The sequence below is a fragment of the Phyllobacterium bourgognense genome (assembly GCF_003337575.1).
Classification (GTDB): domain Bacteria; phylum Pseudomonadota; class Alphaproteobacteria; order Rhizobiales; family Rhizobiaceae; genus Phyllobacterium; species Phyllobacterium bourgognense.
The window spans coordinates 519,045-576,715 of record NZ_QPJM01000001.1 but is presented as its reverse complement, the minus strand read 5'-3'; the positions used below and the strand labels follow the sequence as shown (position 1 = coordinate 576,715).

Annotated in this window: 55 protein-coding genes and 1 pseudogene (2 of these 56 cut by a window edge); 14 read left to right on the top strand and 42 right to left on the bottom strand. The window is 56.6% G+C overall.

The window, feature by feature from the left end:
• The 9 genes from fdhF to urtA all read right to left on the bottom strand — a co-directional run.
• Positions 1-1,165: the 5' portion of a formate dehydrogenase subunit alpha gene (gene fdhF, locus C7476_RS02770; RefSeq protein WP_114428348.1), read on the bottom strand. It extends 1,715 nt beyond the left edge of the window; the window shows 1,165 of its 2,880 coding nt (coding positions 1-1,165); its start codon is at positions 1,163-1,165; the stop codon falls past the left edge of the window.
• A 10-nt stretch (positions 1,166-1,175) separates the two neighbouring features.
• Positions 1,176-2,732 (bottom strand): formate dehydrogenase beta subunit, encoded by a 1,557-nt coding sequence (locus C7476_RS02765; RefSeq protein WP_114428347.1) that lies wholly within the window; start codon positions 2,730-2,732, stop codon positions 1,176-1,178.
• Positions 2,729-3,202 (bottom strand): formate dehydrogenase subunit gamma, encoded by a 474-nt coding sequence (locus tag C7476_RS02760; protein ID WP_112525925.1) that lies wholly within the window; start codon positions 3,200-3,202, stop codon positions 2,729-2,731. Before C7476_RS02760 ends, C7476_RS02765 begins: the two co-directional genes overlap by 4 nt.
• A gap of 102 nt (positions 3,203-3,304) precedes the next feature.
• The gene (locus tag C7476_RS02755) at positions 3,305-4,201 is read right to left on the bottom strand and encodes a LysR family transcriptional regulator (protein WP_114428346.1); all 897 of its coding nucleotides are present in this window, start codon (positions 4,199-4,201) and stop codon (positions 3,305-3,307) included.
• A gap of 63 nt (positions 4,202-4,264) precedes the next feature.
• Entirely contained in the window at positions 4,265-4,960 is a 696-nt protein-coding gene (gene urtE, locus C7476_RS02750; protein ID WP_112525929.1) for an urea ABC transporter ATP-binding subunit UrtE, read from the bottom strand.
• A gap of 63 nt (positions 4,961-5,023) precedes the next feature.
• Positions 5,024-5,770 carry an urea ABC transporter ATP-binding protein UrtD gene (urtD, locus tag C7476_RS02745; protein WP_114428345.1) on the bottom strand — a complete coding sequence of 249 codons (747 nt, stop codon included), beginning with the start codon at positions 5,768-5,770 and terminating at the stop codon, positions 5,024-5,026.
• Between the two features lie 3 nt (positions 5,771-5,773).
• Positions 5,774-6,952, bottom strand: coding sequence for an urea ABC transporter permease subunit UrtC (gene urtC, locus C7476_RS02740; RefSeq protein ID WP_114428344.1), 1,179 nt, complete (start codon positions 6,950-6,952; stop codon positions 5,774-5,776).
• Positions 6,949-8,574: an urea ABC transporter permease subunit UrtB gene (gene urtB / locus C7476_RS02735; protein WP_114428343.1), complete on the bottom strand. Its 1,626-nt coding sequence runs from the start codon at positions 8,572-8,574 to the stop codon at positions 6,949-6,951. The genes urtC and urtB overlap by 4 nt, the downstream gene beginning before the upstream one ends.
• Positions 8,575-8,683: 109 nt before the next feature.
• Positions 8,684-9,934, bottom strand: a complete 1,251-nt coding sequence (gene urtA / locus C7476_RS02730) for an urea ABC transporter substrate-binding protein (protein ID WP_370637266.1) — start codon at positions 9,932-9,934, stop codon at positions 8,684-8,686.
• 359 nt (positions 9,935-10,293) lie between these two features.
• Here urtA and C7476_RS02725 point away from each other — a divergent pair, with 359 nt between their 5' ends.
• Positions 10,294-10,632: a protein tyrosine phosphatase family protein gene (locus C7476_RS02725; protein WP_114428342.1), complete on the top strand. Its 339-nt coding sequence runs from the start codon at positions 10,294-10,296 to the stop codon at positions 10,630-10,632.
• Between the two features lie 2 nt (positions 10,633-10,634).
• On the opposite strand, the gene C7476_RS02720 is transcribed toward C7476_RS02725, so the two are convergent.
• Positions 10,635-11,825, bottom strand: coding sequence for an acyl-CoA dehydrogenase (locus tag C7476_RS02720; protein WP_114428341.1), 1,191 nt, complete (start codon positions 11,823-11,825; stop codon positions 10,635-10,637).
• 135 nt (positions 11,826-11,960) lie between these two features.
• On the opposite strand from C7476_RS02720, the gene mutL reads away from it, so the two are divergent.
• The 3 genes from mutL to C7476_RS02705 all read left to right on the top strand — a co-directional run bounded on the left by mutL (position 11,961) and on the right by C7476_RS02705 (position 14,576).
• A complete protein-coding gene (gene mutL / locus C7476_RS02715; protein WP_114428340.1) occupies positions 11,961-13,820 on the top strand; it encodes a DNA mismatch repair endonuclease MutL in 1,860 nt (619 codons plus the stop codon).
• 62 nt (positions 13,821-13,882) lie between these two features.
• The gene (locus C7476_RS02710) at positions 13,883-14,119 is read left to right on the top strand and encodes a DUF2093 domain-containing protein (protein WP_114428339.1); all 237 of its coding nucleotides are present in this window, start codon (positions 13,883-13,885) and stop codon (positions 14,117-14,119) included.
• Position 14,120: 1 nt separating this feature from the next.
• Complete coding sequence (locus C7476_RS02705; protein WP_114428338.1) at positions 14,121-14,576, top strand: hypothetical protein; 456 nt, start codon at positions 14,121-14,123, stop codon at positions 14,574-14,576.
• Here C7476_RS02705 and lpxK read toward each other — a convergent pair.
• The 11 genes from lpxK to C7476_RS02650 form a co-directional block, all read right to left on the bottom strand.
• Positions 14,571-15,602, bottom strand: coding sequence for a tetraacyldisaccharide 4'-kinase (gene lpxK / locus C7476_RS02700; protein ID WP_114428337.1), 1,032 nt, complete (start codon positions 15,600-15,602; stop codon positions 14,571-14,573). The genes C7476_RS02705 and lpxK overlap by 6 nt on opposite strands.
• Complete coding sequence (waaA, locus tag C7476_RS02695) at positions 15,599-16,921, bottom strand: lipid IV(A) 3-deoxy-D-manno-octulosonic acid transferase (RefSeq protein ID WP_114428336.1); 1,323 nt, start codon at positions 16,919-16,921, stop codon at positions 15,599-15,601. The genes lpxK and waaA overlap by 4 nt, the downstream gene beginning before the upstream one ends.
• Positions 16,918-17,691 (bottom strand): lysophospholipid acyltransferase family protein, encoded by a 774-nt coding sequence (locus C7476_RS02690; protein WP_114428335.1) that lies wholly within the window; start codon positions 17,689-17,691, stop codon positions 16,918-16,920. Before C7476_RS02690 ends, waaA begins: the two co-directional genes overlap by 4 nt.
• A gap of 27 nt (positions 17,692-17,718) precedes the next feature.
• Positions 17,719-17,967, bottom strand: coding sequence for a DUF4170 domain-containing protein (locus tag C7476_RS02685; protein ID WP_114428334.1), 249 nt, complete (start codon positions 17,965-17,967; stop codon positions 17,719-17,721).
• Between the two features lie 40 nt (positions 17,968-18,007).
• Positions 18,008-18,817, bottom strand: a complete 810-nt coding sequence (locus C7476_RS02680; RefSeq protein ID WP_114428333.1) for a 3'(2'),5'-bisphosphate nucleotidase CysQ — start codon at positions 18,815-18,817, stop codon at positions 18,008-18,010.
• Positions 18,804-20,147 carry a TldD/PmbA family protein gene (locus tag C7476_RS02675; protein ID WP_114428332.1) on the bottom strand — a complete coding sequence of 448 codons (1,344 nt, stop codon included), beginning with the start codon at positions 20,145-20,147 and terminating at the stop codon, positions 18,804-18,806. The genes C7476_RS02680 and C7476_RS02675 overlap by 14 nt, the downstream gene beginning before the upstream one ends.
• 272 nt (positions 20,148-20,419) lie before the next feature.
• Positions 20,420-21,322 (bottom strand): patatin-like phospholipase family protein, encoded by a 903-nt coding sequence (locus C7476_RS02670; protein ID WP_245426039.1) that lies wholly within the window; start codon positions 21,320-21,322, stop codon positions 20,420-20,422.
• A 16-nt stretch (positions 21,323-21,338) separates the two neighbouring features.
• Complete coding sequence (locus C7476_RS02665) at positions 21,339-22,649, bottom strand: M16 family metallopeptidase (protein WP_114428331.1); 1,311 nt, start codon at positions 22,647-22,649, stop codon at positions 21,339-21,341.
• Entirely contained in the window at positions 22,646-24,118 is a 1,473-nt protein-coding gene (locus tag C7476_RS02660; protein WP_114428330.1) for a M16 family metallopeptidase, read from the bottom strand. The genes C7476_RS02665 and C7476_RS02660 overlap by 4 nt, the downstream gene beginning before the upstream one ends.
• Before the next feature lie 48 nt (positions 24,119-24,166).
• A complete protein-coding gene (rsmD, locus tag C7476_RS02655) occupies positions 24,167-24,724 on the bottom strand; it encodes a 16S rRNA (guanine(966)-N(2))-methyltransferase RsmD (RefSeq protein ID WP_114428329.1) in 558 nt (185 codons plus the stop codon).
• 11 nt (positions 24,725-24,735) lie between these two features.
• Positions 24,736-26,577, bottom strand: a complete 1,842-nt coding sequence (locus C7476_RS02650; RefSeq protein ID WP_114428328.1) for a pseudouridine synthase — start codon at positions 26,575-26,577, stop codon at positions 24,736-24,738.
• Positions 26,578-26,676: 99 nt separating this feature from the next.
• Here C7476_RS02650 and C7476_RS02645 point away from each other — a divergent pair, with 99 nt between their 5' ends.
• A complete protein-coding gene (locus C7476_RS02645; RefSeq protein WP_425373937.1) occupies positions 26,677-27,108 on the top strand; it encodes a nucleoside deaminase in 432 nt (143 codons plus the stop codon).
• Here the strand turns inward: C7476_RS02645 and C7476_RS02640 are convergent.
• The 7 genes from C7476_RS02640 to C7476_RS02610 all read right to left on the bottom strand — a co-directional run bounded on the left by C7476_RS02640 (position 27,105) and on the right by C7476_RS02610 (position 38,010).
• Positions 27,105-28,091 (bottom strand): Lnb N-terminal periplasmic domain-containing protein, encoded by a 987-nt coding sequence (locus tag C7476_RS02640; RefSeq protein WP_114428550.1) that lies wholly within the window; start codon positions 28,089-28,091, stop codon positions 27,105-27,107. The genes C7476_RS02645 and C7476_RS02640 overlap by 4 nt on opposite strands.
• Before the next feature lie 83 nt (positions 28,092-28,174).
• Positions 28,175-30,775: an autotransporter outer membrane beta-barrel domain-containing protein gene (locus tag C7476_RS02635; RefSeq protein WP_181872326.1), complete on the bottom strand. Its 2,601-nt coding sequence runs from the start codon at positions 30,773-30,775 to the stop codon at positions 28,175-28,177.
• A gap of 374 nt (positions 30,776-31,149) precedes the next feature.
• Complete coding sequence (locus C7476_RS02630; RefSeq protein ID WP_114428325.1) at positions 31,150-31,821, bottom strand: hypothetical protein; 672 nt, start codon at positions 31,819-31,821, stop codon at positions 31,150-31,152.
• 190 nt (positions 31,822-32,011) lie between these two features.
• Positions 32,012-34,951: an isoleucine--tRNA ligase gene (gene ileS / locus C7476_RS02625; protein WP_114428549.1), complete on the bottom strand. Its 2,940-nt coding sequence runs from the start codon at positions 34,949-34,951 to the stop codon at positions 32,012-32,014.
• A gap of 272 nt (positions 34,952-35,223) precedes the next feature.
• On the bottom strand, positions 35,224-36,066 hold the full coding sequence (locus tag C7476_RS02620) for a MipA/OmpV family protein (protein ID WP_114428324.1): 843 nt from the start codon (positions 36,064-36,066) through the stop codon (positions 35,224-35,226).
• Between the two features lie 103 nt (positions 36,067-36,169).
• The gene (locus C7476_RS02615) at positions 36,170-37,150 is read right to left on the bottom strand and encodes a bifunctional riboflavin kinase/FAD synthetase (RefSeq protein ID WP_114428548.1); all 981 of its coding nucleotides are present in this window, start codon (positions 37,148-37,150) and stop codon (positions 36,170-36,172) included.
• Between the two features lie 11 nt (positions 37,151-37,161).
• The gene (locus tag C7476_RS02610) at positions 37,162-38,010 is read right to left on the bottom strand and encodes a TIGR01459 family HAD-type hydrolase (RefSeq protein ID WP_114428547.1); all 849 of its coding nucleotides are present in this window, start codon (positions 38,008-38,010) and stop codon (positions 37,162-37,164) included.
• A 160-nt stretch (positions 38,011-38,170) separates the two neighbouring features.
• Between C7476_RS02610 and C7476_RS02605 the strand changes: the two genes are divergently transcribed.
• Together C7476_RS02605 and C7476_RS02600 are read left to right on the top strand one after the other, a co-directional pair.
• Entirely contained in the window at positions 38,171-39,169 is a 999-nt protein-coding gene (locus C7476_RS02605; protein WP_114428323.1) for a cation diffusion facilitator family transporter, read from the top strand.
• Positions 39,166-39,480, top strand: a complete 315-nt coding sequence (locus tag C7476_RS02600) for an ArsR/SmtB family transcription factor (protein WP_114428322.1) — start codon at positions 39,166-39,168, stop codon at positions 39,478-39,480. Before C7476_RS02605 ends, C7476_RS02600 begins: the two co-directional genes overlap by 4 nt.
• A gap of 50 nt (positions 39,481-39,530) precedes the next feature.
• Here C7476_RS02600 and C7476_RS02595 read toward each other — a convergent pair.
• Positions 39,531-40,542: pseudogene (locus tag C7476_RS02595) on the bottom strand (zinc-binding alcohol dehydrogenase family protein).
• Positions 40,543-40,644: 102 nt separating this feature from the next.
• Between C7476_RS02595 and C7476_RS02590 the strand changes: the two are divergent.
• Entirely contained in the window at positions 40,645-41,004 is a 360-nt protein-coding gene (locus C7476_RS02590) for a winged helix-turn-helix transcriptional regulator (RefSeq protein ID WP_112525988.1), read from the top strand.
• Positions 41,005-41,016: 12 nt separating this feature from the next.
• Here the strand turns inward: C7476_RS02590 and C7476_RS29060 are convergent, their stop codons facing one another.
• Positions 41,017-41,142 (bottom strand): hypothetical protein, encoded by a 126-nt coding sequence (locus tag C7476_RS29060; protein WP_281032665.1) that lies wholly within the window; start codon positions 41,140-41,142, stop codon positions 41,017-41,019.
• Positions 41,143-41,250: 108 nt separating this feature from the next.
• On the opposite strand from C7476_RS29060, the gene groES reads away from it, so the two are divergent.
• Together groES and groL are read left to right on the top strand one after the other, a co-directional pair.
• Positions 41,251-41,547, top strand: a complete 297-nt coding sequence (gene groES, locus C7476_RS02585) for a co-chaperone GroES (protein WP_106715529.1) — start codon at positions 41,251-41,253, stop codon at positions 41,545-41,547.
• A 57-nt stretch (positions 41,548-41,604) separates the two neighbouring features.
• Entirely contained in the window at positions 41,605-43,251 is a 1,647-nt protein-coding gene (gene groL / locus C7476_RS02580; protein ID WP_106715528.1) for a chaperonin GroEL, read from the top strand.
• Positions 43,252-43,353: 102 nt separating this feature from the next.
• Here groL and C7476_RS02575 read toward each other — a convergent pair whose 3' ends face one another.
• Positions 43,354-43,761 (bottom strand): winged helix-turn-helix transcriptional regulator, encoded by a 408-nt coding sequence (locus tag C7476_RS02575; protein WP_114428321.1) that lies wholly within the window; start codon positions 43,759-43,761, stop codon positions 43,354-43,356.
• An 89-nt stretch (positions 43,762-43,850) separates the two neighbouring features.
• Between C7476_RS02575 and C7476_RS02570 the strand changes: the two genes are divergently transcribed.
• Positions 43,851-44,411 carry an NADPH-dependent FMN reductase gene (locus C7476_RS02570; RefSeq protein ID WP_114428320.1) on the top strand — a complete coding sequence of 187 codons (561 nt, stop codon included), beginning with the start codon at positions 43,851-43,853 and terminating at the stop codon, positions 44,409-44,411.
• 30 nt (positions 44,412-44,441) lie between these two features.
• Here C7476_RS02570 and C7476_RS02565 read toward each other — a convergent pair whose 3' ends face one another.
• Both C7476_RS02565 and C7476_RS02560 read right to left on the bottom strand, forming a co-directional pair.
• Complete coding sequence (locus C7476_RS02565) at positions 44,442-44,798, bottom strand: VOC family protein (protein WP_114428319.1); 357 nt, start codon at positions 44,796-44,798, stop codon at positions 44,442-44,444.
• Between the two features lie 8 nt (positions 44,799-44,806).
• A complete protein-coding gene (locus C7476_RS02560) occupies positions 44,807-45,217 on the bottom strand; it encodes an SRPBCC family protein (protein WP_114428318.1) in 411 nt (136 codons plus the stop codon).
• Positions 45,218-45,355: 138 nt separating this feature from the next.
• Between C7476_RS02560 and fumC the strand changes: the two genes are divergently transcribed.
• Together fumC and C7476_RS02550 are read left to right on the top strand one after the other, a co-directional pair.
• The gene (gene fumC / locus C7476_RS02555; RefSeq protein ID WP_114428546.1) at positions 45,356-46,747 is read left to right on the top strand and encodes a class II fumarate hydratase; all 1,392 of its coding nucleotides are present in this window, start codon (positions 45,356-45,358) and stop codon (positions 46,745-46,747) included.
• Between the two features lie 108 nt (positions 46,748-46,855).
• A complete protein-coding gene (locus C7476_RS02550) occupies positions 46,856-47,242 on the top strand; it encodes a DoxX family protein (protein ID WP_114428317.1) in 387 nt (128 codons plus the stop codon).
• A 64-nt stretch (positions 47,243-47,306) separates the two neighbouring features.
• Here C7476_RS02550 and msrA read toward each other — a convergent pair whose 3' ends face one another.
• The 6 genes from msrA to C7476_RS02520 all read right to left on the bottom strand — a co-directional run bounded on the left by msrA (position 47,307) and on the right by C7476_RS02520 (position 52,725).
• Entirely contained in the window at positions 47,307-47,996 is a 690-nt protein-coding gene (msrA, locus tag C7476_RS02545; protein WP_114428316.1) for a peptide-methionine (S)-S-oxide reductase MsrA, read from the bottom strand.
• 20 nt (positions 47,997-48,016) lie between these two features.
• Positions 48,017-48,511 (bottom strand): peptide-methionine (R)-S-oxide reductase MsrB, encoded by a 495-nt coding sequence (gene msrB / locus C7476_RS02540; protein ID WP_114428315.1) that lies wholly within the window; start codon positions 48,509-48,511, stop codon positions 48,017-48,019.
• A gap of 113 nt (positions 48,512-48,624) precedes the next feature.
• Positions 48,625-49,323: an ATP phosphoribosyltransferase gene (hisG, locus tag C7476_RS02535; protein ID WP_114428314.1), complete on the bottom strand. Its 699-nt coding sequence runs from the start codon at positions 49,321-49,323 to the stop codon at positions 48,625-48,627.
• Positions 49,320-50,450, bottom strand: coding sequence for an ATP phosphoribosyltransferase regulatory subunit (locus tag C7476_RS02530; protein ID WP_114428313.1), 1,131 nt, complete (start codon positions 50,448-50,450; stop codon positions 49,320-49,322). The genes hisG and C7476_RS02530 overlap by 4 nt, the downstream gene beginning before the upstream one ends.
• A gap of 6 nt (positions 50,451-50,456) precedes the next feature.
• The gene (hisS, locus tag C7476_RS02525; protein WP_114428312.1) at positions 50,457-51,971 is read right to left on the bottom strand and encodes a histidine--tRNA ligase; all 1,515 of its coding nucleotides are present in this window, start codon (positions 51,969-51,971) and stop codon (positions 50,457-50,459) included.
• 97 nt (positions 51,972-52,068) lie between these two features.
• A complete protein-coding gene (locus tag C7476_RS02520; protein ID WP_114428311.1) occupies positions 52,069-52,725 on the bottom strand; it encodes a DNA-3-methyladenine glycosylase I in 657 nt (218 codons plus the stop codon).
• Between the two features lie 188 nt (positions 52,726-52,913).
• Between C7476_RS02520 and C7476_RS02515 the strand changes: the two genes are divergently transcribed.
• The gene (locus C7476_RS02515; RefSeq protein ID WP_114428310.1) at positions 52,914-53,702 is read left to right on the top strand and encodes a L,D-transpeptidase; all 789 of its coding nucleotides are present in this window, start codon (positions 52,914-52,916) and stop codon (positions 53,700-53,702) included.
• A gap of 75 nt (positions 53,703-53,777) precedes the next feature.
• Here the strand turns inward: C7476_RS02515 and glcF are convergent, their stop codons facing one another.
• The 3 genes in view from glcF to C7476_RS02500 are tightly spaced (at most 2 nt apart) and all read right to left on the bottom strand, a layout consistent with a single transcriptional unit that may run on beyond the window.
• Positions 53,778-55,109 (bottom strand): glycolate oxidase subunit GlcF, encoded by a 1,332-nt coding sequence (gene glcF / locus C7476_RS02510; RefSeq protein WP_114428309.1) that lies wholly within the window; start codon positions 55,107-55,109, stop codon positions 53,778-53,780.
• Positions 55,110-55,111: 2 nt separating this feature from the next.
• Positions 55,112-56,323 (bottom strand): glycolate oxidase subunit GlcE, encoded by a 1,212-nt coding sequence (gene glcE, locus C7476_RS02505; protein ID WP_114428308.1) that lies wholly within the window; start codon positions 56,321-56,323, stop codon positions 55,112-55,114.
• Positions 56,324-57,671, bottom strand: the 3' portion of a protein-coding gene (locus tag C7476_RS02500; protein WP_114428307.1) for an FAD-linked oxidase C-terminal domain-containing protein. It continues 149 nt past the right edge of the window; only the last 1,348 of its 1,497 coding nucleotides appear in the window; the start codon falls outside the window, past its right edge; its stop codon occupies positions 56,324-56,326.

Genomic DNA, 57,671 nt, shown 5'->3' with positions numbered 1-57,671 from the left:
AACCCGTGGGCGAATGGCAAACGCGGGCGCAGGTATCGACATTGTTATTGCCGAAGCCGGCGCGCACCAGTTTCTGGACAAGATATGTTTCTTCATTGGTGCAGCGGGAAGATGTGATGCCACCAATGGAATTGCGTCCGTACTGATACTGGATGCGGCGGAATTCGTTTGCTACATGCTTGTAGGCTTCTTCCCACGTGACTTCGCGCCATGGATCGGAGATCTTCTCGCGGATCATCGGGTTGAGAATGCGGTCCTTGTGGGTTGAATAGCCGTAGGCAAAGCGACCCTTGACGCAGGAATGGCCGCGATTGGCCTTGCCGTCCTTCCAGGGCACCATGCGAACCAGCTCTTCGCCGCGCATCTCTGCCTTGAACGAGCAGCCGACGCCGCAATAGGCGCAGGTCGTGACTTTCGAATGTTCCGGCTGACCAATTTCGATGACGGATTTTTCGGTCAATGTTGCCGTCGGACAAGCCTGGACACAGGCTCCGCAGGAAACACATTCGCTGTCGACGAAATTTTCATGCATGCCTGGCGAAACGCGGCTGGAGAAACCACGGCCTTCGATGGTCAGTGCAAAGGTTCCCTGCACTTCCTCGCAGGCACGCACGCAGCGCGAGCAGACAATGCACTTGGCCGGATCGTAGGTGAAATAGGGGTTGGATTCGTCCTTCGGCATCCAACGATCATTGGCAACGTCATGCGCCTTGGCGAAAACGTGGTTGTCGCCCTCATAGCCATAACGCACATCACGAAGGCCAACCGCGCCTGCCATATCCTGCAGTTCGCAATCGCCATTGGCCGCGCAGGTAAGGCAATCAAGCGGATGATCGGAGATATAAAGCTCCATGACGCCCTTGCGAATATTCTTCAGACGCTGCGTTTGGGTATGGACGACCAGCCCTTCCATTGCCGGCGTCGTGCAGGAGGCTGGCGTGCCATTGCGGCCTTCAATTTCGATCAGGCAGAGGCGGCAAGAACCGAACGCATCCACCATATCGGTGGCGCAGAGCTTTGGAACCTTGACACCGGCTTCCATGGAGGCGCGCATGATCGAAGTGCCTTCGGGCACAGTGACCTCGTTGCCATCAATGGTCAGCGTGATCATCTTTTCGGAAAGAGATTTCGGCGTACCGTAGTCGATTTCTTCAATGAGAGACATGAAACAGCTCCTATTCCGCCGCTACGGCGATTGGCGCGGGGCGGAAATCTTCAGGAAAATGGGTGAGAGCGCTCATGACCGGATAGGGCGTGAAGCCACCCAAGGCACAGAGCGAGCCAAACTTCATCGTGTGGCACAAGTCGGTCAAAACCTCGATCTGCTTTTCAGGCTCGATGTTGGCCGAGATGCGATCAACGACTTCGACACCCCGTGTTGAACCGATGCGGCAAGGCGTGCATTTGCCGCAGGATTCGATCGCGCAGAATTCCATGGCGAAACGCGCCTGCTTTAGCATGTCCACGCTGTCATCGAAAACCACCAAACCAGCATGGCCGATGAGGCCATCCTTTGCCGTGAAGGCTTCGTAGTCAAAGGGCGTATCGAAGAGCTCGCGCGGGAAATAGGCGCCGAGCGGGCCACCGACCTGCACAGCCTTGACCGGACGTCCTGTTGCCGTGCCGCCACCGATATCCTCGACGATTTCGCCGAGCGTAAGACCGAAGGCAGCTTCGAAGAGCCCGCCATGTTTGACGTTGCCGGCAATCTGCAGCGGGATGGTGCCTCGAGAACGGCCCATGCCGAAATCCTTGTAAAAAGGAGCGCCCTTGTCGAGGATAACAGGAACGGAAGCCAGCGAGATGACATTGTTGATGACGGTTGGCTTACCGAAAAGGCCTTTATGCGCTGGCAGCGGCGGCTTGGCGCGGACGATGCCACGTCGGCCTTCGAGGCTTTCCAGCAACGCGGTTTCCTCGCCGCAAACATAAGCCCCTGCCCCTACACGGACCTCTATGTCAAACGCATAGGACGACCCAAGTACAGACGAACCTAGCACGCCGTCCTCACGAGCGATTTCCAGCGCTTCGTTCATGACAGCAATGGCATGCGGATATTCAGAGCGCGTGTAGATGTAACCCTTCGTTGCGCCGACGGCGATGCCAGCGATGGTCATGCCCTCGATCAACACGAAGGGATCGCCTTCCATGATCATGCGATCAGCAAAAGTACCGCTGTCCCCTTCATCGGCGTTGCAGACGATATATTTCTGCGAACCCGTGGTTTCGAGAACCGTCTTCCATTTGATGCCGGTCGGGAAACCCGCACCGCCGCGACCGCGCAAACCGGACTCCGTCACCTGGGCCACGATTTCGGAAGGCGTTAGCTTGAGAGCGTTTTCCAGTCCCTTCAGGCCATCATGGGCACGATAATCTTCGAGGGAGACAGGATCCGTGATGCCGCAACGGGCAAAGGTCAGGCGCGTCTGTTTGGCGAGGAAGGGGTGATGATCGATGAGGCCGAGCCAGAGAGGATGCACCCCGCCCTCGGCCATGCCATTGTCAAGCAGTGCCGCCACGTCGGAGGCCTTGACCGGGCCATAGGCAATACGGCCGTTTGGCGTCTCGACCTCGATCATCGGCTCCAGCCAATACATACCGCGCGAGCCATTACGGACGATTCGCGCATCGAAGTTGCGTGTGTCGATTTCAGTCTGCAGGGATCTGGCGACCTTCTCGGCGCCAAGCGCCAAGGCGCCGGAATCGCGCGGAACGTAAAAAGTTATTGTCATAGCCGCACCTCCGCCGCGATTTCCTCGAGCTGCTCGGCGTCGAGACGTCCAATCACCTCATCGTCGAGCATCGCGGCAGGCGCGCAGGCACAAAGGCCGAGGCAATAGACCGGCTCAAGCGTCACTGCACCATCGGCGGTCGTGCCATGCCAATCGATGCCGAGAAGCTGGCGTGCCCGGTCGGCAAGTGCATCGCCGCCCATGGACTGACACGCTTCCGCGCGGCAAAGCTTCAGAACATGTCGGCCAGCAGGGTGATCGCGGTAATCATGATAAAATGTAAAAACGCCATGGACTTCGGCGCGGGAAATGTTGAGGGCCTGTGCAATCAACGGAAGCGTTTCCGGTGGAACATAGCCAAACTCGTCCTGCAACTCGTGCAGAATTGGAAGCAGCGGGCCTTCTTTGCCCTTTAGTTGATCGATAATGCCTATCGCTCTGCTGGCGATATCGGTACTTGCGCTTTGCATATGGTGCAACGCCCTCCCTTGTTTCTCCCCACACCCCGAAATAGATCAAAGATGCGTGGCATTATCAATACCGCAGTCTCGTTGAGCGATAGAAATTTTCTATCAAACCATATTCATACTTACAGCCAATGCGCGTGCTTCGTGCAACAGCGCAGAAACCAACGGCGTATGAGGTTCGCGATCCGCAGCGACCAGTCCAACGAGGTGGCGCGCATCAGGCTCGACGATGGGGATAGCACGAATCGGTTCGGCAAATCCCAGCGTCTCGGCTAGGTTGAGCGGCATAATGCTAGCCCATTTTCCGGTTCTTATGTGCGAGAATAGCACAATCATGGAATTAGATTCGAGTGTCGGATGAACCTCGACCCCCGCCTCCTGCAAATGCTTGTTAATGAGGCGGCGATTCTGCATGTCCATGGTGAGGAGACAAAGCGGCAACTGCCCCACCTCCGCCCATGTGACCGACTTCCGATCGGAGTAGGTATTGCCCGACGAAGTAATCAGCTGGTAGCGCTCGGTATAAAGCGGCACGGACGTCACGCGTCCGAGAGGCTCATTATCCAGGTAGCTGATACCGATATCGATCTCGAAATTGCTGAGCAGCGTCAACACTTCAAGCGATGTTCGCGAGGTCACGGAGAATGTAACATCCCGGTGCTTTTCGCGGAAAGGCGTTGTCAGCCGCGAGACCATGGCAAGTGCCGTGGGAATGGCCGCGATCTTCACATGCCCGGCAAGGCCGAAGCGGGCGGCGCGGATTTCCTCGCGCATCGTGCGGGTATCGCCGACAATGCGGCGGGCCCATTCAAGCACGCGCTGACCTTCCGACGTCAGTCCCTTGAAGCGTGACGCACGCTGTACGAGTACAACACCGAGCGTATCCTCAAGCTGGCGGATAGCTGCGGAAAGCGTCGGCTGGGTGACGCCGCACTCTTCTGCCGCCCGGCCAAAATGCTTGTGGTGCGCCAAAGCTATAAAAAATTCCAGCTTGTCGATCATGCGGGGTTGCTCCTCTTGAAGAGACCCTAGCGATGATCCTGCATAATCAGCAAGCCAAGTTTTTCAAACGGTCAGGAACTTGCGCACTTCCGGCTTATCGAGGCTAGCAGCGTCGCCGGAATGGACGATCTCGCCCCGATCCATAATGTAGACGTGATCGGCGAGTTCGCGGCAGAAATCGAGATACTGCTCAACAAGAAGGATTGCGAGGCCCGCCTGATCACGCAGGAACTGGATCGCCCGGCCGATGTCCTTGATGATCGAAGGCTGAATACCTTCGGTCGGTTCATCGAGAACCAACAGCTTCGGCCGTGTCACCAGCGCGCGGCCGATGGCGAGCTGTTGCTGCTGACCACCGGAAAGATCGCCGCCGCGGCGCCCGAGCATAGTCTTTAATACCGGGAACAGTTCGAAGACTTCCGGGGGGACATTGCGATTGCCGCGCGTCGCCGCAGCAAAGCCGGTTGCGAGGTTTTCGCGGACAGTTAGCAACGGGAAAATCTCGCGCCCCTGCGGAACGAAAGCAATGCCCGCGCGGGCTCGATCATAGGGTGGTTTCCTTCCCAGAGCCGATCCTTCAAAACTGATCGAACCGGAAGAAAGCGGGTGCTGACCGACGATGGCTCTGAGCATGCTGGTCTTGCCGACGCCATTACGCCCGAGAACACAGGTGATTGATTTCGGTTTCACTTGCAGCGACACACCGCGCAATGCCTGCGCGGCACCATAGTGCAGAGACGCATTTTCAATTGTCAGCATGGGAGAATTCCTTGCTCTTTTTGACGCAAATTCCGGACGGAGCCACTTCTTTGGAATAGGTCTTTATCGGCCAAGATAGACCTCGATCACACGCTGATCATTACTGACGAAATCGAGCGAGCCTTCTGCCAACACCGAACCTTCGTGCAGGCACGTCACCTTTGCATCGAGTTCGCGGACGAAATGCATGTCGTGTTCGACCACGAGCACCGACCGCGTTTTGGCGATTTCGCGCAGCAGTTTGGCCGTTTCGGCGGTCTCGGCATCGGTCATCCCCGCAACTGGCTCATCGACCAGCAACAGCTTCGGGTCTTGTGCCAGCAGCATCCCGATCTCGAGCCACTGCTTTTGACCGTGCGAAAGGTTCGCTGCGAGCCAGTCTCGTTTGCCGTTCAGGCGGATCGTATAAAGAATATCCTCGATCCGTTCGGCCTCGTTCGCGCTCTGTTTATGGAAAAGTGCCGAAAACGCCGAACGCGGACCGGAGAGAGCCAGCACCAGATTGTCTTCAACAGTGTGGCTTTCAAAAACCGTCGGCTTCTGAAATTTGCGGCCGATACCGAGCAGAGCGATTTCCGCCTCGTCGTGCCTGGTCAGATCCACCTCGCCATTGAAGTAGACGTCGCCAGCATCCGGCTTTGTCTTGCCTGTGATGATATCCATCATCGTTGTCTTGCCTGCACCATTCGGACCGATAATGGCGCGCATTTCTCCGGCCTGCAGCACAAGCGACAGATTATTGATGGCGCGGAATCCATCGAACGAGACCGAAACGCCATCGAGATAGAGAAGAGTATCCTGGGCTTTCATGGTCTATTCCGCTGCCTGAGGTTCGGGAAGGTGCACATTCTCGGCGGCAACTGGCGGGGGCGCGCTGTCTTTCTTTCGCGCGGCGTGGTCAGCCAGTTTGGTTTTCCACGAGCCATAGAGACCCAGGATGCCCTTTGGCAGGAACAGGGTGACGATGATGAACAGCGCGCCCAGCGCGAACAGCCAGATTTCCGGAAATGCGGCTGTGAAATAGGTCTTGCCAAAATTGACCAGTACGGCGCCGATGATAGGTCCGATAATTGTTCCACGGCCGCCCACCGCAACCCAGATGACGGCCTCGATGGAATTGGCCGGCTCGAACTCCGAGGGGTTGATAATACCGACCTGGGGCACGTAGAGCGCACCGGCTATGCCCGCCATCATTGCCGAAATTGTCCAGACAAACAGCTTGTAGCGATCGACGCGATAGCCAAGAAAGCGCATCCGGCTTTCCGCATCGCGGACGCCGACGAGGACCTTGCCGAGCTTGGAGCGAATGATGAAACTCGACACGAAGACGGCGAGCGCCAGAAACAGCGCGGTCGCCGCGAACAGCATTGAGCGGGTGGTTCCAGCCTGGATGTTGAAGCCGAGAATATCCTTGAAATCCGTCAGGCCATTGTTGCCGCCAAATCCCATGTCGTTGCGAAAAAAAGCCAGTAGCAGCGCATAAGTCAGCGCCTGGGTGATGATCGACAGGTAAACGCCGGTGACGCGAGAGCGAAAGGCAAGCCAGCCAAAGCCAAATGCAAGCGCGCCGGGAACAAGAACGACCATCAGCGCTGCGAACCAGAAATTATCGAAGCCGTGCCAGAACCAGGGCAATTCCTTCCAGTTCAGGAAGACCATGAAATCCGGGAGCACCGGATCGGCATAGACACCGCGTGGGCCGATCTGGCGCATCAGATACATGCCCATAGCGTAGCCACCCAACGCAAAAAAGGCGCCGTGACCGAGCGAAAGGATGCCGCAGAACCCCCAGACCAGATCAAGCGCGACTGCGAGCAGTGCATAAGTCAGGTACTTGCCGATCAATGAAACGAGATAGGTCGGGATGTGCAGGGGCGAAGTTTCCGGCAGCAGGAGGTTTGAGAGTGGTACGAGGAAAGCGATTGCGACGAGGAGCGCAATGGCAATCCCGCCCCGCCGGTCAACGTGGGTGAAAAACCATTGGGTAATCATGCTTCTATCGCCCTTCCCTTGAGTGCGAAGAGACCACGCGGACGCTTCTGAATGAACAGGATGATAAGGACGAGCACGACGATCTTGCCGAGGACTGCGCCGGCGAAAGGCTCAAGGAACTTGTTGGCGATGCCGAGAGACATGGCACCAACCAATGTGCCCCAGAGATTGCCGACACCGCCAAAGACGACGACCATAAAGCTGTCGATGATATAGCCTTGGCCGAGATTCGGACTGACATTGTCGATCTGGCTAAGGGCTACCCCAGCGATACCGGCGATGCCGGAGCCGAGGCCAAAGGTGAGTGCATCGACCCATGGTGTCCTGATGCCCATCGATGATGCCATACGGCGATTTTGAGTGACTGCCCGCATTCGCAAACCAAGCATGGTCTTCTTCAGAACCAGTTGCAGGATGGCAAAGACGGATAGAGAAAAAACGATGATCCACAGGCGCGACCATGTGAGCGTAATCAAGCCGAGATCGAAGGACCCGGCCATCCAGGATGGATTGCCGACCTGCACGTTGGATGCGCCGAACCAGGAACGAATTGCCTGTTGCAACACAAGCGAAATGCCCCAAGTTGCCAGCAACGTTTCAAGAGGACGTCCGTAGAGAAAGCGGATAATGCCACGCTCGATGACCACGCCTATCCCGCCGGAGACGAGAAATGCGGCGGGGAGAGCTATGAGCAGCGAGTAGTCGAACAGTCCGGGCGCCGACGTCCGGATAATCTGCTGCACGACGAATGTCGTATAAGCGCCGATCATGACCATCTCGCCATGTGCCATGTTGATGACACCCATGACACCGAAGGTAATGGCAAGTCCGATGGCCGCGAGCAACAACACCGAACCCAATGATAGGCCGTAAACGACATTCTGGACGGCGTTCCAGAATGCGAGCTTGGTATTGATGCTGTCGATAGCCGCCTTCGCCGCTTCGCCAACCGGACCCTGCACGTTCTCAAGTGGAGTAAGCAAACCCAGAGCATCGCGGCTGTTGCCGGCACTCACTTCCGTGATGGCGGCAATTTTCACATCGTCTGCCGCGTCGGAACTTAGTACGGCAGCGGCTTTGGCCTGTTGCATGAGCGCTTTGACGCTCGCATCCTTCTCAACCGCGATGGCTTGATCCAATAGCGGGATCGACTCCGGATCGCGGGTCTTCAGGATAGCTTCTGCGGCTGAACGGCGCTCGGCGATATTATCGCTCATCAATGTCAGGCCACCGACTGCAGCAGCGATATCACGCCGCAACCGGTTGTTGACCTTGATCTTTTCCGCAGCCGAGCGCGGCACGGGATCGAGTTTTGCTCCGGTCAGCGCATCGGTTGCGGCGTAGTCCGAACCGTCACGCTTGCCAAGAAAGACGGTCTTGTCGGCTTTTGCTAAGTAGAGATCACCGGCGCTAAGCGCATCGAGGATTTTGGAGACGCGGGGATCGCCGGTCTTGACCAAGTCCGAGATGGCCTTGGTCGTGTCCTCGAAATTGTCGCCGGCAAGCGCCTGAACAAGCGGCCGCAGTTTCGCGTCATCAACAGTCTGCGCATGGGACTGGACAATGTGACAACAGACGCCAAGCATCAGAATGAATACGGACAGCAGGCGGTTCAATCGCATCAATCAATCCTGTGTTGAAATTTTCGGCGGAAACTCCATCCCCACATGCAAGGTGGGGATGGAGTCAGCTTCGGACGTGCCCCGGACCCGAAGCCTGGGAGTTCGAACCCTAGTTGGTAACGCCGCCGCACTTGCCGCTGACAATGTTGAAATTGCCGCACGACATGGGCTTGCGCCAGTCAGAGATCAGGTCCTTGGAGCCCGGAAGATAATCGGACCATTCGTCCCCGACGACGAGGCCGGGCGTCTGATAGACGATGTCGAACTGGCCATCGTCCTGCACTTCACCGATCAGCACGGGCTTGGTGATGTGATGGTTCGGCATCATCGTCGCGTAGCCACCGGAAAGATTTGGAACGGAGGTGCCGACGATTGAATCGATAACCGCATTGGAATCCGTGGTGCCTGCAGCTTCAACCGCCTTAACCCACATGTTGAAGCCAATATAGGTTGCCTCCATCGGGTCGTTGGTCACGCGCTTGTCGTTCTTCGTATAGGCATGCCACTCCTTGATGAACTCGGCGTTGGCGTCCGCATCGACCGACTGGAAATAGTTCCAGGCTGCGAGGTGGCCGACGAGCGGCTTGGTATCGAGACCAGCCAATTCTTCTTCGCCGACCGAAAAGGCAACGACCGGAATGTCTTCAGCCTTGATGCCCTGGTTGGCGAGTTCCTTGTAGAAAGGCACGTTCGCATCGCCGTTGATCGTCGAAACCACGGCGGTTTTCTTGCCGGTGGAACCAAACTTCTTGATATCGGAGACGATCGTCTGCCAATCGGACTGGCCGAATGGCGTGTAGTTGATCATGATGTCCTCATCCTTGACGCCTTTGGCGTTGAGGTAGGCTTTCAGGATCTTGTTGGTGGTCTGTGGGTAAACGTAGTCAGTGCCGGCCAGAACCCAGCGCTCGACGCCCTCTTCCTTGGCGAGGTAATCGACGGCTGGAATAGCCTGCTGGTTCGGAGCCGCGCCTGTGTAAAACACATTGCGCGAGCTTTCTTCACCCTCGTACTGGACAGGATAGAACAGCATCGAGTTCAGCTCTTCGAAAACCGGCAGAACCGATTTGCGCGAGGAAGATGTCCAGCAGCCGAATACGGCGGCGACTTTATCCTGCTCGATCAGCTGGCGTGCCTTTTCGGCGAAGAGCGGCCAGTCCGATGCAGGATCAACCACCACAGCCTCAAGTTTCTTGCCAAGTACGCCGCCCTTTTTGTTCTGCTCGTCGATCAAGAACAGCATTGTATCCTTGAGGGTCGTTTCGGAAATCGCCATCGTCCCGGATAGCGAATGCAGAATGCCGACTTTGATCGTGTCGTCCGCGGCGCTCGCGGGTGACATGGCCAGGGACGCACCCATGGCGGCGGCCGCCAAAGTCCCGATAAATTTGGCTGGTAAATTGAACATTCAGGTGAACCCCTCTTTTGGTTGTTGGTACCAAAGGAGTTCTAAGCAACGAGCGTGCCAAGTCGTGTTCGTCGGTTAAAGACATCTGAATTATTCAAAATTATCAGCATATTATGAGTTTTCATAGTCAATGCATTTTTTGCAAGTTGTTTGGTTCGGACGCTTTCGCAACCCCCTTTAGCTCATACTTTAGTCACATAGTTATATATGCTGATTTAATGGGCATGGACGGAGAGGAAAGATGCTTTGATATGGCAATGGCCTCCTTTTGATGTATGGTACTTCGACACCAACTCTTCCAAGGACATAAAATGGACATCCGTCAGATTGACGAAGATTTTGCCGTGACCGGCCAGATTTCACCAGATGATGTGCGCGATATTGTTGCCGCGGGCTATCAGGCGCTGATTTGCAACCGTCCGGACGGCGAAGCGCCGGACCAGCCAGATTTCGCTGAAATTTCTCAGGTTGCCGAAAAAGCAGGCATTCCGATTTATTATGTTCCGGTTATCTCCGGCCAACTGACCCAGGACGACGTCGACGCCATGGCCAAAGCGCTGGAGGAAGCGGAAGGACCTGTCCTTGCCTATTGCCGCTCCGGCGCACGCTCAACCAATATTTATGGCATCGTCAAACAGCAGAAGGGCTAGCTTTAGAAGAACGCCTGGATACCCGTCTGGGCGCGGCCTAGAATGAGGGCGTGCACGTCGTGCGTGCCCTCATAGGTATTGACGGTCTCAAGGTTCTGCGCGTGCCGCATGACATGATAGCCGATCTGGATGCCATTGCCGCCATGCATATCGCGGGCGACACGGGCAATATCCAGCGCTTTGCCGCAATTGTTTCGCTTGATCAAACTGATCATCTCTGGTGCGACTTTGTCTTCGTCCATCAAACGGCCAACGCGCAACGAGGCTTGTAGCCCGAGAGCAATTTCCGTCTGCATGTCAGCGAATTTCTTCTGAAAGAGCTGTGTAGCGGCGAGTGGCCGCCCGAACTGCTTGCGATCAAGCCCGTATTGCACTGTGCGCTGCCAGCAATCCTCCGCAGCGCCCATTACACCCCAGGAGATGCCGTAGCGAGCGCGATTGAGGCAACCGAAAGGCCCCTTCAGGCCGGAAACATTCGGCAGCAAATGCTCCTCACCAACGACGACGCCGTCCATTACGATTTCGCCCGTTATCGATGCACGCAGCGACAGCTTTCCGCCGATCTTCGGCGCAGAAAGGCCCTGCATGCCCTTTTCCAGGACGAATCCCCTGATCTGGCCATCATGCGCGTCAGATTTAGCCCAGACGACAAAAACGTCGGCGATGGGTGAATTGGAAATCCACATCTTCGAGCCGGACAGGCGATAGCCATCCGCGACTTTTGTCGCGCGGGTTTTCATTCCGGCGGGATCCGAGCCGGCATCCGGCTCGGTCAGTCCGAAACAGCCAATCCACTCGCCCGAAGCAAGCTTTGGAAGGTATTTCTTGCGCTGCTTCTCGGAGCCGTACGCATAGATCGGATACATGACCAGCGACGACTGGACGCTCATCATGGAGCGATAACCGCTGTCGACACGCTCGACTTCTCGGGCCACGAGGCCGTATGCCACATAAGATGCTCCGGCGGTACCGTATTCCTCAGGCAAGGTGACACCAAGAAGGCCGGAATCGCCCATCAGCCTGAAAAGTTCTGGATCGGTCTTCTCTTCCAGATAAGCCTCTTCGATACGCGGCAGCAGCTCGCTTTGCGCGAAGGCCCGGGCGCTGTCGCGGATCATCCGCTCGTCTTCGGTCAATTGATCTTCCAAGAGAAAGGGATCAGTCCAGACAAAAGACGGCTTCGAATTGGCCATTTGAGTTTCCTCCTTGATTGTAGGAAAGACCTATCATCAATTTTGTGTCCAAAGCCAGATGGATGTCCAAATGTTTCCTGAGGACAGCCAACCCGCCGGATTTCCGTCGTAGGACGAATCCAGTATAGGTTTTCGATGGCTATCAAGCAGCTGACCGAAACAATCATAAACCAGATCGCCGCGGGCGAAGTCATCGAACGTCCGGCGAGCGTAGTGAAAGAACTCGTCGAGAATGCCATCGATGCCGGCGCAACCCACATTGATATCGTTACCGCAGGCGGTGGCAAGAATTTGATCCGCGTCAGCGACAATGGATCGGGGATTCCGTTTGACGAGCTAACTCTCGCCGTTGCGCGTCACTGTACTTCAAAGCTAACCGACAATGTTCATGACATACGCGCGCTCGGCTTTCGCGGTGAAGCATTGCCATCGATCGGCTCGGTATCGCGGCTTTCAATGAAATCGCGGATAGCCGAGGCGGATTCCGGTTTTGAGATCAACGTTCACGGCGGACGCCTGGAGGGGCCTCGCCCGACGCCAATGAATGGCGGAACGATTGCAGAAGTGCGTGATCTGTTTTTTGCGACGCCGGCACGACTGAAGTTCATGAAAACGGATCGCGCCGAAGCTTCAGCCATAAGCGATGTGGTCAAGCGCGTCGCAATCGCGTTTCCACATATTCGCTTTTCAATTGCCGGAAGCGACCGCACACCTTTGGATCTCGCCGCAACCGGCGCGGGGTCGGCAGGCATGCTGGAGCGCATTTCGCAGGTGCTTGGCAAGGAATTTCCCGAAAACGCCATTGCTATCGACGCAATGCGCGATGGTGTACGCCTGTCGGGCTTTGCCGGCATTCCTGCATTCAACCGCGCCAACAGCCTGCAGCAATTTGCCTATGTGAACGGACGCCCCGTCCGCGACAAGCAAATCTGGGGCGCGATACGCGGCGCCTATGCCGATGTGATTTCGCGCGACCGGCATCCGGTAGTCGTGCTGTTCCTCAATCTTGATCCGGCTCTTGTTGACGTCAATGTGCATCCCGCCAAAGCCGATGTGCGCTTCCGCGATCCTGGGCTGGTGCGGGGGTTGATCGTCGGGGCCATTCGCGAAGCACTCGGGCAATCCGGCATCCGCGCCGCGACCAGCGGCGCCGAGGCGATGCTGAATTCGTTCCGGCGTGGCGGCATAGAACCAGTTCGGCCAGCAGCAGCACAGCGCTGGCAGGGCGCAGCTGCGGTCAATCAGAACTACAATGTCCAGCAATCACCTTATCGTCCGTTCGAAACAGAACCCGCCGCCTCGCACAACGGGGGCGGTTTTGCAGAAACCGTTCAGGCGTTTCTATATGATGGCGCTGCGGCGCTTGCCGCAGACACACGGGCTGGCATGGCTGAGGCTCCACAAGAGCTGTTGTCGGCACCGCTCGGGGCCGCAAGAGCGCAGATTCATTCCAATTATATCGTCTCACAGACAGAAGACAGTCTGGTCATTGTCGACCAGCATGCGGCCCACGAGCGGCTGGTCTATGAGGCACTGAAAAATGCGCTTCATTCGAAGCCCCTGCCCGCGCAGATGCTGCTCATCCCCGAAATCGTCGATCTGCCGGAAGAAGATGTCGGGCGGCTTGTAGCCCACGCGGAGACGCTGGCGCGCTTCGGCCTTGGTATTGAATCTTTCGGGCCAGGTGCGATCGCCGTGCGTGAAACGCCCTCCATGCTGGGAGAAATCGATACGCAGAAACTGATCCGCGATCTCGCTGATGAAATTGCCGAACACGATACGTCGGACGGTCTCAAAGCCATTCTCGATCACGTCGCTGCAACCATGGCGTGCCATGGCTCTGTTCGCGCCGGACGACGCTTGAAACCCGACGAAATGAATGCCCTGCTGCGCCAGATGGAGGAAACTCCAGGCTCCGGTACCTGTAATCACGGCCGCCCCACCTATATTGAATTGAAGTTGACGGACATTGAGCGCTTGTTTGGCCGCAGGTGAGTCTTGACCGGCATGACCACGGGCGCCTAAATGAAATGAATTGATAAAATCGGAACGCATTTATGAACAGATTTGAAGGCCCTGGCTCGCGCGAAGCCAAAATCCGCTATCTCGACGGTGATTTCCAGGTCCTGTCGCCGGGCTCCTACGTCTTGTGTTCCGTTACCTCCGACAAGATCCCGCTTGACGAACTGAAGTATTGGAGCGTCGCGCGGCAGGAAGCCTACGCCGACGCACGGATTTCATTGGAGCGCGAGATCGAGATGAACCCCGCTCTGCGTCAACGCAACAAGGCCTGAGATGCGCTCGAGGCGCGCGGTATTACTTTCGCTTCTTGCTGCCGCTACGCTGGCAAGCGGCTGCACCACAGATAGCGCGAGCCGCGAGCCGGTCTATAGCGGACCAACGAAAACTATACGCGGCTATCTGCGAGGTTCTCCCTATACGTGGCTTACGGCAAGTTCGGTTGTATACATCAACGCCTATGACGCCACAGGCGGGAATTCTTCCCACATGCCCAAGATTGGCGGGATGAGCTTCACTCTCAACCGCAATGGCCATTTTCCTGTGGCATATGAGATCGAGATTCCAGCGAGCGGATCGGCGCCCCGCGTTGCGCTTTCCGTCGAAATTCGGCGTGGAGGCACTATTCTTTTCTCGAATGACCGCAACTTCAGCCAGACGACTGGGCGCAACCTCGATATACCCATGCGTGAAGCACCACCGAGAATTCGGAATTTCCGCGGGCGGTTATGAGCGTTTGAGAGAACGCATCCGGGCGCGATCTCGTGTTTCCCGAATGATGCGTAACGCAGTCTGAGGATGACTGAAGACGAGCTCCACCTCCAGAACCAGGACCCGCGACGCGAACTCTTTCACGGCCGGGCTACCGTCCAGCAACCGCACCTGGTCCTTTGCCGTAGTAATCAAAGTAAGACCGTCCTTGCCGGCGTCCCTGAGAAGATCGGCAACGTCCTCGTCCTTATAGGGATGATGGTCGGGGAACGATCTTGTTTGCTCGACCTTGGCACCCGCCTCTTCAAGCGTCCTGAAAAATTTGGATGGATCGCCAATGCCCGCAAAAGCGAGTAACGGTTTATCTGCTATCCCTTCCAATGCTTTGGGTTTGAGGATGGCCTCGTAAACGGGCTTCGCCGCACGCGCAGCGTTCCGGACAAGTTTGTCAGCGCCGTTCGCTGTGCCGATCTTCAGCAACGCGTCGGTACGAACCAACTGGTCGATCAAGGGCGCGCGCAAGGGGCCACCCGGGAAGACGTGGCCATTGCCGATGCCGCGTCCGGCATCTACGACAAGCAGAGCATAATCGAAGTGAAGACGGGCGCTCTGGAAGCCATCGTCCATGATGATGAAGTCGCATCCCGCGTCCTGCAAGGACTTCGCACCGGCAAGGCGATCTGTGCACACGACCACCGGTGCGTGCCGTGCGAGCAGCATCGGCTCGTCGCCGACATGGCGGGCACTATCATGGTCCAGATCGACGCGGTGCAGACCGGAGAATGCGCCGCCATAACCACGCGAAACAATGCCTGGCTTGAGACCTGCTGCAGTCGCCGCCTGCGCAAACGCTATTGATGTCGGCGTTTTGCCTGCTCCGCCCAGGGTAAAGTTACCTATGCACAGTACAGGTACAGGTATGGCTGGCGGTTTGGCCCGCCGAATACGCCGTCCGGCAACCATTCCATATATTTTTGAGAGAGGGCTCAGAGCCCGAGCGCGCCAGTCCGGTTTCTCCCACCAGAACGGAGGCGCCTCACTCGTCATTTCCAGCCGCCTTCGCGATTGCTCAGACGTGCCTGAAGAACCAGCGGCTGAATAAAAGGCTCAAGCGCCGTCATGGTGCGGGTCAGCGAACCGCGCATGTCTTCGACGGTTTTCAACCCGGCATCGATCATGATCTGACGTTCTGCGGGATTGTTGAAAAGGTAATTCACCGCCCCAGCCAGCATGTCCTTGTCGCGCACAAGCTTGGCGCCGCCATTCTTGATCAGACGCTGGTAGGAATCTCGGAAATTCTGGACATTTCGCCCGGAAAGAATAGCGGACTTCAGCATGGCAGGTTCAAGGGGGTTTTGCCCGCCCTGGGCTGTCAACGAGCGGCCGACAAAAGCGATTTCCGTCAGCCGCAGATAAAGTCCCATGTCGCCTATAGTATCGCCAAGATAAATGTCGGTATCGGGCTCAATCTGATCACCGCGGCTACGCAGCGCGACCTTCATGCCCAACTTCTCAATCTCGGCTGCAATCTGCGCTGCACGATCCGGATGGCGGGGAACGATGATGGTCAGCAAGTCGCGATGCCTGGCCTTCAGCATATGGTGGACCTGCGCGACGACCGCCTCTTCGCCCTGGTGGGTTGAAATGGCTGCCCATATCTTGCGCGGTCCGATCATACGTTGCAGCGAAGCAAGCTCCGCGTTGTTTACCGGCGGCACGGCCGTGTCGACTTTCAGATTGCCCGAAACTGTCACCGGTCTTGCACCAAGCGCGCGGAACCGTTCGCCATCGACTTCGGATTGGGCGACGACATGCGCAAGGTTCTCGAACAAGGCTTCGGCGATTGACGCGCGCCTGTGCCATGATGCGAAAGAGCGATCCGACAAACGGCCGTTGACCAGAACTTGCGGGACCCGGCGCGTCCCGAGTTCGAGGATCGTCATCGGCCAGATTTCGGATTCGCAGATGACTGCGAGATCTGGCTGCCAGTGGGTTAGAAAACGATCGACTGCAGGTTTCAGGTCAAGCGGGACGTATTGATGAATGACCCGGTCGCCGAGGCGTTCCTGCACCATCTTCGCCGATGTGACGGTGCCCGTCGTCAGAACCACATGGATGCCCGTGTCGATGATTGCTTCCACAAGCGGCGTGACAGCCGATGTCTCGCCGACACTGGCCGCATGAACCCAAATGAGTGGACCCGAAGGGCGGGCAACGCTCGCATTGCCGTAGCGCTCCCCATGACGACCGCGCTCTTCCTTGCCTTTGCTCGCGCGGAAAGCCACGTAGGCGCCAACGATCGGGAAGGCTGCTGCACCGACCCATCGATAGGTGCTCAGGACAAATCGAGCCCAACGTTCACTCATACTCTACCATCCACCAAATCATGCACCCGAACGGTGTTCGCATTCAAACTGTTGGTCAATTCGACACGTTTGGCTTCAAGCACTGCATCGTCGGCATCCTCCGGCACGAATATAGGGTCGCCAATAATCAGCCCCGACCTGCCAAAGGGCAAGGGAATGGTGGTCTTGTCCCAGCTCTTCTCCAAAACTTTTCGTTTCGACGTCAGGTAGCAAATCGGGAGAATTGGACGGCCAGACAGCTTGGCAAGAAGGACGACGCCAATTCCGGATTCACGCGGCGTCCCGTGCGGGATATCAGCAATCATGGCAGCGGTCTTACCTTCCTTGAGGGCTTTTTTCAAGGCGAGCAAGGCGCGCGCACCACCTTTTACCGTTCCCCTGGCCCGGTCTCTTCCGCCGGAACCACGTACGATCTCGACACCAAAACGTTCAGCGACACGTGCATTGAGCTCAGCGTCCTTGCTTTTCGAGAACATGGCAACGAAGCGAACACCACTCGGCATCAGGAAGGGCGCCATCAGGTGCTGGCCGTGCCAGGCAACTGCAATGAAAGGCTCGCCGCCGCGCTTCATTTCCTCAAGATCGGAGGAACCAGGAATCCTCGGGTTGGTAGCATTGACCAGCCGGAAAAACTGCGTGATCAGAAAAGCGATCATCGAGCGGACCATCGGCGAGTTTGCCAAGGGACCACGCACCCTTCGCCAAAAACGTTTCAGCATCCCGCTTTTTCGCCGGGGAGACTTGGTTGCCACTGGGATGTGTTCACTCATGCCGATAGATCGTGACCGCACCAGCGATCAGTCCGCCTTGCCTGTGACTGGATCCAGCAACTTATGCATGTGCACGATAAAATAGCGCATGTGCGCATTATCGACCGTCTGCTGTGCTTTGGATTTCCACGCGCGCTGTGCGGTTTCGAAATTTGGGTAGATGCCGACAATATCGAGCTTGTCGAGATCGCGAAATTCAACGCCGCCCAATTTCTTCAGCTCGCCACCAAAGACGAGATGAAGCAGTTGCTTTTGATCTGATGTGTTTTCGCTCATGGTTGCCCATCCAAATGATCGAATTGAAGTTATTGCCTGTTTATCCGAAGGCGGTTTCGGCGACAACGGCCAACATGTTATCCATTAGTAGACCGCTGGCTGCAACGAGCGCCTCATGTCGATAATCGCCAGTGCTGGTATTGCGCAAGCCGTAGGTGAGTGGCTTGCCATCCGCTGTCAAGACATTGCCACCCGCCTCCGAAAGGATGAGGTCCGCAGCAGCCAAATCCCAGTCATGCGAATTGGGGCGCACAAAAGTCCCGGCAATATCGCCACGCGCCACCATGGCAATCCGATAAGCCAGCGAGGCCACATAAGGAGCATGTTCGATGGGAGCAAGGAACCGCTCGGGCAGTCTTTTCAAGAATGCAGCAGGACCCGCTACCTTGAATGGTTGGTTCTCGGCCTGGACGCGAATAGCACTGCCGTTTTGTACCGCCCCGAAACCTGGCACTGCCGTGAATATTTCGTTGCGCGCAGGACAGTCGAGGACACCTGCGACAGGCCGCCCATTTTCAATGACGGCAACGCTGACACACCAGACATCCTGCCCTTCGATAAAGGCTCGAGTTCCATCGATCGGATCGACCACAAAGAACCGTTGTCTCGGTGAGACTACCCGTTCATCGAGGGTCTCTTCCGATATCCAGCCATAGTCGGGCCGGGCCGTCAGCAACATGTCCTTTAGATACTTGTCTGCAGCAAGGTCTGCCTCTGTGACCGGCGAATTGCCTGTCTTCATCCAGATCTGCGGCGCTTGCTTAAAATACGAGAGCGCTATTCGCCCCGCACCCTCTGCAGCCTCTCGTATCAGTTCGAGATCTTCGCGGTTTTGTTTATTTGCCGGCAAGAGTCATGCCTTCGATCAGGAGAGTCGGGCTGGCAACACCGAAATTGCGATCGATATCGTTGGCGGCAATGAGATTGAGAAACATCTCTTTAAGGTTGGAGGCGATGGTGACTTCGCTCACCGGGTAGGCAAGTTCACCATTCTCGATCCAGAACCCCGAAGCACCGCGGCTATATTCGCCAGTAACCATATCTACGCCATGGCCGAAGAGTTCGGTAACATAGAAGCCCGTGCAGACGCTGCGGATAATTTCTTCTGGTGTCTTATCTCCGGGTTCTATAGCGAAGTTGGTCGAAGATGGGACCACCGTCGAGCCGGAACGCACACCCCGCCCGTTCGTGGTCAAGCCCAGTTCCTTGGCGGTCGAGGTTGACAGAAACCAGTGCCTGAGCACACCATTCTCAATCATGTTGAGCGGCACGCCCTCCATCCCTTCACCATCGAACGGACGTGAGGAGGGGCCGCGGACCCGCAATGGATCGTCGGTGACATTGATCGCGTCCGAAAGAATTTTCGTCCCCATACGATCCTTGAGAAAACTGGTCTTGCGCGCCACCGATGCGCCATTGATCGCGCTGGCGATATGGCTGGCAATGCCACGGGCTACGCGCGGATCGAAGACGACGTTGACGCGGCCCGTCTTTGCCTGGCGTGCACCAAGGCGTTTGACAGCCCGCTCGCCGGCGGAGCGACCAATGGCTTCAGCATCTTCCAAAGCCTCGAAATAGATACGCGACGAAAAATCATAATCGCGTTCCATGGCAGTGCCGCTTCCGGCAATGGCACTGACCGAGCGTGAAAAGCGCGAACCCATGTACTGCCCGGCAAAGCCGCCAGACGTAACAAGCACAAGCCCACCCATTCCCGCCGACGCCGATCCGCCACCGGAATTGGTAACGCCTTCGACAGCAAGAGCGGCTTCTTCCGCGGCAAGCGCCGCCTCGGTCAATTGTGCAGCATCGACCACCGTCGAATCGTACAGGTCGAGGTCGCGGATGTTGCGCACGAGATTTTCCGGAGCAGCAAGCCCTTCAAATGCGTCATCCGGTGAAACTTTGGCCATGGCGACGGCACGTTCCGCCAAAACTTTCGGATCAACGCCGGCATTGGCCGAAACGCTCGCAACCTTGCGTCCGACGAATACGCGCAGAGAAAACTCGTCACTTTCCGACGATTCCGTTGATTCGACTTTTCCGAGCCGAACAGTCACGCCTGTCGAGCGCGAACGTACGACAACCGCGTCGGCGGCATCGGCGCCAGCGCGCTTTGCAGCTTCTACAAGTGCCGCCGCATTGTCTACGAATTCGCGGGAATTTACCGGCTCGGTCATTTTCGTCTCTAACGTTGATTGCATGATAGGATGCAGGACTTATCTGACCAAAAGTCAGATGTATTCCTTCCTATATGGTGCAAATTGGGGTCTATCAAGGCAAGCTAACGCAACAATCTCACCGCCGTGGTCACAAATATATGCTCTCGCAAAGCAGCAACCTCTATTTTCAGGAACGGGCACTTCTCGCAGGGGCAATTATTGCGGCGCCGATCAGCACGGCTCTCGACGAGGAGAGCGAGGCCGAGGCCACTCCGACTGAGGAGGCGTATTCACTCCAGCTCGCGATGTACCACATAGGTGATGGCGGCATCGACCGCGCGTTTCAACTCTTCCTTGATGCCGGCCGAGTCGCGCAATACCTGCTCCACGCGGAGAAAGTCGAGAACACCGAACCGTGCGACGTTTGGGCGGAGGAAAATTGCCGGCGGATCGGTACGCAGGCGTGTCGCGATGATCGACTGCATCATCAGCTGACTGGCGCCGAACATCGCATCGATGGACGACGGAAACTTGCCGAGATCGCCTTCCGGTCCTCCAACAACATCGATAGCGATCACAAACTGTGCCTTGTCCTTCAGGTGATCGAACGGAACAGGGTTATAGATGCCGCCATCGATGAGAATACAATCGTTCCGACGAACGGGCCGGAACACTGCCGGTATGGCTGCTGACGCGGCGATGGCGCTGTAGAGATCACCCTCGGCGATCGGCACCTCTCTTTGACCGTAAAAGTCGGTGGCGGTTACACTCAGTGGAATAGTCAATTCTTCGAACGTATCCGGAATGCAATCGGGAAGAAAACTCTTGAGCACCTTTTCAATGTTGAACTGGCTGAAGCGGATACCACCGCCCAGCATTTCGCCAAAACTGGCAGGGCGCATACGCCATAGGCGTGCCGCAATTTCGGCACGCCGCGATAAAGTGGCGATCGCATACTCGCGGATGTCACGGCCGGACATGCCCGCCGCCATGCCCGCGCCCATGATCGCACCGATGGAGGAACCGGATATTGCCGTTGGCCGGATGCCAAGCTCGTCCAGGGCCTCGATGACGTTGATATGAGCGAGCCCCCTCGCCCCACCGCCGCCGAATGCAATGGCGAAAGTCGGCGTGTCGGCGGGGCTACCCGCGCCATTTGATCCATGCATCTCTTGTAGATCGCGAGCGATCATGGCGCTCCCGTCCTTCTCAGGATTGTGGCGATCCGACGATGAGAATAGCCGGATCCGTTTCAAGCAATTTTTTGGCCGCGGCTTTCAACTGATCGAGCGTAACAGCATTGATCAGTTCGGCGCGCTTGTCGATATAATCCCGGCCAAGATTTTCGTCCTGCAAGCCAATAAGCGTACTGGCGACAGCCGACGACGAGTCGAGATTGTTCACGGCATAGGATCCGACCAGGTATTTCTTGGCCTCGACGAGTTCGTCTTCAGTCGGGCCGTCCTTGGCCATTTTGGCGATCTCGGTCTTCAAGATCTGCAGGGTTTCGTTGGCGCGATCAGCCCGGGTGGCCGTGTTCACCATCAGCGCCGCCATATGATCGCGGGTAACGAGATTCGAGCCCGCCGAATAGGCAAGACCGCGCTTTTCGCGCACCTCGTTGTAAATGCGCGAAGAGAACGTGCCGCCGCCAAGAATATGGTTCATGATATAGGCGGGAAAGAAATCCGGATCCTGACGGCGAACACCGGGATAAACCATGGAGATCGATGTCTGCGGCAGGGCGTAGTCGACGCGCGTGGTCTGGCCAAACGCAAGCTTGGCCTCGCTGATAGTCTCCAGTTCAGCTTTCTCCGGAAGGTCGCCAAAAACCTTGTCAAGCAACGGACTTAACTCTTCCGGACTGATCGAACCGACCACTGCAACGATCAAATTATCGCGGGCGAAATTGCGTTTGTGAAAGGTTGCCAGATCATTATGGGTGATCGAATTCAGGCTCGTTTCAGTGCCTTCTGAACGACGCCCATAGGGATGATCGCCATAAAGCACTTCTGCGAATTTACGTCCGGCTATCGTGTTGGGATCGCGTTCAGATGACTTGATCCCCGCAATAATCTGCTGACGAATCCGGTCGATCGGGGCTTGATCGAAACGCGGCTTGTTGACCGCCAGTGTCAAAAGATCAACGGCTTGATCCCGCTTCTCTGCGAGCATACGAATGGATCCCGTAACATCGTCATCGTCAGCGTTGAAACCCATCTCGGCGCCGACGTCGTCAAGCTTCTCCTGAAACGTTTCCGAATCGAGATCACCGGCGCCTTCATCGAAGAGGCCCGTCATCAAATTGGCAAGGCCTTCCTTGCCGTTAGGATCCTGTGTCGATCCGCCTTTGAACGAAAAGCGCATCGAAATCAGCGGGACGAAATCGTCCTGCACCAGCCAGGCCTTTATGCCTTTCGGCGAGACAACTTCTTTTATTTCGACTGCATAGCTTGGGGCAACCGAAAAGGAGATCAGGAAAAACAGGGCGGCAAATCGCTTCATGATTGGCGCAGTCATTGGACGGCCCCTTCTGCAGGCGCTTCTGGTTGTTGTGCTTCTGCGGGCTCGTTGTCCGATTTCTGATCGGGTTTGCCGTCCTCCGGCATGAGATAGCTCGTAACCGAGCGGCTATCGACAAGATACCGCTGCGCCACACTCTGGATATCCTGAACCTTCACGGCACGAATGCGGTCCGGCCATTCCTGGATATCCTGAATGGTTTGTCCGGTCGAGAGCGTCGAGCCATAGATGCGCGCCATGCCGGCCTGGCTGTCACGGGCGAAAATCACGCTTTTCAGGAAACGATTGCGCGCCTTCTCAAGTTCATCTTCCGTTACGCCATCCTTGACGATTCTGGCGATCTGAGCGTCAATACCAGCTTCGACTTCGGTCAGGGTTGCTGTACCGCGCGGCGAACCGTAGACACCGAAACTGCCGGTATCCAGCGAACTGCCTTGATAGTACGCGCGGGCGCTTGCAGCAGTTCCGTCACTGATGACCAGAGACTGGTAGATTCGACTGCGGTTGGATCCACCCAAAATTTCGCTCAAGAGATCCAAGGCTTCGGCGTCTCCGGGTTTGGCACTGGTATAGGAAGGAGCAAGCCACATCTTCTGGAAACTCGGCTGCGAGACCCGCGGATCAGCCAAGGATACGGTTCGCTTGGTGTTCTGCTCAGGCTCCTGCGGACGCTCGCGTTTTCCAGGTTCTGCCCGGCGCGGAACCTTGCCATAAGTCTTTTCCGCAAGCGCCTCTACCGTAGCCAGATCGACATCACCCGAGACGACAAGCGTAGCGTTATTCGGGGTATAATATTTGACGTAAAATGCCAGCGCGTCCTTGAGATTTAACTGCTGCATTTCGTGCAGCCAGCCGATCACCGGCATCCGGTATGGATGGTTCTGGTAGAGCGTTGCATTGACCTCTTCCGCAAGCAGAGCTGAAGGGTTGCTGTCGGTCCGCGAGCGGCGCTCCTCAAGCACGACATCGCGCTCGGTCTTGACCACATCGTCATTGAGAATGAGGTTTTCCATACGGTCGGCCTCATAGGTCATGACCATTTCGAGAGCCGATGGCGCGACCTGCTGATAGAATGCAGTGTAGTCGTAGGAGGTAAAAGCGTTTTCCTGCCCGCCAATCTCGGCGACCTTGCGGGAAAATTCACCAGCTGGATAGGTCTTGGTGGCTTTGAACATAAGGTGTTCAAAGAAATGTGCGATACCGGATTTGCCGGGTTCTTCATCTGCTGAACCGACGTGGTACCACATCATGTGGGTGACGACAGGCGCGCGATGATCCGGAATCACAACGACTTCGAGTCCGTTGTCCAGATGGAACGACGAAACGTCATCTTTATTGGTTGTCTCGATCGCCTTCGCGGTTGGCGGAACAGTATCTGCGCGTGCTGGAACGAAGGAAACAGCCGTGAGGGTCAGCGCGCCGGCCAGGACGAGTGCCGCAACGCCGCGGCTTAAAACGAAGGACATGCAGATCGATCCAGTTCTGTTTCACGAATAGCGATACAATCGCGGTCTTTACGACTTCAATGTGACAAGCCGTATAACCGTTCCGCCGTATGGACGTTCTTCGACAACCGAAAATCGCGGATCGAGTTCGACCGAAGCTTCAGCCTCTTCCTCAAGCACCAGAAGTGTGTCTGGATTGAGCCAACCGCCCTCGAGTGCGGATTTGAATGCCATCTCGCCGAGGCCTCTCCCATAGGGGGGATCGGCAAAGACCAGATCAAATGGTTCGATGGTGCCTGCGTCGCCAAGTTTCGTCGCATCACGTCGGAATATCTTGGTGTTGCCGAGCAGACTGAATGCCTCGACGTTGGTGCGGATCAGTCCGCGCCCTTCCGTCGATTCTTCGATGAAGACACCATAGCGAGCGCCGCGTGATAATGCCTCCAGGCCCAGTGCGCCAGTCCCGGCGAAAAGGTCGAGTACGCGCGTCGATTCAAACTTTTCCGGATAGTTGTGCACCAGAATATTGAAAAGGCTTTCGCGCGTACGGTCGGTCGTCGGCCGTATTGCGTTGGAGGCGGGCGTCGCCAAGGCACGCCCGCGAAATCTGCCACCGACAATTCGCATGGCTTCAGGTCCTAGGATTTGGGTTTGTCGCCACGCGGACGACCACTTGCGCCGCCACCGGTCCGGCCTCTCGGTGGACCTTTGGGCCCGCCATATGATCGGTCTCCGCTTTTACCATCCTGGCGGCCGGGCGCTCGGGTTGGCTTGCCGCTCGCCCCATAGGGGCGTTCGGCACGCGCTGGGCGATCACCCTGAGCCGGACGCTCACCCCTCGCTTCCCGCTCCTTCAATTCGGCACGCTCCCGCTTGCCGACGCGCGGGGGACGATCCGGACGAGGTCCGTCCCGAGAACCTTCCGGCCGCGTATCCCCGAATGCCCGCTTCGGTCGATCAGCATTGTCGCCTTCGCTTCGTGGGGCGCGCGGAGAAAAACTGCGTGGCTTGTCGCCGGCATAACCAGCTGACGAACGGCCGCCGGTGGGGCGATCCCCTCCAGGACGATCGCCGGCAGGCCGAGTGGAGCTTTCTCCGAAACGCTTCGGCTTGTCAGCCCGCGGGCTGTCCGAACGGTTTCGCTCTTCTCGCGCTGCCACGGCCTTGGCCCTCGCCTTGCCCATCGGACGCGCGCCAGGCGCCATCCAGACATTGGCGCCGCGAGATTTGCGCGGAGCTGCGGCTTCGTCTTCCTTGCGCTCCCGATCGGCTTTCGATGACACGCCGTGTTGGGCGCGCGGCTTTCGATCGTCTTCGCGTGGCGCGCGTGCCGGACGATCATCACGACCGCTGCGAGGCACCGCCGGTCGCTCATTGCGATCCGTAGTCCAGCGCGACAACGTTTCCTCCCGCTTCTCATCCTTCGATTTGCGCGGCCCACGTGCCTTGGCGACAGGAGCGCTGGAAATCCACTCGGATGAGCGACGTTCAGGACGCTCGCTCGGTTGCTGGACCGCTTCACCCTTCACCGCATCATTGGAGAACACGTTTATTATCGGTGCATCGAAATCGGCACCCGAGTCCTCGATCAGCCGTTCGCCAAGCTGGTCGCGCAAGGTTCGACCATTCATTTCGCGTACCGAGCCTTCCGGCAGGTCGCTGAGCTGGAACGGTCCGTAGGAAATGCGGATCAGCCGGTTGACTGAAAGTCCAAGTGCGCCGAGTACATTTTTGACTTCGCGGTTTTTACCTTCGCGCAAGCCAACCATGATCCAGACGTTCGAGCCCTGTTCACGTTCCAGGGTCGCTTCGATCGCGCCGTAGAAGACGCCATCGACTGCAATGCCATCCTTGAGCGTATCGAGCTTTTCCTGGGTAATGCTGCCATGAGCACGAACACGATAGCGGCGGAGCCAGCCGGTGGACGGCAGTTCAAGAGCGCGAGACAGGCCGCCATCATTGGTGAGAAGCAGCAAGCCTTCCGTGTTGATATCGAGACGACCTACGGAAAGAACGCGCGGCATATCCTTGGGCAAGGATTCAAAGACGGTCTGGCGCCCTTCCGGATCACGGTTGGTCGTTACAAGACCTGCAGGCTTGTGGTAGAGCCAAAGACGCGTGCGTTCCTTTTGCGGCAAAGGCTTTCCATCGACTTCGATGCGATCAGCAGGCATGACGTTGATGGCCGGGCTTTCGAGCCGCTTGCCATTGACGGAAACACGGCCCGCGGCGATCATCGTTTCGGCCTCGCGCCGAGAAGCTATGCCGGCGCGTGCCAAGCGCTTAGCTATACGCTCGCCTTCTTCGACCGGTGCTTCGTCACGTGGCGATTTGCGCTGATCGACTCCGCGCTTGGCGGGAGCGGCGCCATCGAACTTGCGTGGGCCTCTGGCGCGATCGCCATCGTTGCCTCGCTTGTCGAAGCTGCGCTTTTCAAAGGGACGTTTGCCGCCCTTCCCGTCATCATTTGAACTTGTCATGGAATGTTTGCCTTTCAGCAGCGCTCACTAACAGCTATGAGGTTTTCTTGCGAGTAAATTCTGGACGATGAGCGCCGCGTGAACCAAAAAACTGATCCAATGAGTGTGGCTCTGGCCGAAGCGCGTGACGCCGCGACGCGCAGCGAGGTGCCGATCGGTGCGGTCCTGGTCAAGGATGGGACAATCGTGGCACAGGCGGGCAATCGCACGCGCGAGCTCAACGATCCAACAGCGCATGCGGAAATCCTTGTCATTCGCGAAGCCTGCCACATCCTTAGTGACGAACGCCTCACCGGGTGCGATCTCTACGTGACGTTGGAGCCCTGCACCATGTGTGCGGCGGCAATTTCTTTCGCCCGTATAAGGCGACTCTATTACGGCGCACAGGACATCAAAGGCGGCGGCGTGGAAAACGGTGCGCGGTTTTTTGCTCAGCCGACTTGCCACCATGCACCGGAGGTATATTCCGGCTTTCAGGAGCAGGAAGTGGAAGTCATGCTCAAGGAATTCTTCCGCACCAAAAGACTCTAGTTTTCCGCCCTGATCTTCGCGGAAAAGTCCGTATCCGAGCCAGCGTCCTGAGCACGCTGGTTGATCGAAGCTGATTTTATCGTCGCGTCCAACGATCCCTGATGATCGATGGCGCCGATATCATAGAGATAGCCGGGCAAATAACCTGACAGAATGACCCGGTAATCGAGCGGCAGTTCCGGAGTTATAGCGCGCACCATGTCGAATATGACCGTCGTGCAATTGGCAGTTATCGTATTATAGAATTTGGCTGTGCTCGCCAGATGATTGGCGTTGTCGATATAGGACAGGAAGAGTGCCTGTCGCATCTCCGGCTTGAGATTGATGCGGTAGCGATAAACATCTTCCTTGCGGATATTGGTTCGCAATCGAATGATATCGCGCTCGTCTGCGGCAATCATCGCCAGTTCGAATTCCTTGAAGAAACCTCCGATTTCCGAGAATGTTTCATGACGCTCCTTGCGTATCTCTGCGGAGAAAACAACATGGTCGCCATTTTTGAACCCGAAGCTGACAAGCGTGTGGGCGATAGCGGGGTTCGACCAATAGGACAGAAACAGGTCGACGGACTCCAGATCTTGAAGATCATAAGTCCGAACTTCCCAGCGCGGTGTATAGTCAGCCTGCGTCCGCCATTCAAAGTTGCGAATGTTGGATAGCGTTACATAGTTACCGTTCAGTGAGCCGGTCACGGTCTGCGCAACATCATCGGCCCAAATACGATTCAACGAGGGTGTGATGGTGCTCCACCAATAGCCGAGGCCAATCATGACCGGAACCAGCACAATGAGTGCGCGCCAGGCGCGCCCCTTGAATTCGAGCCAAAGTACGGAGAAAGCGATCGCCGCCCAGAGCAAGAGGCAACCAATATTACCGGCAATGCCAAACGGCAATTGATACCAGAGTGCAAACCCTCCCCACAGAAAGCCAATAAGCGTCAAAATTATGAGGATGATCAGGCCAAGAAATCGCAGGATGAACAATTGTTGCGGTCCTCGATGGGAAGATGGAAGCGACGCGGTCCCCTTGTAAACGAAAGCATCAATCCGTTCCACAATTCTCGCTGCTAGAATCGCACTGTCAGATCGGCTTTGACACCATGATCCTGCACTTCGCTGGCAATCTGCCCACGATAGGAAAAGCCAAACGTGGTGGCCGGCGCCAGATCAATGTCAAAACCCAACTCGACCAGCGCAGCATCCCGAGCGAGCGGCAATGCCGATATCTCGAAGCTATCCATACCGCCAAATGCAAGCGACGATAACGGCGTGACATCACCGTACGCATGCTGCCAGCCTGCCATGCCGCGAAGCGTTGCCCTGGCATCGCCGAACAACAATTGCTTTGAGATGCGCAATCCAAGCGTGGTAAATGTCACATCGGTGTCCGACGAAGCACCGGCCAGCGCGGCCGAACCGCCCTTTTCAGCGAAACTGTCAACATGCAGATTGGCATAGGACAAATTGGCAAACGGCTCGAGAGCGATGCTTTTGACCTGAACTCCATAGCTCAATTCGCCAAAGACCTGTGCCGTTCCACCATCGTAGTTGGCAGACAGACGTTCCTGCGATCCTGTGAACTGGACCAGACGATCGGTGTCGATGGCATGCCAAGTATAGTTTGCACCCGAGCGCAGGTTGAGGGTCCCAAACTCCGCACCCCCATAGATACCTAAATGATAATTATCGACATCGGCTGAAGCACCCAGGCCTGGTTCGTCGATGCTGGTGTGGCTATAACCAGCCAACATGCCGATGCGGGTATTTCCGCCAAACGGCACGTCGCCGCCGACCAGAATGCCGCCCACCGATCGTTCAAGACCAGGCACTTGGTCATTGCTGTTCCAATCGGCCCACGACCCGAAACCTTGCCCCCAAACGGTGAAGCGATCGACTGCCGCTGCCTGGGGCTCGACACCGTCTGGCCCATAAGCCAGAATCGGAAAGGACGGCGCTGCGACGGCCCCGAATGCAGCACGAAGCCGGTTGTTGGCCGCATCCCGTATGAAATGGCTGTCATCCAGCAGCACGCTCTTGAGAGAAGCGTGAATTTCACCGGGCAGCTGGGCGATCGTCAGCGGTGCGATCGCCCTGTCCAATCCCAGCAATTTTCCGATGAGGGGATTGTCATCAGGCATTGGATCCAGCGCGACGAAATCGTCGATAGATTTTGCGGCGCTGCGCTGATTGGGTGTCTTTGCGATTTCGGCAAAGTCGATGTCGTTGCGGCGCAGGATCAGCATGACGTTGTTTGGATCATAGGTCAGGGCGGGATCGAGGAACTGGAGGTTCGATGTCACGACGCCGAACTCGCTGCCATTCAATCCGCCCGTGGCCGTCAGGATGGTATAGGACGTACCGATACGCCAACTGCCGGATGAAGCGATGACATCCACATGTGCGCTGCCCAGCGTTGCATTTCCAGAGACCAATGTCCCGTCGCTGTTGCCAGCCGGATCGACTTCGACCTGATAGGTCGACCCTTGGCTGAACGAGAGATTGCCGTTGACATGCAGGGTACCGATGGAATTGCCGGGAGCAAGCAGACCGCCATCACTGATCGACGTCGAGCCCACGGTACCCGTCCCACCCAGTAAATTGCCAGCTTGAACAGTGACAGCTCCGCCAAGTGTGCCATTCACAATAAGATCGCCGCCGGCGAGATTTGTATTGCCCGAGAAAGCGCTGCTGTCTCCTGTCTGGATCACGTTGCCTGAAAGCACATTGAATGCGCCCAGCCCACTCATGCGAGCAGCAAGATTATAGTCCGTCGCGGGATCGAGATTGAACGTGCCGTTGCCTGCGCCAAAAGCGATGCTATCCGTTTGCAAAGTTCCGCCTAGAACGTTGAGCGTTCCTGACGAACCAGATTCGGAAGCGATGCTTATGACTGGGCTTGTAACTGTACCGCCGCTACCAATGTTCAATGTTCCGGTACCGGAATTTCCAATGGTCAGTTCCGATGCAGCAGAAAGCGTAGCTCCTGTGCCAGCGACATTGACAATGCCGGTCCCTGATCCGGCTGCGATATTCTGCGCAGGTACCCCAGCCCCTCCGCCAATATCAACCCTATCAAGACTTCGAACAGCGGCGCCGTCCAGCACTGAGAGCGAACCACTCCCGCCGAGGCCGACGAACAGAAAACGCCCCGGATCGAGCATTGAGTTGACACCCCGGGTGGTGACAGCGCCGCTGCCTTCGGGGAATCGCGCTACAGCGACGACCGTATCGGTCGATACGCGGCCACCTTCAATGATATCCAGCGAACCTGAGCCTCGAATGCCGACGCTTAGCCGGGATCCGGCCTCCCAGAGGGAACCGGTGCCATCAACTCGGACCGTTCCAGAGCCGCCGGCTTCTGACCCGATCGCCGCCGCTGCAGGATCCCCATTAAAATCCGCACCGGCATCGAAGACCCTTGCACCATTCTCGATAACGAGCACCCCTGATCCAGCTCCGCCGATCAACATCTGATGGCCATAGTCGAACAACGATCCCGCTCCTGTCACGAGAACGGTGCCAACAGAGGCAGTATTGCTCCCGATATCCGTCGTGAATCGAGTTATAATCAGATCGTTACGCGAAAGAAATGCAACACCACCATCACGAATGATCAGTGAACCTTCGCCATCGATCCCGCCGATAAGATCGCTGCCGACATCAAGCAAATATCCCACATCCCAAGGACTGGGCTGTGGGCCGGGGGTTGTCAGAATTCCGCTGGTGATATGGCCGCTCGTGACGATTTGTTGTGCAACGCCCGGTTCCGCAGATAGGAGAGTAACCAAGGACAAAAAGAACGTTGTCAGACCCGTGCGCAAAGCACGAGTAGTTTTATCCCTCACCCTGACAACAATCATTCGAACACCCCCCAACGCCCCAAGGGTTTCGACTAGTGTCAGAAATAATAACACTTAAGTATTAGGGTGCGCAAATATCGTCGTAGTTGCAATTATTGCCGGTCTTGACGACCTTCGCGGTCGGTCAAGGAATAGTGGCCAACAATTGTGTGACCTGCAGACTGCGCGCGCTCGGTGAATCTCTATTCCCAAGGAATGAGACTTTTCCAACTGAAGCCTTTGTCTTTTTTGGCAGCGGCTTTACGTTCCCGTTCTTTCTTGGCCTCGTCTTCACCCAGCTCATTGGCTGCAGCGGTTGAGGCTGGCGCACGGTATTCGAGTGGCGGCTCGCTCAGGTAACGACGCGTCGTTGGCGATCCGGCTGTTGACGCAAGCTTGCGAGCGCGAAAATCTGCCCCCGCACTGCTTTTCGATCCCTGATTGGCGGGAGACTTGTCGTTGAAGAACCCATATTCCGGCTTGCCTGCAGATTGCTGGGCAAGAGGCATATCATTCTCGACTTCCGGCACGAAATTCGGATTGTTCTGGTTGGCGGTAGCTGTGTCGCGTATGCGCTTGCGCCGCGCCTCGGGCGATTCCGGCCAGTTTGCGCTGTCGGTTGTCACGACATCATTCTGCGGTGCTGGCAGTTGTGCTACCTTGCCCTCGGCTGGGCGGACGAGTTCGGGACGCGGGTTGTAAGCGATCTGGTTCTTCTTCTTGGATTGTCCGAAGGAGGCCATGTTCGATACGTCGTCGAGGAGCTGGCTGCCAGCGGTTTTATCCGTACCATAGGTGGGCGACGACATGCAGCCGCCAAGCGCCAGTGACGCGACCAGTGCACCGAAAACCGTAATGCGTCCGTTCAAATCCATATTCGCTATTTCCAACCCATGTCTGGGCAGTTCCGACTGCCGATCAATTTTGCTTGATCTATGCCCTGCCTCTAAAATCAGGCAACTCAATGGCAAGCCTTTTACATGAGGCCGATTAGATTAAGCAAGTCTGTGCATGTTTTTACAGAGGATATGCGGATCACTTTATCCAGCAATCCGCATTTCTTCTCTAAACAGCAAGTTTTCCAAGTTTTTCCAGCTCATGTAGAGCGACGGCGTCGCGGGCTGAAACGTCCGGGAAAGCCGGGTCCAAGCCGACATCGTGCGTATATCGCCACGAACGGGCACACTTCATGCCTGTTGCACGTTGAGATACGACTGCGACGCCCTTCACATCATCGGCGACAAATGCAACTGAAGGTGCTTTTTCGCTTTTTATCGTGATGTCGCTGGTGATGCAGATCTCCGCCATATCCAGACCTTTCACCGCGGCAAGCAATTCCGGATCGGTAATGTAGACCACAGGCGCCGCCTCCAAGGACGAGCCGATGGTTTTCTTTGCCCTCTCCAGTTCGAGCGCGCCAGTTACGACACGGCGGACATCTTTCACCTTGCGCCATTTGGCGGCGAGTTCGTCGTTCTTCCATTCCTTTGGCGCTTCGCGGAACTGCTCCAGATGCACCGATACTGCGTCCTTGTGGAGGTCCAGCCAAGCCTCCTCCATCGTGAACGGTAGCATCGGGGCCAGCCACGTGACGATGCGGTCAAAGAGATAGCGAACGACTTGAAGCGAGGCTTTGCGTCTGATGCTCGACGGCGCATCGCAATAGAGCGAGTCCTTGCGAATATCGAAATACAAGGCCGAGAGTTCGACATTCATGAAGTCGATAAGCGCGCGTGTGATACGCTTGAACTCGAAAGCGTCATAGCCCGTGCGTACAACTTCATCGAGTTCCGCAAGCCGATGCAGCATCAGCTTCTCGAGCTCTGGCATATCCTGATAGGCGATCTCATCGCCCTCATCATGAGCAAGCGTGCCAAGCATCCAGCGGATCGTGTTACGCAATTTGCGATAGGCGTCGATGTTGGTCTGGATGATGTTCTTGCCGAGACGTTGGTCTTCCCAATAATCAGTCGTCATGACCCAAAGACGCAGGATATCCGCACCGGAATCCTTGATGACATCCTGCGGCGTCACCGTATTGCCGAGCGATTTCGACATCTTTCGCCCCTCTTCGTCCATGGTGAACCCATGGGTGACAAGGGTGTCGTAGGGCGCACGACCACGCGTACCGCAGCTTTCCAGCAGCGAGGAATGGAACCAGCCGCGGTGCTGGTCGGAACCTTCGAGATAGACATCGGCAGGCCATTTCAGGTCGGGCCGGTCCTCCAGCGTAAACACATGGGTTGAACCGGAATCGAACCAGACATCGAGAATGTCGCGGACCTGCGTCCACGGCTCATTGGCCTTTTCGCCAAGGAACCGCTCGCGAGCACCTTCGGCAAACCATGCATCGGCACCTTCTTCTTCGAACGCTGCGAGGATGCGAGCGTTGACGCCGTCGTCCTTCAGGACATTGCCATCGTCATCAGCGAAGACGCAGATCGGCACACCCCAGGCGCGCTGGCGCGACAACACCCAATCGGGCCGATCCTCGATCATGGCGCGAAGCCGATTCTGGCCACCGGCAGGGACGAAACGTGTTTCGTCGATCGCGGCAAGCGCGCGCGAACGAAGCGTCGTCTGATCGCCGAGGTCCTTGTCCATATAGACGAACCATTGCGGTGTATTGCGGAAGATCACCGGCTTCTTCGAGCGCCACGAATGCGGATACGAGTGCTTGAGGCGGCCCCGCGCAAACAATGCGTTGCGGGCAATGAGTTCTTCGATGACGGCCTTGTTGGCATCGCCCTTCTTGCCATTGTCGTCGATAACGCGCGCGGCACCGCCTTCACGGTCCGGTCCGAAGCCCGGCGCGTCCTTGGTATAGTAGCCGGCATCATCGACGGTGAACGGGATGGCCGAAGAAATGCCACGAGCTTCAAGGTCGCTGCGCGCATCCGTCCATGCATCGAAATCCTCGCGGCCATGACTGGGAGAGGTATGCACGAAACCTGTGCCGGCATCGTCGGTGACATGATCGCCGGGCAGCATGGGCACGGGAAATTCATATCCGCCGCCAAGGCCTTTAAAGGGATGAGCAAGCGTGATCGCTGCAAGTTCATCAGCCGAAACCGTCCTGATGCGCTTGAAGGTCAGCTTTGCTTTCGTTGCCGATTCTTCGGCAAGCGCATCGGCAAAGATCAGCTTTTCACCTGGACGTGGACCGAAATCATTCTCCGCAGATTCAACCTCATATAGACCATAGGCAACGCGTGGCGAATAGCTAACGGCACGGTTACCTGGGATGGTCCAGGGGGTCGTCGTCCAGATGACGACATGAGCATTCAGCAATTCAGGTTTCATTTCGGCGCCATCACGGCTCATGAAAAGCACCGGGAATTTCACCCAGATCGTGTCGCTTTCGATGTCGGCGTATTCGACCTCCGCTTCGGCGAGCGCCGTCCGCTCGACCACCGACCACATAACGGGCTTCGAGCCGCGATAAAGCTGGCCGGACATGGCGAATTTCAATAATTCACCGGCAATGCGGCTTTCCGCATGGAAGGCCATCGTCGTGTAGGGGTTTTCGAAATCGCCTTCGATGCCGAGGCGCTTGAACTCCGCCGACTGGACCTTGATCCAGTGGGTGGCGAACTCACGGCATTCCTTGCGGAATTCGTTGATCGGCACGTCGTCCTTGTCCTTGCCTTTGGCGCGGTACTGCTCCTCGATCTTCCATTCGATCGGCAAGCCGTGGCAGTCCCAGCCGGGCACATAATTGGAATTATAGCCGCGCATCTGGAATGAACGGGTGATGACGTCCTTGAGGATCTTGTTCAGCGCGTGGCCGATATGGATGTTGCCGTTGGCATAGGGCGGACCATCATGCAGGACATAGAGCGGACGCCCATTCGCGTCCTCACGCAGCTTCTCGTAGAGCTTCATCTCCTGCCAGCGTGCGACGAATTCCGGCTCCTTGGCAGGCAGCCCGGCGCGCATCGGAAAGTCCGTCTGCGGCAGATAGAGTGTTTTCGAATAGTCAAGTGTCGTGGACGTATCGGTCATTTTACCAGCTTGTGATGGGGCCCGCGCGTTATCGCAGCGGGCAAAATTCGAAGAAATCATATAAGAGCGCAAAGGCGCCGCCCCGGACCTTCCGCACCGCAAAGCCGAAGCTTCAGGAACGCGGCAAGGCCGGGCCAGTAATTCGTATCGCCTGAATAGGTATGGACTGCGCGCCAGTCCAGCAAACGGTTTTCATGCCGCGCTTTTAGCAATCACCGCTCATAGAATAAAGAGGGAGGCGCAATAAACTTCGCGTGCGCGTCCTCAACACCTTAGAGAGCGAAGTCGAAGCGGTAGGTTGCCTGCACGCCCAACGTCGCCTGATTGGCCGAACCGCGCTCCCTGACAAGGCTTGAATCTGCCGCTGGTCCCATCAACCGGCTATACTCGGCATAGGCGCTCGTGGTGATCTTGTCGGTGGTCTGCCAGGTGATTTGACCGCCGACCCCAAGCGATTTAAGGCCACCGCCCGGAGAATACCGTGCGAGGCCCGACGCCGCAGACTCGCTGGCAGTCACACCATAATATTCCTCGAAATAATCTTTGGAGGCGACGGTTGCACGTGGGCCCGCAGACACGCGCACTGTCGGTGTTATGTCCTTGAAAGCATCGATGGCAAAATCGGCAACGACGCCGTCATGAGCGCCGATACCGCGCCGTACCTCGACCCGACCGCGAATATTGTCTGTCGGATAGAATTCTGCAAAGCCACCGAGCTCGAATCCCCAGTCGACATCGTGAAGGCCTTTGAGATCGTCAGAGTCACCACGGTCGCGCCCGGTGATCAGTTTACCCGTGATACCAGCCCGAAAAACGCCTGTGTCGATGAAACCGAGGGAGGCGTTGTCGTTGAGCGAGGAAAAACGAACCGACTTACCTGCACGGCCAAGGGAGATAACCGGGGCAGCGCTGAGCATATAGTCCTTGGCGCCTTCATACTTTGGAGCAACGAAGCCTTTGGCACCAAGCGTCAGATACCAGTCACCCGACCACCAATGATCCCCGCGCGTGCTACTGGTTGGCTGGCTGTCCGGATAATACTCATCAGCAAAAACTGCAGTTGATCCCGCAAAAAACAGTGCGCTCGAGAGAGCGCCAATCAGGCGAATAGACATGAAATTACTCCGGAACCCTGCCTGGGAGGTGGCAAGCTATCTGGCGAAACTACCGAAAGATAGATAAAATTGGCTTTATTGTCTTGGTAAACAATTTACCAATTCAATCGAAGTTGATCGTCTGGTCGAGCGCCGACAATGGCCGCACACCCTGCAGCAAGGCCCGCGATTCCTCTTCATCACGCTTAATTTGCTGCATCATCGGTTTCAGGCCGTCGAATTTTTCCTCGCCGCGCAGATAACCAAAGAATGATACAGCGCAGGTTTCACCATAGAGATCGCCGTTGAAGTCGAAGACATAGGTTTCGAGCAGCGGTTCGCCGTCCGTGTCGACGGTCGGCCGCCGGCCGAAGCTGGCAACGCCATCGTAGAGTGTGCCGTCCGCCCTGCGGAAGCGCACGGCGTAAATGCCGTGTTTCAGATGTGTTTCCGGCGGCAAAACCATGTTGGCTGTCGGAAATCCAATGGTGCGGCCTAGCTGTTTGCCGCGAATGACCTCTGCCCGAATACGGTGGCGATAACCGAGTAGACCCGCGGCCTCCACCACCTCCCCTTCGCCGAAAAGTTCGCGAATACGGCTCGATGAGATTGCGTGGCCGCCCTCATCGCGGAAGGCATCGACCAGAGTGACGTGAAAGCCACGCTTTTCGCCGGCATCCATCAGAAAGGCGGGTCCGCCCTGACGGTTCTTGCCGAAATGAAAATCAAAACCAGTAACGATGCGGCTCGCCGCCAGGGCGCCGACCAGTATCCGGTCTACAAATACGTCCGCAGTCAGCTGCGAAAACTCGCGGGTGAAATGGCACTCGACCACTGCATCAAAGCCCAATGCTTCGAGAATGGAGGCTTTCTCGGCGGCCGGGGTCAAGCGGTCGACCGGCTGGTCCGGTACAAACACGCTGCGCGGATGCGGCTCGAAAGTCAGCACTAGGGAAGGCTTTCCCGCCGCCTGCGCCGCCTCGAGCGCACGTTCCAGCACAGCCTGGTGACCGCGATGCACACCATCAAAATTGCCAATCGCGACAACGGCATCTTTGAGGTGCTCGGGCAAATGGTTCGGATCGCTCAGACGCAAGATCGACATGAACATTAGCCTCAGGCCAGCATTGTCATTGTGGCCACAGGATTGCTGCCGTGCTTCGCCAGAAATGCAAGCAGTTTCTCAAGGTCTTGAACGCCGCCCATGACGTAGTCTCCCGCGTGGATACCACCAGAAATATAGAGAGCATCGATCCCGAAAAGGTCGGCGCCCTTGATGTCAGTCAGCATACCATCGCCGATAGCGAGGACGCGCGCGAGATCGACAGGCTCTCCGCGCACTTCCGCAGCAGCGGCAACAGCGGCCTCGTAGATTGGGCGATGCGGTTTGCCGGCAATCAATGTCCGGCCACCGAGTTGACTGTAATCACGGGCAAGTGCTCCCGCGCACCAAATGAGGCGGTCGCCACGTTCGACGACAATATCCGGATTGGCGCAAATGAACGGCAGATCGCGCGACCGGAATCGAGTGAGCATTTCTGCATAATCTTCCGGCGTTTCCGTCTCATCATCAAAGAATCCGGTGCACACGACGACGTCTGCTTCGCGTTCCTCGACAAGTTCGACGTCCAGCCCTTCATACAGCGTTTCATCGCGCTCAGGCCCAAGGTGAAAGACATGGCGCGGCGCATTGCGGATCAACTCGCGCGTGACATCGCCGGACGTGACGATGCGATCATAGGATGATTCAGGAACACCAAGCGCGTGTATTTGCTGCGCAACGCTATCGAAACGGCGCGGTGCATTGGTTATGAGCACGACCGTCAGACCGGCTTTCCGTGCACGCGATAACGCTGCTGATGCGGAAGCAAAGGAATCCACGCCATTGTGTAGAACGCCCCAGACATCGCAGAGGAGTACATCGTAACGATCCATCAATTCGTCGAGACGCTGCAAATGTATCATATCGGTCATGCCGATCCTTTCCGAGAACGCAAAGCCCGACATCGCTTACCCGATTGCATGAAATGTGTCACCCATGATCATCGGCGATTGTTTCGCGTCCAAATATTGACAGCATACATATGAACAACTATTGATATGTTGGTTATCACCAGGGCAAGCCATGTCACATTCACACGAAGGCCACGACCACGCATCGAAGATCACGGTGGATAATCAGCGCAAAGTGCTGATTGCGTTTTTCATTACATTTGCCTTCATGATCGTCGAAGTTATCGGCGGTCTATTGTCTGGTTCGCTGGCGCTGATCGCCGATGCTGGTCACATGGTGACCGACGCAGCTGCCCTCGCGCTGTCCTATGCGGCATTCCATTTCGGCAAACGGGCCGCGGATGAGCGCCGCACGTTCGGTTATTTGCGTTTTGAAGTCATTGCCGGGCTGATGAACGCCATAGCGCTCTTCGCGATTCTCATCTGGATTACCATCGAAGCAATTGATCGCTTCCGCAACCCCGGCGAAGTACTGGCAGGGCCGATGCTGATCGTCGCGACGATCGGACTGGTTATCAACATAGCTGTATTCTGGATCCTTACGCGCGGCGACAGCGAGCATGTCAATATCAAAGGAGCAGTCCTGCATGTGCTTGGCGATCTGCTTGGTTCCGTCGGGACAATCATCGCCGCTGTCGTCATCTATTATACGGACTGGACGCCGATAGATCCCATCCTCTCTGTCTTCGTCTGCCTGCTTATCTTGCGTAGCGCCTGGGCATTGCTGCGAAATTCAATGCATATTCTTCTTGAAGGTGCGCCGGCGAACGCCTCGCCTGAAGAAATCGAGCAGCACTTGAAGAAAACCATACCCGGCTGCGCCAATGTTCGGCACGTTCACGTCTGGATGATTACATCAGGGAAAGCGCTCGCGACGTTGCATGTGCTGCCGCAAGCGGACGCCAACCCGCGTTTGCTGGTCAAACGGGTCGAGATCGAGCTCAGGACGAAATTCGGGATTGAACACTCCACCATTGCCATCGACTGGCCGGATACCGCGCCGGAGGATTGCTGCCTTGGCGTAGAGCCGGGCGGCGACCACGAAGAACATGACCACGCGGATCACGACCATGCGGAGCATGACCATCGTCACGAGGGCCATAAGCATTGAACAAGCTGGCGATCCCATCACAACTCGATACGACGATCCTCGCAGAGACGTTTCGGCTGCTCGGCGACCCGACGCGGCTGCGCATCCTGTTCTTCTGCCTCGACGAGCCGAGATCAGTCGGTGATATAGCGACGAGCCTCGATCTGTCGCAATCGCTGGTAAGCCACCATTTGCGCCTATTGCGCGGTGCACGGCTGGTACGCGGCAACCGGCAGGCCAAGCAGATTTTCTATGAGCTCGCCGACAAGCATGTCAGCGACATGCTTGTCGATATGGCGCATCACGTTTGTGAAGAGGGCGGCGAGGATTGACGCTGCACTTTTGGGCGCTTCTACTCATATAGCCAGCGTAATTAGCAGGGTTAGAACCCGGAGAGTACGATCTTGCCCTTGGCGCGGCCGCTTTCGATCAGCGCATGTGCTCTCTTCAAATTGGCTGCGTTGATCGGGCCGAAGTCATCGGCGAGAGTTGTTTTGATCGTCCCTTCGTCAACGAGTTCCGACACCTTGTTCAAAATTCGATGCTGTGCATCCATATCGGGTGTCTTGAACAGCGCCCGTGTAAACATCAACTCCCAATGCAGCGATATGCTCTTGCGCTTCAGCAACATGACATCGAGCGTCTTCGGATCATCAATCAGTGCGAACCGGCCCTGCGGCGCGATCAGCGTGGCGACTTCGGCAAGATGCGCATCGGAGTTGGTGGTTGAGAACACGAATCCCGGAGCGCCTATACCCAGCGCCTCAACCTGGGCCGCTATGGGTTTCGAGTGATCTATGACGTGATGAGCGCCGAGATCACGGGCCCAAGCCTGCGTTTCCGGACGCGACGCCGTGGCGATGACGGTGAGGTTGGTCAACTTTCGCGCGAGTTGAATAGCGATCGATCCAACTCCACCGGCGCCGCCGATGATAACGATGGCATTGGCCGCCCCGAGGACCGGTGTTTCGACGTGAAGCCGATCAAACAACGCTTCCCACGGTGATTGATGTCAGCGGTAAGGCGGCCGCGGCGCTGAAGCTTAGCGATGACGGCTTCTTACCGACAATGCGCTCATCGACGAGGTGAAATTCTGAGTTCGTGCCGGGACGATCGATCACTCCAGCGTAGAACACTTCATCACCCGGCTTGAAGAATTGTGCCTCGGGACCCACTGCGGCTACAACGCCCGACGCATCCCAGCCAAGTACCTGGGGCGTTCCCCCTTCCGGTTTTACCCTGACCCGGACCTTGGTGTCGACGGGATTGACAGATATCGCCCTCACCTCAACCAACAAGTCTCTGCCACTTGCTTCGGGCTTCGGCAGGTCGATATCGACCAATGAAGTTTCAGCGGTGATGGGTTGTGATTCGAAATAGGCGACAGCGCGCATGATCGTTGCTCCTGGAAAAGTTGACCTGCCCGAGATGCGCCTTATGCTACATAAGTGCAAGAATGCACATATAACGCATATAGTGTCAAAAAGGATACCGTTATGCCGCGCGTGCGCCACAAGACGTTTGATTGCTCCGCCGGCTGCCCGGTCGAAGGTGTTCTCAACTTGATCGATGGCAAGTGGAAAGGCGTGATCCTCTACCATCTCATGTCAGGTACGCTGCGGTTCAATGAGATTCGACGCAAGCTGATTAATGTCACACAGCGCATGCTGACCAACCAGTTGCGCGAATTGGAAGCCGATGGGCTGATCATACGCAAGGTCTATGCCGAGGTGCCGCCCAAGGTCGAGTATTCGCTTTCGGAGCGCGGCCGCAGCCTGGAGCCGGTTATCAACGCCTTGAAGGCATGGGGTGATGCCAATCTCGCTCTCGACAAGATCGACGTGGAAGCAGCCTGACGCGTCGTTTCATCAATACATCACATTTTTATGGAATAAAAGCTTGGTTGCAGCACTTGCGAGCACCTTGCGATTGCCGATTTTGGGTTCACCGCAGAAAAGATTCATCTCAGCTTTCCCTTGACTCTTCAGTGTCATCCCACTATCTCCGGCCGCAGTTAGCACTCACCTCTGTCGAGTGCTAATAACGCGGATGGCGCAGCTGTTCGCGACATCGTTTTGACACCAACATCAAGGGTTCTAACCATGGCCAAGACCAAGTTCCGCCCGCTTCACGACCGCGTCGTAGTACGCCGCGTCGAATCCGAAGCAAAGACTGCAGGCGGCATCATCATTCCGGATACTGCCAAGGAAAAGCCACAGGAAGGCGAAATCGTCTCCGTAGGCACCGGCGCTCGTGACGAAGCAGGCAAGCTCGTACCACTCGATGTCAAGGCAGGCGATCTTATCCTGTTCGGCAAGTGGTCCGGCACGGAAGTCAAGATTGGCGGCGAAGACCTGCTGATCATGAAGGAATCCGACATTCTGGGTATCCTCGGCTAATCACCGACCTTTCATCAAAATTTCGATCAAACCGGGTTCAATCCCAGGAGAGATAAAATGGCTTCCAAAGAAGTAAAATTCGGCCGCGACGCGCGTGAGCGCATGCTGCGCGGCGTCAACATCCTTGCAGACGCTGTCAAGGTAACACTCGGCCCGAAAGGCCGTAACGTTGTTATCGACAAGTCCTTCGGCGCTCCGCGCATCACCAAGGACGGCGTAACCGTTGCCAAGGAAATCGAACTCGAAGACAAGTTCGAAAACATGGGCGCACAGATGGTGCGTGAAGTCGCTTCGAAGACGAACGACATTGCTGGCGACGGCACCACGACCGCTACTGTTCTTGCCCAGGCTATCGTTCAGGAAGGCGGCAAGGCTGTTGCTGCCGGTATGAACCCGATGGATCTGAAGCGCGGCATAGATCTTGCTGTTGCTGAAGTTGTCAAGCAGCTCGGCAAGAGCGCCAAGAAGATCAAGACTTCGGAAGAAGTTGCGCAGGTCGGCACGATCTCTGCCAATGGCGAGACCGAAATCGGCGAAATGATTGCCAAGGCAATGCAGAAGGTTGGCAACGAAGGTGTTATCACCGTTGAAGAAGCCAAGACCGCTGACACCGAGCTCGAAGTCGTCGAAGGCATGCAGTTCGACCGCGGCTACCTGTCGCCTTACTTCGTCACCAACCCTGAAAAGATGGTTGCTGATCTCGAAGACGCCTACATTCTCCTCCACGAGAAGAAGCTCTCGAACCTCCAGGCTCTTCTGCCGGTTCTTGAAGCTGTTGTTCAGACCTCCAAGCCACTCGTCATCATCTCTGAAGACGTCGAAGGCGAAGCTCTTGCTACGCTCGTCGTCAACAAGCTGCGTGGCGGCCTGAAGATTGCTGCTGTCAAGGCTCCTGGCTTCGGCGATCGCCGCAAGGCAATGCTGGAAGACATCGCTATCCTCACCGGTGGTCAGGTTATTTCCGAAGATCTCGGCATCAAGCTCGAAAGCGTTACGCTCGACATGCTCGGCCGCGCCAAGAAGGTGTCGATCACCAAGGAAAACACCACGATCGTTGACGGTCATGGCAAGAAGGGCGAAATCAACGCCCGCGTCGGCCAGATCAAGCAGCAGATCGACGAAACCACTTCCGACTACGACCGTGAGAAGCTGCAGGAACGCCTTGCCAAGCTCGCTGGCGGTGTTGCCGTTATCCGCGTTGGCGGTGCAACGGAAGTTGAAGTGAAGGAAAAGAAGGACCGCGTCGACGACGCCCTCAATGCAACCCGTGCGGCTGTTGAAGAAGGCATCGTTGCTGGCGGTGGCGTTGCTCTCCTTCGCGCTTCGGCTGGTCTTACCCTCAAGGGTGCAAATGCCGATCAGGATGCTGGCATCAACATCGTTCGTCGCGCTTTGCAGGCTCCGGCTCGCCAGATCGCAACGAACGCAGGCGATGAAGCTTCGATCGTTGTTGGCAAGATCCTTGAGAATAAGAAGGACACCTATGGCTACAATGCGGCCAACGGTGAGTACGGCGATCTGATCGCTCTCGGCATCGTCGATCCGGTCAAGGTTGTCCGTACTGCTCTGCAGGATGCGGCGTCGGTTGCTGGCCTTCTAGTCACCACCGAAGCCATGATCGCCGAAGCTCCGAAGAAGGACAACGGCGGCGCTCCCCAGATGCCAGGCGGCGGAATGGGCGGCATGGGCGGTATGGACTTCTAAGAAGTCCTCATCCACGCAAATATGGAAAAGGCGGGTTTCGACCCGCCTTTTTTGTTATCACAGCTGTTTAACGTACTTGTGCAATAGGGTTAGCAGGATTCCCTATTCTGCCGCGTCAGCGAATCTCCGCTGTACCTCGGCATTCCCGTGGGCTGCGTCGAAACGGGCACGGGCCTCGCTGACACGTTGCTCGTTCCTGATCGCCCAGTCTCCAAGCCCTCGCACGGGAACGAGCAGATCGCGACCCAGGTCCGTCAGGTCGTAGTCCACACGTGGCGGAATGGTCGGATAGACCGTTCGTGTAACGAAACCATCGCGCTCGAGGCCCCGTAGTGTGCTCGTCAGCATCTTTTGCGAAATACCGTTGATAGCCCGCTTCAACTCGTTGAATCGCATTGAGCGATTGCCAAGATAACTGACGACCAGCACCGTCCATTTGTCGCCGACGCGCGCCAGAATGTGATGAACCGCGCTGCAGGCAGAGGTAACTTCAAAGTGATCTGGTTTCAAAAAAGTGCCTCCTTGCGGTCGTTTCGAACAGTCACTTATATAGCGCCGGTCACAAATAGTTACCACCCCAAGACAAAGGATTTCTCAATATGGCTAAAGCAAAAATCGGCATCATCATTGGCAGCACGCGGATCGGCCGTTTCGCCGAATTTCCGGCCAAGTGGATCGCCGAAATAGCCGGCAAACGTGACGATATCGAAGTCGAAATCCTCGATTTGCTCGATTATCCTATGCATTTCTTCGGCGAAGAGCGCACGTCGACCGCCCAAACCGAGACGGCAGAGCGCTGGAAAAAGAAACTGCGTGAGTTCGACGGTTTTGTTGTCACCGTTGCGGAATACAACCACGGCCCGACTGCTGTTCTGAAGAACGCCATCGATCTTGGTGAGTTCATTCACAAGCCGGTTGGATTTGTTGGCTATGGCGGCGTTGGCGGTGCCCGCGCAATCGAGCATCTTCGACTGGTTTTCGTGGAAATGAGTGCCGCGTCAGTCAAAACCGGTATCCACATCTCCTTCCCCGAATATCTCACGGTCGTCAAAGGCGAGAAGAAGCTTGCCGACTATGAACATCTCAATGAAGCGGCCAACAACCAGCTCAACCAGCTTGTCCTGTGGGCAAACGCTCTAAAAACAGCCCGTGCTGCTTGATAATTAAAGAGCGGCCGCGCAAGCGGCCGCTCACCTGTCAGACCAGACCGCCAATTCGTAACCCTCCAGATCGGTGAAATGAAAGCGGCGCCCACCGGGGAAATTGAAGATCGGCTTGACGATCTTGCCTCCCGCCTTTTCAACCCGCTTCAATGTATCCGCAAGGTCGTCGGCGAAGAAGATGACCAGCGGACCGCCACCCGGTTTGACGTCGCCGGCATTGGCAAATCCGCCTTTGAGATTACCGTCGGAAAATTCGCAATAATCAGCTCCGTAGTCGGTGAAAGACCAGCCGAACGTATTGCCATAGAAACTGCGGGCCCGCGCAATATCTGTCACATTGAATTCGATATAGTCGATACGCCCGTCCTTGCCTGAACTGGCCATTTTTCACCTCACTCTATAAGTTGTACTTCGAGCACGTCCTTGAGCTTCTGCAGGTCACGCATTACCCAGGCCGCGTCTGCAGTGAATTTTTCATCGTCCATTCCCGGGAGCCGGAACAAGGTGAATGTTACCTCCGAATTTTCCCCGTTGGCGACAACCCGCAGGGGAATGTAAACCTTCTCGCCGGTTTCGGTGATCACCCAGTGATCGAGAACGCCGAGCTTGTTTGGCGGTGCAAAACGTAGCCTGAGCTTACCGGCAGGACTGTCCGCCAGCCATTCGTCGCCCGACCTTTGCAAGGCAGAAGTTAGTCCGGAGGCCCATTCCGGCAGGTTTTCCGGGATGCTTGCGTAGTCATAGACGTCGCGCCAAGATCGCTGAATGGAAATTTGAAGGGTTCGCGCTTCATGCGTCGCCATGCCCTGTCCTCCCTGCATGTTCTAATCGATTTTAACTTAGCATGGCATCGTTTTCCGGCCAACATTTGCCGCTCGAACCTTGCCTCCCGTCGAGCTTCGCAGTAGTGATCTGCCAACTCCCATCAGGAAAAGTGCATGATGAGCTCTACGCGTACCGAAACAGATACTTTTGGCCCGATCGAAGTTGCCTCGGACAAATATTGGGGCGCACAAACCGAACGCTCACTGCACAATTTCAAAATCGGCGGCGAAAGAATGCCGATCCCGCTTGTACGTGCTCTCGGTATAGCAAAGCGCGCCGCTGCCGAAACCAACATGGCACTTGGTAAGCTCGATGAAGTGATTGGCCGCGCCATCACCGTCGCTGCCGAAGAAGTCATCGAGGGCAAGCTGGATGACCATTTCCCTCTCGTCGTCTGGCAGACGGGATCAGGCACGCAGTCGAACATGAATGCCAACGAGGTGATCTCCAATCGCGCTATCGAAATGTTGGGCGGAACCAAGGGCTCGAAAAAACCGGTTCATCCCAATGATCACGTCAATATGAGCCAATCGTCGAACGATACGTTTCCGACTGCAATCCACATTGCCACAGCGGTGGAAGCGACAGAGCGCCTCTTTCCAGCACTGAACCATCTGACGGCGGCGCTGGCCAAAAAAGAAGAGGCCTTTGCAGACATAATCAAGATCGGCCGCACACATACGCAGGATGCAACCCCAGTCACACTTGGTCAGGAATTCTCGGGCTACCGGGCTGCGCTGGAATACGCGCACAAGCGCATCGAACAAAGCCTTGCCGATGTGTTCCTGTTGGCACAGGGCGGCACCGCGGTTGGTACCGGCCTCAATGCGCCGATTGGCTTCGATACCGGATTTGCCGATGCCGTATCCGATATTACCGGCCTTCCCTTCAAAACGGCACCAAATAAGTTCGAGGCTTTGGCCAGCCACGGTGCACTCACAAATTTCCACGGCAGCCTCAATGCGCTTGCCACCGATCTGTTCAAGATTGCCAATGACATCCGTTTTCTCGGCTCCGGTCCTCGCTCTGGTCTCGGTGAGTTGAAGCTGCCCGAAAACGAACCGGGCTCATCAATCATGCCAGGCAAGGTCAATCCGACCCAAGCCGAAGCACTGACCATGGTGGCCACACAGGTGTTCGGCAACAACGCTACCGTGACCGTCGCAGCCAGCCAGGGCCATTTCGAGCTCAATGTATTCAAGCCTGTGGTTGCATTGAACGTGCTTCAGTCAGTCCGCATTCTGTCCGATGCGATGGTCTCCTTTGCCGACAATTGCGTCGAAGGTATTGAGGCGGATGAAGTCCGTATCAAGGACCTGCTTGAGCGTTCATTGATGCTTGTCACGGCCTTGGCCCCGGCTATCGGCTATGACAATGCTGCCAAGATAGCCAAGACAGCCCACAAGAATGGTACGACACTGAGGGAAGAAGCACTAGCAAGCGGTCACGTCTCAGCCGAAGACTATGATCGCCTCGTGCGCCCGGAACGAATGATCGCGCCAGAGTGACATTGGAAAACCGTTTCGCCTGTGAACAATGTGTAGAGAAAATAATAGCTTTGTTTGACAATCGGATTTAGCTATTGGGGGGCAACGCCAAACCCGGAGAGATTTCTTATGCCTAACAATGCCCTAGTTACACTGATCAGTCGCATTCTACTTTCGATTCTGTTCATTCCCGCTGGCTTCGGCAAGCTGACTGCTATTGCGGGCACTGCGGGATATTTCGCCGCCAAGGGCCTGCCACTGCCCACAGTCACTGCCGTCATTGTCGGTCTGGTCGAGTTGTTGGGCGGACTTGCCGTACTCATCGGCTTTCAGACACGCTATGCTGCAATCCTGCTTGGCCTATTTACCATTGCCGCAGCATTTGTCGGGCACCTCGTGCCATGGGACCAAGCGAACCAGATCAACTTCTTCAAGAACCTTGCCATCGCCGGTGGCTTCTTCGTACTCGCCCAGTACGGTGCAGGCGCTCTCTCGGTAGACGCCAAGCGCGGCTGATCGCATTTGACCGAATGTAAAAAAGGCCGCTCATAGCGGCCTTTTTCTATAAGAGAACAAGGATTTAGTTCGAAGCTTTCGCTTCGCTGACCAATACGGGTTTCTCCCGATAATCCTGCGGGAACAACTTGCTCAGGTTTTCAATTTTGGGCAGATCGTAGTAGGATATATAGGGCTGGGTCGGATTGATCGTGGCGTAATCCTGATGATAGGCCTCGGCTGGATAAAACTTTTCGAGCGACGAGACTTTGGTAACGATCGGGTCGGAATAGACTTTCGCCTTATCAAGCTGGGCAATGTAAGCTTTGGCCACCTTTTCCTGATCGGCGCTGGTCGTGAAAATCGCCGAGCGATACTGCGTCCCCGAATCTGGCCCCTGACGATTGAGTTCCGTCGGATTGTGAACCACCGAGAAATACACCTGCAGGATTTTGCCAAGGCTGACAGTCTTTGGATCGAAAGTCACCTCGACCGATTCAGCATGCCCAGTGTCGCCGCCGCTGACAATCTCATAGCTCGCCGTTTCTTTCTTACCGCCGGAGTAGCCGGAAACGGCACTGCTTACGCCCTTCATGTGCTGATAGACGCCTTGAACGCCCCAGAAGCAGCCGCCCGCGAGGACGATGGTCTCGCTTTTGGCCGGCGTCGTTTGATCGAGCGCCGGCGGTGGCACCATGGTGACATCCTCCCCGGCAAGAGCAAAACCGGGAGCCAACAGAATCGCCGTGGCGAGCAGAATTTGACGAAGTTTCATAGGTTTTGTCCTTCTAGCGCTTACGCAGCGACCGGTTTGAATTTCAACGCAACGCCATTCATGCAATAGCGCAGACCGGTCGGTTTCGGACCGTCGTCGAAGACATGGCCAAGATGACCGCCGCAACGGTGGCATTCGACCGCCGTTCGCGACATGCCGAATGAACTGTCAGTTTTTTCGATGACCGAGCCCTTGATGGGCAACCAGAAGCTTGGCCAACCGGTACCACTTTCGAATTTGGTGTCTGAATCAAAGAGCGGCAGATCGCAGCCAGCGCAGGTAAATGTGCCCTTGCGCTTTTCATGATTGAGGGGGCTGGTGAACGGCCTCTCGGTCCCCTCCTCGCGCAACACGTAATATTGCTCGGGGGTGAGCAGCTTCTTCCATTCGGCGCTCGTGTGCTCGACTTCGAACGTACCGGCCGCTTGGGCTGTCGGTGTCGCGGCAAAACGCGCCGCCACCAATGCGCCAAGTCCTGCTATAGCACCGCCAAAAAGCGTTCGACGTGTCATCATGGCTGAACTCCCTGTGCCAATGTACCGATAATAACCGGTTTCTGCAGGGAGATACGTAAGGACGGCCGGAAAGGTTACACAACCAGCCTGGAGTCACGGAGAGTTGATGAAAATCAGCCTTTGTTCAAAGCGGCCTTGATGCGCCGCGACAGTTTTTCGACTGCGCTAGCCTCGGCTGTACTCCGTGACGAAACCAGACAGGCTTCCGATTGGAGGATTATTCCGTCGTCAAGAACCTTGAGATGATTGGCTTGCAGCGTCGATCCTGTCGATGTGATATCGACGATAATATCAGCGGAGCCCGAGGCGGGAGCGCCCTCGGTGGCGCCAAGACTCTCGACGATGCGATAGACCTGAATGCCGTGCATCTGCGAAAAGAACTGCTGTGTGAGACGCCAATATTTGGTGGCAATGCGCAGACGCCGGCCATGGCGCTGGCGGAAATCAGCGGCAACGTCATCAAGATCGGCCATGCTTGATACGTCGTACCAAACCTCTGGCACCGCGACCACAACGTCCGCTTGGCCGAAACCGAGCCGGGCTTCGATCTGAACACGCTCATCGGCGGACGACAAAGTCTCGCGGATCAAGTCTTCACCCGTGATGCCGAGATCTACACTGCCATAGCCAAGCTCGCGCGCAATTTCCGAGGCGGAGAGAAACAGAATATCGATCTGGCTTTCGCCTTTGACCTGTGCCCGGTAGTTGCGTTGATCCCTGGGGAGGATCACGCTGAGACCGGCGCTTTCAAGCACACCAAGCGCCTGATCCTTGAGACGGCCTTTGGAGGGAAGGGCCAAGGTAACCGTCATTTTGCCTCTCCCGCGATCTGTTCGAGCCTGTCGAGCCAGATCGAGAATCCGACACCTGGAATGGAGCCAACGGCTCCCAGCATCGTCAGCAACCGGTCATAACGGCCGCCACCCACGATCGCGCCGAGGTCGAGATTATTCAGCGCGCGCGTTTCGTAAACAAGACCGGTATAGTAATCGAGCGGGCGTCCGAACGCGGCGTCATAGATAATCGTCTCCTCTCCGATGCCCGCTTCGACAACCGAGGCCGCCCGCGCTTCGAATTGTTCCAGCGCAGGCCCGAGATCGAACTCGTTGGAGCGCGCGAATTTGAGCAATTCACCGGCGGCGGATGGCAGTGGCACACGGATCGCAAGAAAGCTCTCCAAAGCAGAGAAGGCCTTGGCGGGCAGCCGTACCGAAGCAAGCGCTGCCTTTTCGATCAAGCGTCGCGCGATTTCGACAGGTGCGCGACCGGCGGCCGGGGAAATACCAGCAACCCGCATATCCTGTTCGAGTGCAGCAGCCAGCACAGCTTCATCGCCTTTTTCGACCAGTGCCGCGAGATGATCTGGTAGCGCATCGCTTTGGCGGTCCGACGAAAGGTCCTTGAGCAAACCCTTCAATTGACCCGGATTCCCAAAGGCGCGCGCGAGTTTTTTCTGCCAGCCTCGCGGCAGGCCAAGCGCTACCAGCACCGACTCGAAAATCGCCTGGTCGCCGAGCAGGGTTTCGAGTTGCGCATCGGGAGCAATAACGCGGATCGCGGCAACAGCATCGGCCAGCGATCGCGCGTCGGCTCGGGCGCGATTGGCATCACCAAGATCCTCTATGCCGGCCTGGAAAAACTCGTAACCGCCCTCGCGGCGCTGGCGGAACACCTCGCCCAGATAGGCGTAGCGTTTTGGCGTCGCGGCGTTACGTTCGATATGATTGCGGCAAACGGGAATCGTGAACTCCGGGCGAAGACACAGGCTCTCGCCGTTTTCGTTTTCTGTCAGAAAGATGCGGCGGCGCAAGTCTTCGCCCGCCATGTCAAGGAACTGGTCGGCAGGCTGAATAACAGGAATATCAACGAGCTCAGCATCCCGCCCCGAAATCAGCGCGGCGAGTTCATCGGAAAAAGCTGGGGCTCTGGAGGCGGCCATCCGAATTCAGACGGCCTTCGCCGCGTTGGCGCGATCTTCCGCCTGCGCCTCAAGGATCTTGCGCACCTCGGTGACCAGATCGCTTTCCTTGGCTGTAATCTGTGCCGGACGGCCTTCACGCCAGGTGACATTGTCCTCAATCTCCGCCGAAAGACGCGCGCCCTCGATCAGGTCCTTGATCTGGACTTCGCCATTGTCACGCTCCTGCGACCCCTGAATGATCACGCAAGGTGCACCGCGGCGATCGGCATATTTCATCTGCGGTTTCATACCGGACCCGCCAAGATACATTTCCGCGCGGATGCCGGCTTGGCGAAGGTCCGAAACCATTTTCTGGTAACGGCCAAGGCTTACCGTATCCCTGTCCATGACGAGCACGACGACCGGGCCGATATTGTCGGACGTATCGAGCTTGCCAAGGTTTGTAAGCGCTGTCATCAAACGCGAAACACCAATGGAAAAGCCGGTTGCGGGAACCGGCTCGCTGCGAAAACGCGACACAAGGCCATCATAACGGCCACCGCCGCCGACGGAGCCGAAAACAACCTTTTCGCCCTTTTCGTTGGTAACGTCGAAGGTCAGTTCTGCCTCGAATACGGGACCGGTGTAATATTCCAGACCTCGCACGACGGAGGGATCAATCTTGACACGGCCTTCATAGCCCGCTGCCGAGCAAAGCGCTTCAATTGTTGTAAGTTCTACAACCCCCTCTACACCCTTGTCATTGCCGGTGACGACACGTTCAAGGTTGGCAATCGTCTCGCCGCCCGTTGCACCGCCTGCAGAAGTGAAATCGATCACCTTGGCGATAGCAGCCTCGTCTAGACCAGCGCCCTTGGTGTAGTCACCGCTCTCGTCGAGACGGCCCTTGCCCAGCAATTCACGCACGCCATCGGGACCGAATTTGTCCAGTTTGTCGATTGCACGCAACACGACCAAACGCTTGCCGCTATTCTCATCGCCGTCAAGGCCGATCGCCTCGAGCACGCCATCCAGAACCTTGCGGTTGTTGACCCGGATGACATAGTCACCACGCTTGATCCCCAGAGCCTCCATGACGTCGGCCATCATCATGCACATTTCCGCATCCGCCGAGACGGATGGTGCGCCGACCGTGTCGGCATCGAACTGCATGAATTGGCGGAAGCGGCCAGGACCGGGCTTCTCGTTGCGGAACACCCAGCCGGCGCGGTAGCTGCGATAGGGTTTGGGAATGCTCTCGAAATTCTCGGCGACGTAACGCGCCAGCGGTGCGGTCAGGTCGTAGCGCAGCGACAGCCACTGCTCATCATCGTCCTGGAAGGAAAACACGCCTTCGTTGGGACGATCCTGATCCGGCAGGAACTTGCCCAGCGCGTCGGTGTATTCAATGAGCGGTGTTTCAACAGGCTCGAAACCATAAAGTTCGTAGACCTTGCGAATTTCCGCAATCATCTTTTCGGCAGCGCGCAGGTCCTCGGGCACACGATCCACGAATCCTCGTGGCAGCCGTGCCTTAACTCTATCTGCTTTCGTTGCCATGATGGAACCTTGAAATTTCTCGATTGCTGAAGCGGGTTTGCTCTAGCCGATCAGTGCATCAAGGGCAAGGATTGATGAAGCCGCAGCGATTTGAGAACTACGAGGCCGGGACGGGACGTTTGAAACCTTTACGCAGCTTTTCAATTTCCTGACGGCATTTGCAGCCTTCTATATGATCGTTGACGAGGCCCATGGCTTGCATATGCGCATACATCGTTGTGGGTCCGACGAAGCTCCAGCCACGCTTCTTCAAATCCTTGGACAAGCGGATCGAAGTCGGCGAGGTGGGGTTTGCGACAAGCGTCGGATAGTCGACCACCTTTGGACGCTCATCTGCCGGAGGCTCGAAGGTCCAGAAATAGGCAGCAAGCGATCCCGTCTCTTTAACGAGTTCAATCGCGCGGTTGGCATTATTGATTGCAGAATTGATCTTGCCGCGATGGCGGATGATACCGGCATCTGCAAGCAGCCGCTCGACATCCTTCTCGCCATAGCGGGCGATACGGTGATAGTCGAAGCCGTCGAACGCCTCGCGAAAATTCTCTCGTTTGCGTAATATGGTCAGCCAGGAAAGGCCAGACTGAAAGCCCTCGAGGCATATTTTTTCGAACAGGCGCGTATCATCCGTAACCGGCCTGCCCCACTCGTGATCGTGATAATGCACATATTCCGGAAGCGTGCCCGGCCAGAAGCAACGGGTGACGCCGTCCTCGCCTGTCGTCAGACCAGTCTTGACCGGGACATCATCTTGCATATTGCCTATCCTTCGAACGTTTCATTTGACGTTAACCAGTTCTGAAAACCAGCTGGTAACCACACCAAATAGTTTCGATAAAAAATCGCATTTTATCGATCGCGATTCACTTTTTTCTACCCACGCGCAGGCAAACTCAACCCGAAAGCTGACAAATCCTGTCAGCAGAGTTTTTGAGAACAATCAAAATGAGAACTGCCTTACTGCTTCTGACATCCTGCCTGGTCGTGGCAATTGTGCCCGGCGCGATAGCCAGCGAGCGTTACGCAACAAGGCCACCTGTGGTCATGAGTCCCGACCTCACGGCGCCCTGGGTGATGCAACTGCGCCAAAGGCCGGTCGGCGCACCCGTCAATCCTCACGGTTATGTGGTCTTCAGTGATCCACCAGTACGCGCAGTCAAGCAACGGGACCGCCGCGCGGTTCGCCGGGATGTCGACGCAAATCCAGCCGTTCGTGACGTTTCGTTTCAACGCCCTTCACAGCCGGCTGCCGACACTCCGCCAAAACAGCGAGGCATGGATCCGAAATTCTTGCCGCAAACGGTTGCCTATAACGGGCCGGAAAAACCTGGCACCATCGTCATCGATACATCGCAACGGTTTCTGTATCTGGTCGAGGCCGGTGGAACCGCGCAGCGCTATGGTGTCGGCGTCGGCAAGGAAGGTTTTGGCTGGTCTGGTACCAATGCGATCAGCCGCAAGGCTGAATGGCCCGATTGGTATCCGCCTGCGCAGATGATCGAGCGTGAGAGATTGAAGGGACGCATAATCCCGGCGCACATGGAGGGCGGCGTTGCCAATCCGCTCGGAGCACGTGCGCTCTATCTCGGCTCGACGCTTTACCGCATTCACGGTACCAATGCGCCCTGGACAATCGGCCATTCCGTCTCAAGCGGTTGCATCCGCATGCGCAACGAAGACGTCACCGATCTCTATGAACGGGTGAACGTCGGTACCAAGGTCGTTGTGAGATAAACAGTTATGGGGGCCGGCACCGGGGGCGGTGCCGGGAATTGGGCAGGGGTTCGCTTGAATCCCTGCCCTCTTTATTTATTCTGCTGCTTGCAGGAATGATTTTGGCGTCGGCACACCTTCAGGTCGGGGTCCGCCGTAGGCCCAGTCCAACAACTCAACAGTGTGGACGATAGGCAATTTCGAACCGCTGGCAATTTGGGTGATGCACCCGATGTTTCCGGTTGCGATGAGGCTGGCGCCGGTCGCTTCAATGTTCTTCACCTTACGATCCCGCAGTGTGCGAGCGATCTCCGGCTGCATGATATTGTAGGTCCCGGCCGAGCCACAGCAAAGATGCCCTTCGGCCGGATCCTTGACAATGAAGCCAGCTGTCTTCAGCAAGTCCTTGGGTTGGCGCGTGATCTTTTGCCCGTGCTGCATCGAACAAGCGGAATGATACGCAACGCTAAGACCAGCAGGCTCTTTCAGTTCAGGTAGGGTCAAGGTCGCCAGATATTCGGTAATGTCCTTGGCCAAGGCGGACACACGGGCAGCCTTGTCTTTATAGTCGGGATCGAGGCGCAGCATGTAGCCATAATCCTTGATCGTCGTGCCGCAACCGGACGCGGTAATCACGATGGCATCAAGGCCACCTGTATCAAGCTCGCGGATCCATACATCAACATTGCGACGTGCATCCTCAAGTGCCTCTTCTTCGCGGCCCATATGGTGCACGAGCGAGCCGCAGCACCTTTCGCCTTTTGGCACCACAACTTCGATACCAAGCCGGGTCAAAAGCCGGATTGTCGCCTCATTTATGCTGGGTCTCAGCACCGGCTGGGCGCAGCCCGTGAGTATAGCAACCCTGCCCTTTTTCGATGTCTCAGGCATATGCGAACCCGGCTCGGCAAAGCGCGATTTCGCTGGGACAGATTTGGGTGCGAGTTCGAGCATCGCGGCCATTGGCTTCAACGCGGCGATCGATTTGAACAGCGGAGCAAGTGGGCGGCCCAGCTTTGCTGCGGTGAGAGCAAGGCGAAAGCGTCCCGGATAAGGCAAGACAAACGCCAGGAGAGCACGCGTCAGCCGGTTTACTAGTGGACGTTTATAGGTCTTCTCGATATGCGCGCGGGCGTTATCAACCAGATGCATGTAATTCACGCCGGAAGGACAGGTCGTCATGCAGGCAAGGCATGACAGGCAGCGGTCGATATGCTTGACAACCTGCTCATCAGCCGCACGGCCGTTTTCCAGCATGTCCTTGATCAGGTAGATGCGCCCGCGCGGACTGTCGAGTTCGTTCCCGAGGGTCACATAAGTCGGGCAAGTCGCGGTGCAGAAGCCACAATGCACACATTTGCGCAGAATCTTCTCAGATTCTTCAACGCCGGGATCCAGCAACTGCTCGGGAGTGAAATTTGTCTGCACGTTTATACTCCTGCGACCATGCGGCCCGGGTTTAGTATTCCGCTCGGGTCGAATTGCTGCTTGAGCCGCTTCGACAACGCTGCCAAGGGCGCAGGCTGCGGCTCGAACACCGGCAATGCCGCGCGCAAGCTCGTCGATGCGCGAACAAGCGTTGCATGACCTCCGCCATATTTCTTGATGAGAGCACGCACGGCCTCCGCTTCCGGTTCGCCTTCCATGCGCAACCATACAAGCCCGCCTTGCCAATCATAGTATGCGTCGACAGCGGCGCCCATGCGTAGGGACGCAACGAGTTTGTAAGCCTCCATTGGCACCATCGATACGCGCCATACGGGTTGTTCCGTGCCGTCTGCGAAGGGGATGACATCACGGATCTCCTGCCAGAGTTTGCGCGAAGTGTCGCCCGAAACGTCCGCAATCGTGCCCGCCGACGCCAATAGACCTTTGAGCATGGCGGCACGATCGTTGACCGATGGCGCAAAACCTTCAAGCCGTAGCAACGTGGATGCGTCACCGTTGAGATCACCGTCGATAACGCGTCCGGATACATTGACTGGAAGATGTGCTGCGGAAGCCACCTCGCCGCTCGATCCCATGGCAATCGCCATGGCCCGCGCCGCTTCGTCATCGGCAAGACCACGCACCACTAGCGTGGTTTCGGTTTCCGGAGCGGGCAGGACCTTGAAGGTTATTTCAGTGGCGATGCCGAGCGTACCCCACGAATTGGCCATGCCTTTCGACAAATCATAACCGGTCACGTTCTTGACAACCCGCCCGCCAGATTTGAACAATTCGCCTCGGCCTGAAACGACGCGCACGCCCAAAACATGATCGCGTGCCGAGCCCGACTTCAGACGGCGCGGCCCGCATAGATTGGTGGCAAGCAGGCCTCCAAAGGTGCCCTGTCCCGAAGCTTGCCCCAGAAGCGGCCCATAGTCCATTGGTTCAAACTGAAACGCCTGGCCGTTCTCCGCAAGCAGCGTCTCGAGTTCGGCGACAGGCGTGCCTGCTTTTGCGCTCAGCACAAGTTCGTCCGGCTCGTAGAGCGTCACGCCGGAGTATTCCGATAGCGCGATTGTGTGTTCCGTCTGCAACGGACGGCCAAGATTGCGTTTGGAACCTTGACCGACGACTTCAACCGGCGCGTTCTCGGAAAGCGCCCATTGGAGAGCCTCGACGATTTCGTCCTCGGTCTTGGGAGTAAATATGGTCACTCAGAATCTCGGAATTTCTGGGAATGGCACCTGTCCGCGATGCACATGCATGCGGCCAAGTTCGGCACAGCGATGCAATTGCGGAAATACTTTGCCGGGATTGAGGAGGTGCTTGTCATCAAAAGCGCATTTGACCCTGATCTGCTGGTTAAGATCGATTTCGTTGAACATTTCCGGCATCAGTTCACGTTTCTCGACCCCAACACCATGCTCGCCCGTCAACACGCCGCCAACTTTGACACAGAGCCGCAGGATATCGGCGCCGAAATCCTCCGCCTTATGCAGTTCTTCCGGAATATTCGCATCGTAAAGGATGAGCGGATGCAGATTGCCGTCTCCAGCATGAAAGACGTTGGCAACGCGAAGGCCGTATTTTTCCGAAAGTTCGCGCATACCGGCCAGCACTTTCGGCAACTCCTTACGGGGGATCGTGCCGTCCATGCAGAGATAGTCCGGCGAAATGCGCCCAACCGCAGGGAACGCCGCCTTGCGGCCGGCCCAGAACGCCATGCGTTCCTCTTCGCTTTGCGAGATCACGCAGGTCGACGCACCATTTTTGTTAGCAATGGCCTCTACCATGCCGATCAGGTGATCGACCTCTACCACCGGGCCATCGAGTTCGATGATCAGCAGCGCCTCCACATCGAGCGGATAACCGGCATGGACGAAGTCTTCGGCCGCGTGAATCGCCGGACGATCCATCATTTCCATACCGCCAGGAATAACCCCGCCAGCGATGATGTCAGCAACACATTTGCCAGCTTGCTCACTTGTCGGGAAGCCTACCATCAACGCGCGCGCTGTCGCCGGTTTCTGCAATATACGCACGGTGACTTCAGTGACGACGCCAAGCAATCCCTCCGAGCCGGTCATCAGACCAAGAAGATCATAACCCTCAGAATCGAGATGCTTGCCGCCTAGCCGGACCACTTCGCCGGTGATCAGCACCATTTCGAGGCCAAGGACGTTGTTCGCGGTAAGCCCATATTTGAGGCAATGCACGCCACCTGAGTTTTCGGCAACATTGCCGCCGATCGAGCAGGCAATTTGCGACGAAGGGTCTGGCGCATAATAGAAGCCCTCGTGTTCGACCGCCTTGGTGATGCCGAGATTGGTTACACCGGGCTGCACGACAGCGACGCGATTGGGATAGTCGATTTCCAATATCTGATTGAAGCGCGACATGACGAGCAGTACCGCATCTTCGAGTGGCAGAGCGCCCCCAGACAGGGACGTTCCGGAGCCGCGTGGTACGACCTTTACATTGTTCTCGTGGCAATATTTGAGGACGCGCGAAACCTGTGCCACGGTTTGCGGCAGGACCACCACCAGCGGCAGTTGGCGATAG

Bases quoted from the DNA above. Each gene is read 5' to 3' on its own strand.
- urtE (WP_112525929.1), bottom strand. From the start codon at position 4,960: ATGCTGACAATTGAAAATGCGTCTCTGCACTATGGTGCCGCGCAGGCA.
- C7476_RS02690 (WP_114428335.1), bottom strand. From the start codon at position 17,691: ATGAGTGAACACATCCCAGTGGCAACCAAGTCTCCCCGGCGAAAAAGC.
- C7476_RS02675 (WP_114428332.1), bottom strand. From the start codon at position 20,147: ATGACCGAGCCGGTAAATTCCCGCGAATTCGTAGACAATGCGGCGGCA.
- urtB (WP_114428343.1), bottom strand. From the start codon at position 8,574: ATGCGATTGAACCGCCTGCTGTCCGTATTCATTCTGATGCTTGGCGTC.
- C7476_RS02685 (WP_114428334.1), bottom strand. From the start codon at position 17,967: ATGAGCGAAAACACATCAGATCAAAAGCAACTGCTTCATCTCGTCTTT.
- C7476_RS02660 (WP_114428330.1), bottom strand. From the start codon at position 24,118: ATGTCCTTCGTTTTAAGCCGCGGCGTTGCGGCACTCGTCCTGGCCGGC.
- C7476_RS02560 (WP_114428318.1), bottom strand. From the start codon at position 45,217: ATGGCGACGCATGAAGCGCGAACCCTTCAAATTTCCATTCAGCGATCT.
- msrB (WP_114428315.1), bottom strand. From the start codon at position 48,511: ATGATGACACGTCGAACGCTTTTTGGCGGTGCTATAGCAGGACTTGGC.
- lpxK (WP_114428337.1), bottom strand. From the start codon at position 15,602: ATGACGAGTGAGGCGCCTCCGTTCTGGTGGGAGAAACCGGACTGGCGC.
- C7476_RS02610 (WP_114428547.1), bottom strand. From the start codon at position 38,010: ATGATACATTTGCAGCGTCTCGACGAATTGATGGATCGTTACGATGTA.
- C7476_RS02520 (WP_114428311.1), bottom strand. From the start codon at position 52,725: ATGCAAGATGATGTCCCGGTCAAGACTGGTCTGACGACAGGCGAGGAC.
- rsmD (WP_114428329.1), bottom strand. From the start codon at position 24,724: ATGCGAATTGTCGGTGGCAGATTTCGCGGGCGTGCCTTGGCGACGCCC.
- urtA (WP_370637266.1), bottom strand. From the start codon at position 9,934: ATGGGTGCGTCCCTGGCCATGTCACCCGCGAGCGCCGCGGACGACACG.
- mutL (WP_114428340.1), top strand. From the start codon at position 11,961: ATGGCTATCAAGCAGCTGACCGAAACAATCATAAACCAGATCGCCGCG.
- groL (WP_106715528.1), top strand. From the start codon at position 41,605: ATGGCTTCCAAAGAAGTAAAATTCGGCCGCGACGCGCGTGAGCGCATG.
- ileS (WP_114428549.1), bottom strand. From the start codon at position 34,951: ATGACCGATACGTCCACGACACTTGACTATTCGAAAACACTCTATCTG.
- groES (WP_106715529.1), top strand. From the start codon at position 41,251: ATGGCCAAGACCAAGTTCCGCCCGCTTCACGACCGCGTCGTAGTACGC.
- hisS (WP_114428312.1), bottom strand. From the start codon at position 51,971: ATGGCAACGAAAGCAGATAGAGTTAAGGCACGGCTGCCACGAGGATTC.
- C7476_RS02570 (WP_114428320.1), top strand. From the start codon at position 43,851: ATGGCTAAAGCAAAAATCGGCATCATCATTGGCAGCACGCGGATCGGC.
- C7476_RS02615 (WP_114428548.1), bottom strand. From the start codon at position 37,150: ATGTCGATCTTGCGTCTGAGCGATCCGAACCATTTGCCCGAGCACCTC.
- C7476_RS02620 (WP_114428324.1), bottom strand. From the start codon at position 36,066: ATGTCTATTCGCCTGATTGGCGCTCTCTCGAGCGCACTGTTTTTTGCG.
- C7476_RS02630 (WP_114428325.1), bottom strand. From the start codon at position 31,821: ATGGATTTGAACGGACGCATTACGGTTTTCGGTGCACTGGTCGCGTCA.
- C7476_RS02650 (WP_114428328.1), bottom strand. From the start codon at position 26,577: ATGACAAGTTCAAATGATGACGGGAAGGGCGGCAAACGTCCCTTTGAA.
- C7476_RS02765 (WP_114428347.1), bottom strand. From the start codon at position 2,732: ATGACAATAACTTTTTACGTTCCGCGCGATTCCGGCGCCTTGGCGCTT.
- hisG (WP_114428314.1), bottom strand. From the start codon at position 49,323: ATGACGGTTACCTTGGCCCTTCCCTCCAAAGGCCGTCTCAAGGATCAG.
- C7476_RS02550 (WP_114428317.1), top strand. From the start codon at position 46,856: ATGCCTAACAATGCCCTAGTTACACTGATCAGTCGCATTCTACTTTCG.
- C7476_RS02590 (WP_112525988.1), top strand. From the start codon at position 40,645: ATGCCGCGCGTGCGCCACAAGACGTTTGATTGCTCCGCCGGCTGCCCG.
- C7476_RS02665 (WP_114428331.1), bottom strand. From the start codon at position 22,649: ATGACTGCGCCAATCATGAAGCGATTTGCCGCCCTGTTTTTCCTGATC.
- C7476_RS02755 (WP_114428346.1), bottom strand. From the start codon at position 4,201: ATGATCGACAAGCTGGAATTTTTTATAGCTTTGGCGCACCACAAGCAT.
- C7476_RS02515 (WP_114428310.1), top strand. From the start codon at position 52,914: ATGAGAACTGCCTTACTGCTTCTGACATCCTGCCTGGTCGTGGCAATT.
- C7476_RS02645 (WP_425373937.1), top strand. From the start codon at position 26,677: ATGAGTGTGGCTCTGGCCGAAGCGCGTGACGCCGCGACGCGCAGCGAG.
- C7476_RS02710 (WP_114428339.1), top strand. From the start codon at position 13,883: ATGAACAGATTTGAAGGCCCTGGCTCGCGCGAAGCCAAAATCCGCTAT.
- C7476_RS02725 (WP_114428342.1), top strand. From the start codon at position 10,294: ATGGACATCCGTCAGATTGACGAAGATTTTGCCGTGACCGGCCAGATT.
- waaA (WP_114428336.1), bottom strand. From the start codon at position 16,921: ATGAGTGAACGTTGGGCTCGATTTGTCCTGAGCACCTATCGATGGGTC.
- C7476_RS02670 (WP_245426039.1), bottom strand. From the start codon at position 21,322: ATGATCGCTCGCGATCTACAAGAGATGCATGGATCAAATGGCGCGGGT.
- C7476_RS02720 (WP_114428341.1), bottom strand. From the start codon at position 11,825: ATGGCCAATTCGAAGCCGTCTTTTGTCTGGACTGATCCCTTTCTCTTG.
- C7476_RS02605 (WP_114428323.1), top strand. From the start codon at position 38,171: ATGTCACATTCACACGAAGGCCACGACCACGCATCGAAGATCACGGTG.
- C7476_RS29060 (WP_281032665.1), bottom strand. From the start codon at position 41,142: ATGACACTGAAGAGTCAAGGGAAAGCTGAGATGAATCTTTTCTGCGGT.
- fumC (WP_114428546.1), top strand. From the start codon at position 45,356: ATGAGCTCTACGCGTACCGAAACAGATACTTTTGGCCCGATCGAAGTT.
- urtD (WP_114428345.1), bottom strand. From the start codon at position 5,770: ATGAAAGCCCAGGATACTCTTCTCTATCTCGATGGCGTTTCGGTCTCG.
- C7476_RS02565 (WP_114428319.1), bottom strand. From the start codon at position 44,798: ATGGCCAGTTCAGGCAAGGACGGGCGTATCGACTATATCGAATTCAAT.
- urtC (WP_114428344.1), bottom strand. From the start codon at position 6,952: ATGATTACCCAATGGTTTTTCACCCACGTTGACCGGCGGGGCGGGATT.
- msrA (WP_114428316.1), bottom strand. From the start codon at position 47,996: ATGAAACTTCGTCAAATTCTGCTCGCCACGGCGATTCTGTTGGCTCCC.
- C7476_RS02530 (WP_114428313.1), bottom strand. From the start codon at position 50,450: ATGGCCGCCTCCAGAGCCCCAGCTTTTTCCGATGAACTCGCCGCGCTG.
- C7476_RS02760 (WP_112525925.1), bottom strand. From the start codon at position 3,202: ATGCAAAGCGCAAGTACCGATATCGCCAGCAGAGCGATAGGCATTATC.
- C7476_RS02705 (WP_114428338.1), top strand. From the start codon at position 14,121: ATGCGCTCGAGGCGCGCGGTATTACTTTCGCTTCTTGCTGCCGCTACG.